Origin of the sequence: Pseudomonas sp. MPB23, assembly GCF_046605395.1 — a bacterium.
In the GTDB taxonomy this organism is placed as follows: domain Bacteria; phylum Pseudomonadota; class Gammaproteobacteria; order Pseudomonadales; family Pseudomonadaceae; genus Aquipseudomonas.
The window spans coordinates 974,285-1,029,647 of the sequence record NZ_CP176771.1 but is presented as its reverse complement, the minus strand read 5'-3'; the positions used below and the strand labels follow the sequence as shown (position 1 = coordinate 1,029,647).

Below are 55,363 nucleotides of genomic sequence, written 5' to 3'. Positions count from 1 at the left end.
CGCGATTAAACAGGTGGGAGGGGGCTTGCTCCCTCCCACATTGGTTTGGGGTTGGTTTCAGGGTGTGGTGGCCTGCAGTCCGGCGAGCAGCAGGCGCTGGTACAGATCCTCTTTCAGCCCTTCCGGCTGGTCCAACCCCATCCGTTTCAGATGCTCGGGAAACGCCTTAGGCTCCGGCGCATCCAACGCCGCCTTGCCCAACTCCAGCATCTCCGTCAGCTTGAATTTGCTCTTGAGCCAATTCAACGCCCGCAGCAGATCCCGCTCCTCATCCGTGAAGTCGGTGCCCAGCGGATACTCCGGAAACAACCGGCGATGCCGCGTCTGGATGTCCTTGAGCCGCTCCGGCGTGTTATCGGCAAAACGAGGGTCGAGCTCGAAGTCATCGGGCAACTTGCCAGCCTTTTTCGCCTGTTCGATCAAGTCGTTCTGGAAGCGTGAGTCGGTGATATTGAGCAATGCCTCGATCACCTTGGCATCCGTTTGCCCACGCAGGTCGGCGATCCCGTATTCGGTGATGACAATGTCCCGCAAGTGCCGTGGGATCGTGCAGTGGCCGTACTCCCACACAATAGTGGAACTGACCTCCCCCGCCGCTTCGCGCCAACTGCGCAACATCAGGATCGAGCGCGCGCCTTCCAGTGCATGGCCCTGGGCCACGAAGTTGTACTGCCCGCCCACGCCACTGAGCACACGGCCACCTTCGAGTTGGTCGGCAACCCCGGCGCCGAGCAACGTCACCACGATCGCGCTGTTGATAAACCGCGCATCCAGACGCTGCAGACGCTTGAGCTCTTCCTGGCCATACAGTTCGTTGATGTAGCTGATGCGGGTCATGTCGAAATCCAGGCGCTTGGCGTGGGTCATTTCCTGCAAGCGCTGGTAAAAGCTACGCGGCCCGAGAAAGAAACCGCCGTGGATCGATACACCATCGGGCTGCGCCGCGTCATCCAGCAGCCCCGAGTTGGCTTGCGCCTGCGTCGCCACGTCTGGATAGACTTTGCGCCGCACAATCCCCGCATCCGCCAGCACCAGCAGGCCGTTGACGAACATTTCGCTGCAGCCGTAGAGGCCGCGGGCGAATGGATCGACACCGCCTTCACGACTGATCAGCGGCGCCCAGCGGTACACATCGAGGTCAGTCAGCAGCAGCCGATAGGCTTCGTTGTCCGCCTGACGTGCGAGCAAGGCGGCCGTGAGCGCATCGCCCATCGAACCGATACCGATCTGCAACGTGCCGCCATCGCGCACCAGGGTACTGGCATGCAGGCCGATAAAATGATCCTGGAAACCCACCGGCATGTTCGGCGTGGAGAACAGCGTGGTGCTGTCCTTTTCATCGAGCAGGTAGTCGAATGCGTCCATGCCCAGTTCCGAATCACCGGGCATGTAGGGCAAATCGGTATGGACCTGCCCGACAATCAACACCGTTTCCCCGGCGGCGCGGCGCTTGGCGATCATCGGCAGCAGATCGAGGGTGATATCGGGGTTGCAGCTCAGGCTCAGGCGGTCTGGATGTTCAGGACTGCTGGCCACTAGTTGTGCCACCAGGTTCAGGCCGGCGGCGTTGATATCGCGGGCGGCATGACTGTAGTTGCTGCTGACGTAATCCTGCTGGGCCGACACACTGTGGAGCAAGTTGCCGGGCTGCATGAAGAACTGCTGCACGCGGATATTGGCTGGAAGGCTGTCTTTATGCAGGTCGGCGAGGTAATCCAGTTCGGGATAGTCACCAAACACGCGCTCGACAAAGGGTTCGAGAAAGCGCTTCTGCAAGCCGTCGCCCAAGGCGGGACGGCCCAGGCTCAGCGCGGTGTAAAGGGTCAGCGACCGCTCAGGCAACTGGGCAATGCGCCGGTACAGCGCGTTGACGAACAGGTTCGGCTTGCCCAGGCCCAAGGGTAGCCCCATGTGGACATGGGCCGGCAACCGCGCCAGGACCTCGTCAACTGCTTGCTCGATTGAACATAACTGCACCATCCGACCCTCCTGACATTCCGTGATTAGGGGTTGGACCGAGCTTGCAGGGTCTTTGCTGCAAAGAACAGCCGGAAAACCAAATTCAAGGCACAAAAAAGCCGCTCGTAAGCGGCATTTTTGGCGAAGATCGGCAGATTACAAGCCAGACATCTTCTTGATGGCACCCTTGAGCTCGTCATCCGAGCAATCCGCGCACGTGCCTTTTGGCGGCATGGCGTTGATACCGGTGATGGCCTTGGCCAGGATGCCGTCGAGGCCGCCCTGGTGGTCGGCGCGGTCTTTCCAGGCGGCAGTGTCGCCAATCTTCGGTGCGCCCAGCAGGCCGGTGCCGTGGCATGCGTTGCAATGTTTGGCGATTACATCATCCGGCGACTTTGCACCGCCACCGCCGCCCGCTGTCACGGCGACTGCCATCCCCTTGCACTCTTCGCCCTGAACGCAGACCTTCCCCACTGGGTCCAGGCGCTCGGCGATTGCATCACTGGCGGTCTTACTGACAGGAGGCTCAGCTTTCTGCCCACAGCCCACAAGGGCTAATACTATTGCTGGTACAGCCAGCATTTTCATAATTAGGTTCACGCGTTCACCCTCAATGGTGGCTATTCACGCCTGCGGCCACGGTTTCGCAGGCGGCGAAAGTATAACGGTTACCCCGCCTGGCCGAAACAACCCTATTAAATAAAGGGGGATTCAGCCTGGCGGAATACTGCTCGGGTGCCTCTGCAACGCTGGCAGGACGCCTCTTCTATCAAAAGTTCGCCGGTGTGGCTGCGCTGATTAGTCGCGCCGGCACATCGAACGGATTACGAAAACGGTGAGGCTTGGTGCTTTCAAAGTAGTAGCTATCGCCGGCTTCGAGCACAAAAGTTTCAAGACCGACCACCAATTCAAGACGACCCTCCACCAGAATCCCGGTTTCTTCGCCTTCGTGGGTGAGCATTTCTTCGCCGGTGTCGGCACCAGGCGGGTAAATCTCGTTGAGAAACGTGATCGCCCGGCCTGGATGCGCACGGCCCACCAGTTTCATGGTGACGGCACCGTCAGAGATGTCGATCAACTCGTTGGCTTTGTAGACGACCTGTGTCGGTATTTCCTGGAGGATCTCCTCGGAAAAGAACTCGACCATCGACATGGGAATGCCGCCCAGCACCTTGCGCAAGGAACTGATGGAAGGGCTGACACTGTTTTTTTCGATCATCGAAATGGTGCTGTTGGTGACACCCGCACGCTTGGCGAGCTCACGCTGGGAAAGACCCTTCAGCTTACGGATGGATTGCAGTCGTTCGCCGACGTCCAATGCGGGAGCCTCCTAGGATTCAGGCTTTGTTGTAATTGAGCGTTATCATGGCGACAGCGTTCAGTATTTACAACACTTGAGCCTAAATCCCAGGCAATGGCCTTCGTAGCGGGCGATCACGTGCCGGAATAGAGCCTTGGCACCCGGCGCAGGTTGCAGAAAATCTGATAGGGAATGGTCTCGGCGGCCGTCGCAACGTCACTGGCAAGGATGTGCTTGCCCCACAGCTCGACGGTGGAACCCAGGCCCGCTTGCGGCACGTCGGTCAGGTCGATGCACAGCATGTCCATGGACACGCGCCCCAGCAACTGGCTGCGTTGCCCGGCCACCAGCACCGGTGTGCCGGTCGGCGCATGGCGCGGGTAACCATCGGCATACCCCATGGCGACCACGCCGATGCGCATCGGTTTGGGCGTGATGAACTTGGCGCCGTAGCCCACCGGCTCGCCGGCCGGCAGTTCACGCACGCAGATGACTTTCGATTCCAGGGTCATCACCGGCTGCAGGCGTGCGGCGACGGCCTGGTCTTCAGCAAATGGCGTCGCGCCGTACAGCATAATGCCCGGGCGCACCCAGTCGCTGGATACGCTCGGCCAACCCATCACCGATGGCGAGTTACGCAGGCTCATTTCGGCCGACAAGCCTTGGCGCGCCGCATCGAATATCGCCACCTGTTCATTGCTGCGCACGCAATCGAGTTCGTCGGCGCGGGCGAAGTGGCTCATCAACACGATCTTCGCCACCTTGCCGCTGGCCAACAGGCGCTGATACGCCTCGTGGTAGTCCTTGGGATGCAGGCCGACGCGGTGCATGCCCGAGTCGAGTTTGAGCCACACGGTGAGCGGCTTGCTCAAGACAGCCTGTTCGATCGCCTCCAGTTGCCACAGCGAATGCACCACGCACCAGAAATCATGCTCGATGATCAGCGGCAGCTCATCGGCTTCAAAAAACCCTTCGAGCAGCAATACCGGCGCGCGGATCCCAGCGGCCCGCAACTCCAGCGCTTCCTCGATACAGGCCACGGCAAACCCGTCGGCCTCGGCTTCCAGCGCCTGGGCCACGCGCACGGCACCATGGCCGTAGGCATCGGCCTTGACGACAGCGAGGGCCTTGGCCCCGCTGACTTCACGGGCCAATTGGTAATTGTGACGCAGGGCTTGGAGGTCGATCAGGGCACGGGCAGGACGCATGGCGGCAGGCTTCTAGGCGGCAAGGGAAGAAAAAACCGGCACCGACCGACAACATCGGCGCCGGGAGAGGGATCGTTGTTTACGGCAGCGCAGCCACGACAGACAGCTCTACCAGAATTTCCGGTTCGCACAGTTTCGCTTCAACGGTGGCACGGGCCGGGGCGACGCCTTTGGGCAACCACGCGTCCCACACGGCGTTCATACCGGCGAAATCGGCGTCGATGTCTTTCAGGTAGATCGTCACCGACAGCAACTTGGTCTTGTCGGTACCGGCCAGGTCCAGCAAGCGCTCGATGTTGGCCAGGGTTTCACGGGTCTGCTGTTCAATCCCGGCACTCATGTCGTCGCCGACTTGCCCTGCCAGATACACCGTCCCGCCGTGGGTAACGATCTGGCTCATGCGCTCATTGGTGAGCTGGCGCTGGATTGACATGTTTTGCAGTCTCCTGGTGGTTGCCATAACGGGAAATATCGAGGCCTTCGGCGCTGATCTGCGGGGTTTTCTTGGCCATCAGGTCCGCCAGCAACCGACCGGAGCCGCACGCCATGGTCCAGCCGAGGGTGCCGTGGCCGGTGTTCAGGAACAGGTTCTTGAACGGGGTGGCACCGACAATCGGCGTGCCATCAGGCGTGGTTGGGCGCAGTCCGGTCCAGAAGATCGCTTCGGTCAAATCGCCGCCCTGAGGATAAAGGTCGTTGACGATCATCTCCAGGGTTTCACGCCGACGCGGGTTAAGCGACAGGTCAAAACCGGCGATTTCAGCCATGCCGCCGACGCGGATGCGGTTGTCGAAACGGGTGATCGCGACCTTGTAGGTCTCGTCGAGAATGGTCGATGTGGGCGCCATCGCCGGGTTGGTGATCGGCACGGTCAGCGAGTAGCCCTTGAGCGGGTACACCGGTGCCTTGATCCCCAGCGGCTTGAGCAACTGCGGCGAGTAACTGCCGAGGGCCAGCACGTAACGGTCGGCCGTTTCCAGCTTGCCGTCGATCCAGACACCGTTGATGCGCTCACCGGCGAAGTCGAGGCGCTGGATGTCCTGTTCGAAGCGGAATTCCACACCCAACTGCTTGCACATCTCGGCCAGGCGGGTGGTGAACATCTGGCAGTCGCCGGTCTGGTCGTTCGGCAGGCGCAGGGCACCGGCGAGGATATCGGTGACGCTGGCCAGGGCCGGTTCAACGCGGGCAATGCCGGCGCGGTCGAGCAGCTCGAACGGCACGCCGGATTCTTTCAATACGGCGATATCCTTGGCCGCACCATCGAGCTGGGCCTGGGTGCGGAACAGCTGGGTAGTCCCCAGCGTGCGGCCTTCGTAGGAAATGCCGGTTTCAGCGCGCAGTTCGTCGAGACAGTCGCGGCTGTACTCGGACAGGCGCACCATGCGCTCCTTGTTCACCGCATAGCGGTTGGCCGTGCAGTTGCGCAGCATCTGGGCCATCCACAGGTATTGGTCGATACTGGCCGTGGCCTTGATCGCCAGCGGCGCGTGGCGTTGCAGCAACCACTTCATGGCCTTGAGCGGCACGCCCGGGGCAGCCCATGGCGAGGCATAGCCGGGGGACACCTGGCCGGCGTTGGCGAAACTGGTTTCCATGGCAGCGGCAGGTTGACGGTCGACCACGACCACTTCAAAACCGGCCCGCGCCAAATAGTAGGCACTGGTCACCCCAATGACGCCGCTACCCAAGACCAGAACGCGCATTTTTATATCCTCATCGCGGCTGACCGCCGACGTGTGTTGTTCGAGCAATGATGTGCGCAGTATAAAAAGCATTCACCAGTGCATTTCACTATATAAATGCTTATATTTGGCGACAATTCTCGGCAAAAACCCTTTTCACAGAGGCGTATCCCCTATGCGTACCAACACCCAGACCAAGCGGGAGCTGGACAAGATCGACCGCAATATTCTGCGAATCCTACAAGCCGACGGGCGTATTTCGTTCACGGAGCTGGGGGAAAAGGTCGGGTTGTCGACCACTCCCTGCACCGAGCGCGTGCGGCGCCTGGAGCGAGAAGGGATCATCATGGGCTACAACGCACGGCTCAATCCCCAGCATTTGAAGGGGAGTTTGCTGGTATTTGTCGAGATCAGCCTGGATTACAAATCCGGCGACACCTTTGAAGAGTTCCGCCGCGCTGTGCTGAAACTGCCCCATGTGCTGGAGTGCCATCTGGTCTCGGGGGACTTCGACTATCTGGTGAAAGCGCGGATATCCGAGATGGCGTCGTACCGCAAATTGCTCGGCGATATCCTGCTCAAGCTGCCCCATGTGCGGGAGTCCAAGAGCTATATCGTGATGGAAGAGGTGAAGGAGAGCCTGAACCTGCCGATCCCCGACTGACTGACACAACTGGGTCAATGTGGAAGGGGGGCGTGCTCCCTCCCACATTTAGACCAGCACCTGCCGGGTGCTCGCCATGTATTCGTGGATCTGCTTCTCCACCCGCGGGTGAATCAGCTCCACCGGCCCGCGCCCATTGGGGCATGGCAAGGTCTTTGTGGTACCGAACAGTCGACAGATCAGCGGCCGCTCGTCATACACGGTGCAGCCGTTCGGCCCCAGGTGCACGCAGTTCAATTCGTCCATGGCCGCCTCCTGCTCGGCAGCGGTCTTGCGCGGCAGGCGCGACATTTCCTCGGGCGATGTGGTCACCGGCCCACAGCAGTCGTGGCAGCCGGGCACGCACTCGAACGTAGGAATCTGCCTGCGCAGCGCGCTGATTTTCTGACTGTTGCAACTCATCGAAACACGTACCGAACGGCGAATAGACGAGGATTCTGACGCAAAACGCCCCGCGCAGACAGCTTCGTCCGACCGCTGTATCCTGCGTCAAATTTTCCAGACAGGGATGTTCCCCATGACTGCCAGCGCCCGGCACACTGCTTCCTACTACGCCGCCAGCAGCCTGCCACAACCCGATTACCCGGCGTTGACGGGCGATGTGCGCGCCGATGTGTGTGTGATCGGCGGTGGGTTTTCCGGGCTCAACACCGCCCTGGAACTGGCTGAGCGCGGCCTGCGCGTCGTTCTGCTGGAAGCACGCAAAATCGCCTGGGGCGCCAGCGGGCGCAACGGCGGCCAGTTGATTCGCGGCGTCGGTCACGGCCTGGACCAGTTCGCCAACGTGATCGGCACCGACGGCGTGCGCCAGATGAAGCTGATGGGGCTGGAGGCCGTGGAAATCGTGCGCGAGCGCGTCGAACGCTTCCAGATCCGCTGCGACCTGACCTGGGGCTATTGCGACCTCGCCAACAAACCCCGCGATCTGCAGGGCCTGGCCGAAGACGCCGAAGAACTGCACAGCCTGGGTTACCGCCACGAGGTGCGCCTGCTGCAAGCCGCCGAGATGGGCAGCGTGATCGGCTCCGAGCGCTACGTGGGTGGCATGATCGACATGGGCTCCGGTCACCTGCACCCGCTGAACCTGGCGCTGGGTGAAGCGGCGGCCGCGCAACAGTTGGGCGTGCAGTTGTTTGAGCAGTCCGCCGCGACGCGCATCGACTACGGCCCCGAGGTCAGGGTGCACACCGCCCACGGCACGGTGCGCGCCAACACCCTGGTGCTGGCCTGCAATGCTTACCTGAATGGGCTCAATCCGCAGTTGGGTGGCAAGGTCCTGCCCGCCGGCAGCTACATCATCGCCACCGAGCCCTTGAGCGAAGCCCAGGCCGCCCAGTTGCTCCCGCAGAACATGGCGGTGTGCGACCAGCGAGTGACGGTAGATTACTTCCGCCTGTCCGCCGACCGTCGCCTGTTGTTCGGCGGCGCCTGCCATTATTCCGGACGTGATCCCAAGGACATCGGCGCCTACATGCAGCCGAAGATGCTCCACGTGTTCCCGCAACTGGCCGACGTCAAAATCGACTACCAATGGGGCGGGATGATCGGCATCGGCGCCAATCGCCTGCCCCAGATCGGCCGGCTGGCGGATCAACCCAACGTGTATTACGCCCAGGCCTATGCGGGCCATGGCCTCAACGCCACACACCTGGCGGGCAAGCTGCTGGCCGAGGCTATCAGCGGCCAGCAACAGGGACGTTTCGACCTGTTCGCGCAGGTCCCGCACATCACCTTCCCCGGCGGTAAGCACCTGCGCTCGCCGCTGCTGGCACTGGGGATGCTCTGGCACCGCTTCAAAGAGCTGGTCTGATCAACCGCGCCAGAACGGCTTCAAGCCCTCCTGGCGCGCCTGCTCCGGGGTCAAGCCGATATCGCGCAGTTGCTCGCGGGTCAAGTGCAGCAAGGCTTTGCGTGTGTGGCGACGACGCCAGAACAGCTGCCAGCCGCTGATATCGCGCGGCGCGTTGGCCTGCTCTTGCCCCGCCTGCAATTCCTGACTGTGTAGCATCAGCCGCACATCGCTCATCCCGTTCATTTTGCTGCCCCTCGTTTGCCTGTTGCCATGAGTGACTAGAATGGGTGAGCGGGCAAAACCGTTACAGATTCAATGGATCTTTATTAAATCCATACAGACACTGCCTCTGCGCGGCTGAATCCTGTATTTTCCCCCAATCTGTACTGGTCCCCCGGGAGCGACCGCCATGACGCTTTACGTCAACCTCGCCGAATTACTGGGCACGCGCATCGAACAGGGCTTCTATCGCCCCGGCGATCGCCTGCCCTCTGTACGCGCTTTGAGCGTGGAGCACGGGGTCAGCCTGAGCACCGTGCAGCAGGCGTATCGGTTGCTGGAGGACAACGGCCTGGCGACGCCCAAGCCGAAATCCGGCTACTTTGTGCCGATTGGCCGCGAGCTGCCGGCGCTGCCCGAAGTCGGCCGCCCGGCCCAGCGCCCGGTGGAAATTTCCCAGTGGGACCAGGTGCTCGAACTGATTCGCGCCGTACCGCGCAAAGACGTCATACAGCTAGGCCGTGGCATGCCGGATGTATTCTCCCCCACCCTGAAACCCTTGCTACGCAGCCTGGCCCGCGTGAGTCGACGCCAGGATCTGCCGGGTCTGTATTACGACAATATCCTCGGCTGTATGGAGTTACGTGAACAGATCGCCCGGCTGTCACTGGATTCGGGCTGCCAACTGAGCGCCGAAGACATCGTCATCACCACCGGCTGCCACGAGGCGCTGTCCGCCAGCATCCGCGCTATCTGCGAGCCGGGGGATATTGTCGCGGTGGACTCGCCGAGCTTCCACGGCGCCATGCAGACCCTCAAGGGCCTGGGCATGAAAGCCCTGGAAATCCCCACGGACCCGCTCACCGGCATCAGCCTGGAAGCCTTGGAACTGGCGCTGGAGCAGTGGCCGATCAAGGTCATCCAACTGACCCCCAACTGCAACAATCCCCTGGGCTACATCATGCCGGAGGCGCGCAAACGGGCGTTGCTGACCCTGGCCCAGCGCTTTGACGTGGCGATCATCGAAGATGATGTCTACGGTGAATTGGCCTACAGCTACCCGCGCCCGCGCACCATCAAATCCTTCGACGAAGATGGCCGCGTGCTGCTGTGCAGCTCGTTCTCGAAAACCCTGGCGCCGGGCCTGCGCATTGGCTGGGTCGCGCCCGGCCGATACCTGGAGCGGGTGCTGCACATGAAGTACATCAGCACCGGCTCTACCGCCACGCAGCCGCAGATAGCCATCGCCGAATTTCTCAAGGGCGGCCATTTCGAACCGCATTTACGCCGGATGCGCACCCAATACCAGCGCAATCGCGACTTGATACTCGACTGGGTCAGCCGGTATTTCCCGGCGGGTACCCGCGCCAGCCGGCCGCAAGGCAGTTTCATGCTGTGGGTGGAGCTGCCGGAAGGCTTTGATACGTTGAAGCTCAATCGCGTGCTGGTGGAACAGGGCGTACAGATCGCCGTGGGCAGTATCTTTTCGGCTTCGGGCAAGTACAGGAATTGCCTGCGCATGAACTACGCTGCCAAACCCACCCCGCAGATTGAAGAAGCCGTGCGCAAGGTGGGCGCCGCCGCGAGCAACCTGCTGGCCGAGGCAGCCGACTGACCTTTCGCGGGAAATTGCCGTCATATGCCGACAACTGCCCTGATCCGGAAGCCACTCCCTTGATGATTCGACGGCTTTTACCGTTTTCCCTGTCGGGAGCCCTGGCCCTGGGCGGATGCGCCACGGTGACCGCGCCGCGCATCCCCAGTGACGCCCTGCCGGCGGCGCAATCGTCGTTCGGCCGCTCGATCCAGGCCCAGGCTGCGCCGTATCAAGGCCGCTCCGGCTTTCGCCTGCTCCCCAACAGCAGCGAAGCCTTCATGGCCCGCGCCGAACTGATCCGCAATGCCCAGGCCAGCCTCGACCTGCAGTACTACATCGTGCACGACGGCATCAGCACACGCATGCTCGTGGACGAACTGCTCAAGGCCGCCGACCGGGGCGTGCGCGTGCGCATCCTGCTGGACGACACCACCAGCGACGGCGTCGATGAGGTCATCGCCACCCTCGCCGCCCATCCCCAGATCGACATTCGCCTGTTCAACCCATTGCACCTGGGGCGCAGCACCGGGGTCACGCGCACCATGGGCCGGCTGTTCAACCTGTCGCAGCAACACCGGCGCATGCACAACAAACTGTGGCTGGCGGATAACAGCGCGGCCATCGTCGGCGGGCGCAACCTGGGGGATGAGTATTTCGACGCCGAGCCCAATCTGAACTTCACCGATATCGACATGCTCAGTGTGGGTCCGGTGGCCGAGCAGCTCGGTCACAGCTTCGACCAGTATTGGAACAGCGCCCTGAGCAAACCCATCGCTGAGTTCGTCTCCAACCTGCCTTCCAACGGCGACCTGACCGCCGCGCGCCGACTCTTGAACGAGTCACTGGCCCAGTCCCGCCAACAGAACCATGCCCTGTACAACCGCCTGCGCATCTACCAGACCGAACCGCGCATGGACATGTGGCGCCGCGAGTTGATCTGGGCCTGGAACCAGGCCCTGTGGGACGCGCCGAGCAAAGTGCTGGCCAAGGCCGAGCCCGACCCTCGATTGCTGCTGACCACCCAACTGGCGCCGGAACTGCAAGGGGTCAACCACGAGTTGATCATGATCTCGGCGTACTTCGTGCCGGGGCAGCCCGGGCTGGTGTACCTGACCGGACGGGCCGATGCGGGCGTGTCGGTCAGCCTGTTGACCAACTCCCTGGAAGCCACCGACGTACCGGCCGTGCATGGCGGCTACGCGCCCTATCGCAAGGCACTGCTGGAGCACGGGGTGAAACTCTACGAGTTGCGCCGCCAGCCCGGCGCACAGGGTGCCGGCAGCGGGCCACACCTGTTTCGGCGCGGCGCCTTCCGAGGCTCGGATTCGAGCCTGCACAGCAAAGCGATGATTTTCGACCGGACGAAGTCATTTATCGGCTCGTTCAACTTCGACCCTCGCTCGGTGCTGTGGAACACCGAAGTCGGCGTACTGGTGGACAGCCCCGAACTGGCGGAACAGGTGCGCAACCTGGCACTGGAAGGCATGGCGCCCCCCTTGAGCTTTGAAGCGAAACTCGAGGACGGCAAGGTGGTTTGGGTAACCGAGGACAACGGCCAATTGCACACCCTGTACCGTGAGCCGGGCAGTTGGTGGCGGCGGTTCAATGCCTGGTTCGCCACCCGCGTGGGCCTGGAACGCCTACTGTAGGAACGAGCTCGCTCGCGAAGAACGCAAGAACATAACCGGACCGCACGCATCACCTAAACCGGCTGCGCCGCACCAAAGGCCCCCTGGCGCAGCAACAACAGCACCAGCCCCAACGCCCCGGCCGCCATCAGCCATGGCAGCGCATGCCCGCTGATCCACTGACTACCCGCACCGGCCACCAGCGGGCCGATCAGGCAACCAATGCCCCACAGTTGCGCGACATGGGCATTGGCCCGCACCAGCGCGTCGTCGCGGTAGCGCTCGCCGATCAGGATCAACGACAAGGTAAACAACCCACCGGCACTGGCGCCGAACAGCACCCATACCGGCCAGATCAGCGGCGCGTGCATCAACAGCGGAACCGCCAGGCTCGATGCCAACAACAGCAGTGCACACCCCAGGAACAGCGTGCGTCGTGGCAGATAATCGGCCAACGCGCCGATGGGCAACTGCAGCAATGCATCGCCGACCACCACCGTACTGACCATCGCCAGAGCGATCTCGGCGGTGAAGCCCTGTTGCAGGCAATACACCGGCAGCAGCGTCAGGATCATCGCTTCGAACGCGGCGAACAGCGCCACCGCCCAGGCAATCGCTGGCAGGCTCACGCAGAAGCGCCACAGGTCGCTGAACGTCACCCCGAACGACTCGGCCGTCGGCGCCCCGGAACGCCCCAGCAACAACAGCGGCGCCACCATCAGCAAGCCCACACCGACCCAGAAGCCGTAGTCATGCTCGGTGCCGATCACGCCCAGCAACAAGGGCCCCGACAGTTGGCTCAAGGCGTAACTGCAGCCATACAGCGCCACCAGCCGACCGCGCCACTGCTCCACCACCAACTGGTTGATCCAGCTTTCGCCGAGGATAAACACGATGGTCAGGATCACCCCGATCATCAGCCGCAGCACCAGCCACACCGGATAGCTGGGCAGTATCGCCAGCAGGCCGATAGACACCGCGCCCGCCCACAGGCACAGGCGCATCAAGTTGGCAGTACCGAGCCACGAAGCCATGCGGCTGGAAACCTTGGCGCCCAGCAATACGCCGAAGGCCGGCATCGCCGCCATCACGCCGATGGCGAAACTGCCATAGCCCCAGCTTTCGAGGCGCAGGGACACCAGCGGCATACTGACACCCAGGGCCAGGCCGACGCTGAGCACCGAGGCCAGCACGGCGAAATAAGTCGCCCAACGCATTTCCACGCTCCTGTGGATCATTGTTTTCAGGGTTGCAAACGAACTGTAGGAGCGAGCTTGCCCGCGAAGAACTCAAAGACACCGCGTTCAACCAGACAGCACGCGTTATCGTTGGCGTTTTTCGCGAGCAAGCTCGCTCCTACAGGGGACCTGCCGTGTTGCTTAGAGCTTGATCCAGGTCGCCTTCAGTTCGGTGTACTTGTCGAATGCATGCAGCGACTTGTCGCGACCGTTACCCGACTGCTTGAAGCCACCGAACGGCGCGGTCATGTCGCCGCCATCGTATTGGTTGACCCACACGCTACCGGCACGCAGAGCCTTGGCGGTGAGGTGCGCCTTGGAGATATCCGCCGTCCACACCGCTGCGGCCAGGCCGTATTGGGTGTCGTTGGCGATGGCGATGGCTTCTTCAGCGCTGTCGAACGTGATCACCGACAGCACCGGGCCAAAGATCTCTTCCCGGGCGATCTTCATGGCGTTGGTCACGCCGTCGAAAATCGTCGGCTCGACGTAGGTGCCGCCCGTTTCTTCCAGGGTGCGCTTGCCACCGGCGACCAGCTTGGCGCCGTCCGCATGGCCCGCTTCGATATACGACAGCACGGTGTTCATCTGCTGGGTGTCCACCAGCGCGCCGACGTTAGTGGCCGGGTCCAGCGGGTTGCCTGGCTTCCAGCCTTTGAGGGCCTCGATCACCAGCGGCAGGAATTTATCCTTGATCGAACGCTCCACCAGCAGGCGCGAACCGGCGGTGCAGACTTCGCCCTGGTTGAACGCGATCGCGCCGGCAGCCGATTCCGCGGCGGCTTGCAGGTCGGGAGCATCGGCGAACACGATGTTCGGGCTCTTGCCGCCCGCTTCCAGCCAGACGCGCTTCATGTTCGATTCGCCGGAGCGGATCAACAACTGCTTGGCGATTTTGGTCGAGCCGGTGAACACCAGGGTGTCGACATCCATGTGCAACGCCAGCGCGTTACCCACGGTGTGGCCGTAGCCCGGCAGCACGTTGAATACGCCTTTTGGAATACCGGCTTCAACCGCCAGGGCCGCGATGCGGATGGCGGTGAGCGGGGATTTTTCGGACGGTTTGAGGATCACCGAGTTACCGGTGGACAACGCCGGGCCGAGTTTCCAGCAGGCCATCATCAGCGGGAAGTTCCACGGCACGATCGCACTGACCACGCCGACCGGCTCACGCGTCACCAGACCCAATTGATCGTGCGGAGTGGTGGCGACTTCGTCATAGATCTTGTCGATGGCCTCGCCGCTCCAGCTCAGGGCATTCGCCGCGCCGGGTACGTCGACGTTCAGGGAGTCGCTGATCGGCTTGCCCATGTCCAGGGTTTCAAGCAGCGCCAACTCTTCGGCATTGGCCTTGAGCAGCGCGGCGAAACGGATCATCGTCGCTTTGCGCTTGGCCGGCGCCAGGCGCGACCACACACCGGAATTGAATGTGGCGCGGGCGTTTTCCACGGCGCGCTGGGCGTCGGCGGCGTCACAGCTGGCAACGGTAGCCAGGAGGCGACCATCGACCGGGCTGATGCATTCAAACGTGTCGCCGGAAACAGCGGCGGTGTATTCGCCATTGATGTAGGCGCGGCCTTCGATCTTCAGGTCTTTGGCGCGTTGTTCCCAGTCGGCACGGGTCAGGGTGGTCATGCGAGTGTCCTCCTCTTGTTGAATACAAGGGCCAGGCGATGTCCCCCGGCAGCCTCAAAGAATGCTTGCCCCGCCAGCCAGTCGTTCGGCTCAAGGCAGCTGCCACCCTAAACCAGCGACTGGGGATGTATCAATATATTTGACACAAGGCCGGCAAACGCCCTTGCGATGTTCATTTTAATAAACATAGACTTCGGGCTCTCCAACCGCAGGCCAGACGGGACACGCATATGAGCATCCAGGACATCGTCGACTTCAGCCAAGCCAACACCGCCCCCGATCGCTACCTCCCTGCCCCGGAAAAAATCCTCAAGGGCGATCCCGAGCAAACGATCTACAACCACTACAACAGCCCATGCGGGCAAATGAGCGCCGGCGTCTGGGAAGGTGAAGTCGGGCAGTGGAAGGTCAACTACACCGAGCATGAGTATTGCGAAATCGTGCAGGGTGTTTCGGTACTGCGCGACAGCGAGGGCAATGCAAAGACCCTGCGCGCCGGCGACCGCTTCGTGATCCCCGCCGGCTTCAGCGGTAGCTGGGAAGTGCTGGAACCGTGCCGCAAGATCTACGTGGTGTTCGAGCAAAAAGCCTGACCGGCAAACTCCGCACGCAAAAAAAAGCCCGCATCGTGAGATACGGGCTTTTTTTCACAAGGAGTAAAATCAATTACTTGATTTTGCCTTCTTTGTAGATCACGTGCTTGCGAACGCGCGGGTCGAACATTTTCTTTTCGAGCTTGTCCGGGGTAGTACGCTTGTTCTTGTCGGTAGTGTAGAAGTGACCAGTACCGGCGCTAGAGATCATTCGAATCAATTCACGCATGATAGAGCTCCTTAGATCTTGCCAGCGGCGCGGATTTCGGCCAGCACGACAGTGATGCCACGCTTGTCGATGATGCGCATGCCTTTGGCGGATACGCGCAGACGTACAAAACGTTTCTCTTCTTCAACCCAGAAGCGGTGATGCTGCAGGTTCGGCAGGAAACGACGACGGGTTTTGTTATTTGCGTGGGAAATGTTATTCCCAGTCACCGGACCCTTACCGGTAACTTGACAGACTCTCGACATGCCTCAGCCCTCTAAAACCACATGCCCAACCCGGCATGGGTTGGCCGCTTAATCTCTCAGTCATTTGGCGCCAGGCGCCGCGTTTCTTTAGGGTCTTACCGGCTACACCTACAAGCGAAGGAACCGGGCCCCTAGAAAAGAGCGCTGCTTTATACCAGAAAGACCCAAGTGCAACAACAGCCCGTGTGTTTTTACCGGCGTAAATCTCGGCGACAGACGCCCGAACCGTTGCCAGGAGGGGCCGCTGCAATAGCCGACCGCTCGTCGCACAGAATGATTTACAGCGCCCGCGCACGCAGTGAAGCGCACGGCGAAACGCGCTGAGGTGCCATCAAAACAGCATTTGAGGCAAAAGCACAGGCAAAAATGGACTAGTCATTTATCAATCAGACCACTACGGTAGGTCTTTTCCAGACTGCACTCGCAGATGGGCCTTCGATCTGCACAGGAAACAAAACATGCGCCTCGCCGCCCTACCACTGTTGCTCGCCCCTCTCTTTATTGCGCCGCTGGCCTCTGCCGCCAGCACCTTGAGCGTTTGCACCGAGGCCAGCCCCGAAGGGTTCGATGTGGTGCAATACAATTCGCTGACCACCACCAACGCCTCGGCCGACGTGCTGATGAACCGCCTGGTGGACTACGACGCGGCCAGCGGCAAACTGGTACCGAGCCTGGCGGACAGCTGGGATGTCTCGCCGGATGGGCTGACCTACACCTTCAAGCTGCACCCGGAGGTTAAATTCCATCGCACCGAGTACTTCACCCCCAGCCGCACCCTGACCGCCGAAGACGTGCGCTTCAGCTTCGAACGCATGCTCGACCCCGCCAACCCATGGCACCAGATCGCCCAGAGCGGCTTCCCCCATGCACAGTCGCTACAATTGCCGGCCCTGATCAAGAAGATCGACGCGCTCGACCCGCTGACCGTGCGCTTTACCCTAGACCACGCCGACTCCACCTTCCTCGCCGCCCTGAGCATGGGCTTTGCCTCGATCTATCCGGCGGAATACGCCGACAAACTGCTCAAGGCCGGCACTCCGGAAAAGCTCAACAGCCAGCCGATCGGCACCGGACCGTTCATCTTCAGCCGTTTCCAGAAAGACGCCGTGGTCCGCTACAAAGCCAACGCGGACTACTTCGCCGGCAAACCGGCTGTGGATAACTTGATCTTCGCCATCACCCCGGATGCGAACGTGCGCCTGCAGAAACTGCACCGCAACGAATGCCAGATCGCACTGTCACCCAAACCCCTGGATGTGGGCGAAGCCGAGAAAGATCCCGCACTCAAAGTAGAAAAAACCGCAGCATTCATGACCGCATTCGTCGCAATCAACAGCCAGCACCCGCCGCTGGACAAGCCCGAAGTGCGCCAGGCGATCAACCTGGCCTTCGACAAGGGCAGCTACCTCAAAGCCGTGTTCGAAGGCACCGCCCAAGCCGCCAACGGCCCCTACCCGCCCAACACCTGGAGCTATGCCAAGGAGTTGCCGGGTTATCCACAGGACATTGCCAAGGCCAAACAGTTGCTGGAGCGCGCCGGGCTCAAGGACGGCTTCAAGACCACAATCTGGACACGCCCCACCGGCAGCCTGCTGAACCCCAACCCCAACCTCGGCGCGCAACTGCTGCAGGCGGACCTGGCCAATGTCGGCATCCAGGCCGAGATCCGCGTGATCGAATGGGGCGAGTTGATTCGCCGCGCTAAAGCAGGCGAACACGACCTGCTGTTCATGGGCTGGGCCGGCGACAACGGCGACCCGGATAACTTCCTGACCCCGCAGTTCTCCTGCGCGGCGGTGAAATCCGGCACCAACTTCGCCCGCTATTGCGACCCGACCCTGGACAAGCTCATCAGCGCCGGCAAGACCACCAGTGAGCAAGGGGTGCGCAGCAAGTTGTATCAGCAGGCACAGGCACAGATCCAGCAACAGGCGTTGTGGCTGCCGCTGGCGCACCCGACAGCGTTCGCCCTGGCCCGCAAGACTGTCGAGGGGTACCAGGTAAGCCCGTTCGGGCGCCAGGATTTCTCGAAAGTCAGCGTCAAGCCTTGACCCCCCACCCCGCCCCATTGGGGCGGGATTACATCCAGCCGTACTCGGCCATCGACAACGGATCACCATCCCCCACGATAATGTGATCCAGCACCCGCACATCCACCACTTCCAGGGCCTTCTGCAGCAGCCTGGTCAATTTTCGATCAGCAGCGCTGGGCTCCGCGTTCCCGGAAGGATGGTTGTGACACAGGATCAATGCCGCCGCGTTATAGGCCAGGGCCCGCTTGACCACTTGCCGGGGGTAAACCACCGCAGCGTCGATGGTGCCTTGGGACAACGCCTCGAAACCCAGCACTCGATGCTTGGAATCAAGAAACAGGCAGCCGAATACCTCGTGGGGCTCGTGGCGCAATAACGCTTTGAGGTAATCGCGCACGATCATCGGGCTTTCCAACACCGAATCACTGCGCAGGCGTTCAGCCATGTGGCGCCGGGACATTTCCAGCACCGCCTGCAACTGGGCAAACTTCGCCGGCCCCAGGCCCAGTTGCTGGTTAAATAATGTCTGACTCGCTTCCAGCAGCGGGCGCAAGCCGCCAAATTGCGCCAACAGATGACGCGCCAGGTCCACCGCGCTCCTGCCGGCAACCCCGGTGCGCAGGAAGATTGCCAACAGCTCGGCGTCGGACAGGCTCGCCGCCCCCCACTCCAGAAGCTTTTCCCGCGGCCGTTCTGCCGCCGGCCAATCACGAATACTCATCCCACTTCCCTGTGTATGCGCGCCGCTGTTGCCTGGCGGACGCTGTGTTATCGTAGGCCCACTTTTTTGCATGCGATTTCACCTGGGGAGGGGGCATCGCAAGCGTCACTGAACTGGCTTCACTGAACTGGAAAGGCAAACCAATGCAGCGTCTGTATCGGAAACGCATCGTTCTCGGCGTCGGCGGCGGCATTGCCGCCTACAAGAGCGCAGAGCTGGTCCGCAGGCTCCTCGACCAGGGCGCCGAAGTGCGCGTGGTCATGACCCGCGGCGGCAACGAGTTCATCACGCCGCTGACCATGCAGGCCTTGTCCGGGCACCCGGTTCACCTGGACCTGCTGGACCCGGCGGCCGAAGCCGCCATGGGCCATATCGAGCTGGCCAAATGGGCCGACCTGGTGCTGATCGCCCCGGCCACCGCCGACCTGATCGCCCGCCTGGCCCAAGGCATCGCCGATGACCTGCTGACCACCCTGGTGCTGGCCACCGACGCCACCGTCGCTATCGCCCCGGCCATGAACCAGGCCATGTGGCGCGACCCGGCGACCCAGGCGAACACTCAACTGCTGCAAAGCCGTGGTCTCAAGGTGTTCGGCCCGGCGTCCGGCAGCCAGGCCTGCGGCGACGTCGGCATGGGCCGCATGCTCGAGGCTAACGACCTGGCGCTGTGCGCCGCCGAGTGTTTCCAGCACCTGGCCCTGACCGGCAAGCACGTGCTGATCACCGCCGGCCCGACCCAGGAAAACATCGACCCGGTGCGCTACATCACCAACCATAGCTCAGGAAAAATGGGCTTTGCCTTGGCCGAAGCAGCGGTCGAGGCAGGCGCACGGGTCACGCTGATCACCGGCCCGGTGCATTTGCCGACCCCCGATCGCGTCACGCGAATCGACGTAGTCAGCGCCCGGGACATGTTGGCGGCCTGTGAGGCAGCAATTCCCTGCGACCTGTTCATCGCCTCGGCAGCAGTTGCAGACTACCGCCCGGAAGTCGTCGCCCCGCAAAAGCTCAAGAAAGACCCTACGAGCGGTGACGGCCTTCTCCTGCAAATGGTGCGCAACCCGGACATCCTGGCCACCATCGCCAGCCGCCCGGACCGCCCGTTCAGCGTCGGCTTCGCTGCCGAGACCGAACACCTGCTGGACTACGCCGCACGCAAATTGAAAGACAAAAACCTCGACCTGATCGTTGCCAATGATGTCGCCAACCCGAGCATCGGCTTCAACAGCGAGGAAAACGCCTGCAGCGTGATCGACCGCGAGTTGCACGCCACCCTTTTCGCCCAGACCAGCAAGGGCAAAATTGCCCGCCAACTGATCTCTTTTATCGCCCAACGGCTGAACCAGGTTTAATTTCCATGCACGCTTTGCAAGCCAAGATCCTCGACCCCCGCATCGGCACCGACTTCCCACTGCCGGCCTATGCCACACCGGGCTCCGCCGGCCTGGACCTGCGCGCCATGCTCCAGCAGGACACCGTGCTCGAGCCGGGCCAGACCCTGCTGATTCCGACCGGCCTGTCGATCTATGTCGGCGACCCGGGCTTGGCGGCGCTGATCCTGCCGCGCTCCGGCCTGGGCCACAAACACGGCATCGTGCTGGGCAACTTGGTGGGCCTGATCGACTCGGACTACCAGGGCGAGTTGATGGTGTCGTGCTGGAACCGTGGCCAAACCGCCTTCAACATCGCCGTCGGCGAGCGCATTGCGCAGTTGGTGCTGGTACCGGTGGTGCAGGCGCACTTCGAACTGGTGCAGGAATTCGACGAGACCCAACGCGGTGCAGGCGGCTTCGGGCACTCCGGCAGTCACTGACCACGCTGAACCGGCCGGGCGCTTTTGCCCGGCTCGACGCCCACCGCAAGGCTTTTCAGGACGAAGAATGCGCGGACTTTATCAGCGAGATTTCCCGAATGAAATCAACGCATTACGCAGACAAAAACACGGAGCCAGCACTCCGATGGCACTTTTGCACCACGAACTCTCTGCCGAAAACACCGTCATACCCTTCAGTTTGAGCCTGCCGGTCAGCCACGTTAAGGCCAGCCTTGCCCCCTTCAGATGGAGTTTCCCCCCGCGATGAGTACCGCAGCCCGAGTAGCCCCGACATTCCCCGACAGCATCTTTCGCGCCTATGACATCCGTGGCGTAGTCCCCAAGACCCTGACCGCCGAAACCGCCTACTGGATCGGCCGCGCCATCGGCTCCCAGAGCCTGACCCAGGATGAGCCGAACGTTTCGGTCGGCCGCGACGGTCGTCTGTCCGGCCCGGAACTGGTCGAGCAACTGATCCAGGGCCTGGCCGACAGCGGCTGCCATGTCAGCGACGTCGGCCTGGTGCCAACACCTGCGCTGTACTACGCCGCCAACGTACTGGCCGGCAAATCCGGGGTTATGCTGACCGGCAGTCATAACCCGTCGGACTACAACGGCTTCAAGATCGTCATCGCCGGCGACACCCTCGCCAACGAACAGATCCAGGCCCTGCACGACCGCCTGAAGAACAACGACCTGACCAGCGGCAAGGGCAGCATCACCAAAGTCGACATTCTTCAGCGCTACTCTGATGAAATCACCAACGACGTGAAACTCGCCCGCCGCCTGAAAGTGGTGGTGGATTGCGGCAACGGCGCGGCCGGCGTGATTGCCCCGCAATTGCTCGAAGCCCTGAACTGCGAAGTGATCCCGCTGTTCTGCGAGGTCGACGGCCACTTCCCCAACCACCACCCGGACCCGGGCAAACCTGAGAACCTGGCGGACCTGATCGCCAAGGTCAAGGAAACCGGTGCCGACGTCGGCCTGGCCTTCGACGGTGACGGCGACCGCGTGGGCGTGGTGACCGAAACCGGCGAGATCGTATTCCCGGACCGCCTGCTGATGCTGTTCGCCCGCGACGTGGTCGCGCGCAACCCAGGTGCCGAGATCATTTTCGACGTGAAGTGCACCCGCCGCCTGACCCCGCTGATCAAGGAATATGGCGGTCGCCCGTTAATGTGGAAGACCGGTCACTCGTTGATCAAAAAGAAAATGAAGGAAACCGGCGCCCTGCTGGCCGGCGAAATGAGCGGCCATGTGTTCTTCAAGGAACGCTGGTTCGGGTTTGACGACGGCATTTACAGCGCCGCTCGTCTGCTCGAGATCCTCAGCCAGGAAAAATCTACCGCGCAAGGGCTGTTTGAGACCTTCCCGAATGATATTTCTACGCCAGAGATCAATATCCATGTGACCGAAGAGAGCAAATTCAGCATCATTGACGCCCTGCACGATGCGCAATGGGGTGAAGGTGCCAACCTGACCACCATTGATGGTGTGCGAGTCGATTACGCCAAAGGCTGGGGCCTGGTGCGCGCGTCCAACACCACACCGGTGCTGGTGCTGCGCTTCGAGGCGGATACCGAGGCTGAGTTGCAGCGCATCAAGGACGTGTTCCACGCCCAGTTGAAACGTGTTGCCCCTGATCTCCAATTACCGTTCTGATTTTTTACCGGAGTCCTGAATGACCCTCGAACGCGAAGCCGCTGCCAACACCGCCAAAGTCCTGTCCGAAGCGTTGCCTTACATTCGACGCTATGTCGGCAAGACGCTGGTGATCAAATACGGCGGCAATGCCATGGAAAGCGACGAGCTGAAAACCGGCTTTGCCCGCGACATCGTGCTGATGAAAGCCGTGGGGATCAACCCGGTGGTGGTCCACGGCGGCGGCCCGCAAATCGGCGACCTGCTCAAGCGCTTGTCGATCGAGAGTCACTTCATCGATGGCATGCGTGTCACTGACGCGCAGACCATGGACGTGGTGGAGATGGTCCTCGGCGGCCAGGTGAACAAGGACATCGTCAACCTGATCAACCGCCACGGCGGCAGCGCCATCGGCCTGACCGGCAAGGACGCGGAGCTGATCCGCGCGAAAAAACTGACGGTCACCCGCCAGACGCCGGAAATGACCCAGCCGGAAATCATCGACATCGGCCAGGTGGGCGAAGTGATCGGCATCAACACCGACCTGCTGAACCTGCTGGTCAAAGGCGACTTCATTCCAGTGATCGCGCCAATCGGCGTGGGCGCCAACGGCGAGTCCTACAACATCAACGCCGACCTGGTGGCCGGCAAGGTGGCCGAAGCACTGAAAGCTGAAAAGCTGATGCTGCTGACCAACATCGCCGGCCTGATGGACAAGACAGGCAAGGTGTTGACCGGCCTGACCACCCAACAGGTGGACGAGTTGATCGCCGACGGCACCATCTACGGCGGCATGCTGCCGAAGATCCGTTGTGCCCTGGAAGCAGTGCAGGGCGGCGTCGGCAGTTCGCTGATCCTGGACGGCCGCGTGCCGAATGCAATCCTGCTGGAAATCTTCACCGACACCGGTGTGGGCACGCTGATCAGCAATCGCAAGCGTCCTTAAACACAAAACGCCCCACCCCTTGTAGGAGCGAGCTTGCTCGCTCCTACAAGGGGTGGGGCTTTTTGTTGTGCGGCGGTTACTGGACGCCGAACTGCTCGCGGTACGCACGCACCGCCGGCAGGTGCTGCTTGAGTTGCGGATCGTCTTCCAGGAACTGCAACACCTGGTTCAGCGACACGATGCTCACCACGGGAATGCCAAAATCGCGCTCCACTTCCTGGATCGCCGACAATTCACCATTGCCACGCTCCTGACGGTTCAAGGCGATCAGCACGCCTGCTGCCTTGGCACCCTCCTGGGAAGCGATGATCTGCATCACTTCACGGATAGCGGTACCGGCAGTGATCACATCGTCGATGATCAGCACATCGCCGGTCAGCGGCGCGCCAACCAGGCTGCCACCTTCGCCATGGGCCTTGGCTTCCTTGCGGTTGAAGCACCAGGGCACATCCCGACCGTGATGTTCAGCCAGCGCCACGGCGGTGGCGGCGGCCAGGGGAATGCCCTTGTAGGCCGGGCCGAACAAAACGTCGAAGGAAATGCCGCTTTCAACGATGGCTGCCGCGTAGAAACGACCTAGCTGAGCCAGGGCCGAACCCGAGTTGAACAAGCCTGCATTGAAGAAATACGGGCTGGTGCGCCCGGACTTGAGGGTGAACTCACCGAAGCGCAAAACCCCGCGATCGATGGCAAAACGAATGAAATCGCGTTGATACGCCTGCATGAAAAAAGCCTCAAATACCACGGATTTAGCTAATTAGGTAGACGGCGTGTATCATACACGCACGCGATTTTTGGGGCCATTTATGCGGATCATCAGTGTGAACGTTAATGGTATTCAGGCTGCAGTCGAGCGTGGTTTGCTCAGTTGGCTGCAAGCCCAGAATGCTGACGTCATCTGCCTGCAGGATACCCGCGCTTCCGCCTTTGAACTGGACGATCCAGCCTTCCAACTGGATGGCTACTTCCTTTATGCCTGCGATGCCGAAGTGCCCACCCAAGGTGGCGTGGCTTTGTACTCGCGGTTGCAACCCAAGGCGGTCATCAGCGGCCTCGGCTTCGAGACAGCCGACCGCTACGGGCGCTACCTGCAAGCCGATTTCGATAAGGTCAGCATCGCGACCTTGCTGCTTCCTTCGGGGCAGAACGGCGATGAAGACTTGAACCAGAAGTTCAAGCTAATGGACGATTTCGCCCGTTATCTGGATAAACAGCGACGCAAACGTCGCGAGTACATTTATTGTGGCTCGCTGTACGTGGCGCAACAGAAGCTGGATATCAAGAACTGGCGCGACAGCCAGCAATCCCCGGGTTTCCTGGCGCCGGAACGGGCCTGGATGGACGAGATTGTCGGCAACATGGGTTATGTCGACGCCCTGCGCGAAGTCAGCCGCGAAGGCGACCAGTACAGCTGGTGGCCGGACAACGAACAGGCTGAGATGCTCAACCTGGGCTGGCGCTTCGACTACCAGTTGCTGACTCCGGGTCTGCGCCGGTTCGTACGCAGTGCACGCCTGCCGCGCCAACCACGCTTCTCGCAGCACGCGCCGCTGATCGTGGACTACGACTGGACACTGACCATCTGAGGTCTTTTCCCAGGTACAAAAAAACCGACATCGCTGTCGGTTTTTTTGTGAGCGCTCATTATTTGACCAGGCGCCAGGTACAGGGATAGCGATAGGCAATCCCCTTATTGGCCTTGATCCCGCCAATGATCGTCAGCACCACGGTGGCAATCGCCAGTGCGATCATCAGGAAAAAGCCGATCACTGCAAACGCCAGGACCATACAGACCAGCCAGGCAATCGCCACGGTGATCTGGAAGTTCAGCGCTTCCTTGCCCTGATCATCAATGAACGCATCCTTTTCCCTCTTGATTTGCCACAGGACCAGCGGCCCCACAACGCTGCCGAAGGGAAACACACATCCCAGAAACGCCGCGAAATGACACAACATCGCCGCCTGACGCACCTCATAGGACAGCGTCGGAACCGGTGGCTGACTGTCATTCATGGCGTTTCTCCTTGAAGCCGACTCAGTCAGCCAGGGCAGCGTTCTGCAGCTCGAAAATCTCGGTCATGCCCTTCAGGGCCAAGGCCAGCATGGCGTTCAGGTCGGCCGGCTGGAATGGCGCGCCTTCGGCGGTGCCCTGCACTTCGATGAAACCACCGGTGCTGGTCATGACGACGTTCAGGTCGGTCTCGGCGGCGGAGTCTTCCAGGTAGTCCAGGTCCAGAACAGGCTCGCCCTGGTACATGCCGACCGATACCGCAGCGATCATCTGCTTGAGCGGATCGCCACCCTTGAGGCCGCCACGTTTCTTGATCACTTTCAATGCGTCGACCAAGGCCACCATGGCGCCGGTGATGGACGCGGTGCGGGTGCCGCCATCGGCCTGGATCACGTCGCAGTCGACGTACAGGGTCACGTCGCCCAACTTGGTCATGTCCAGGGCGGCGCGCAGGGAGCGACCGATCAGGCGCTGGATTTCCAGGGTGCGACCGCCTTGCTTGCCACGACTGGCTTCACGCTGGTTACGCTCGCCGGTGGCGCGCGGCAGCATGCCGTACTCGGCGGTCAACCAACCCTGGCCCTGGCCCTTGAGGAAACGCGGTACGCCGTTTTCGACGCTGACGGTGCAGATCACCTTGGTATCGCCAAACTCGACCAGTACGGATCCCTCGGCGTGTTTGGTGTAGTTGCGGGTGATGCGGATCGAGCGGAGCTGATCGGCAGCGCGACCACTTGGACGTTTCATAGGGGATACCTGTACTGAGGACGAAAAACTGCCGAGCATTATAGAGCCGCGAGCCGCTTCGGGGCACTTCTAAAAAATACGCTTACGAATGGCCGGCCTATCGCCCATTGTTTGGGCGCGCTTGCCGCACTGCGCTACAATCCTGCGCCTTCGCAGCCAGTCGGCTTAAATTTACCCATCAGCCCGTGTTCAGGGGCTGTAACGCGAGGTACCTCCATGGTGCACAGCATGACCGCCTTCGCCCGCGTCGAAAAAGCCGGCGCCCAAGGCACCCTGATCTGGGAGCTGCGCTCGGTCAACAGCCGCTACCTGGAGCCGCACCTGCGCCTGCCGGAATCGTTCCGCGACCTCGAAGGCGCCGTACGTGAAGCGCTGCGCCAGGGCATTTCCCGCGGCAAGCTGGAATGCACCCTGCGCTTTACCGAGGAAACCACCGGCAAGCCGCTGCAGGTCGACCGCGACCGCGCCGCGCAACTGGTGGCCGCTGCCGAAACCATCGCCAGCCTGATAAAGCAGCCGGCCGCGCTCAATCCCTTGGAAGTGCTGGCCTGGCCTGGCGTGCTGGTAGCCGACGCCGCCGACCCGCAAGCCCTCAATGCCGAAGCCCTCGCCCTGTTCACCCAGGGTTTGAAGGAGCTCAAGGCCGGCCGCGAGCGTGAAGGCGCTGAACTGGCCCGCCTGATCAGCGAGCGCCTGACCTCGATCGAAGCCGACGTAGTGACCCTTCGTGAGCTGGTCCCGCAGATGCTCGCCACTCAACGCCAGAAGGTCCTCGACCGCTTTACCGACATGAAAGCCGACCTGGACCCGACGCGCCTGGAACAGGAAATGGTGCTGCTGGCACAGAAGAGTGACGTCGCCGAAGAGCTGGACCGACTGAGCACCCACATCCTCGAAGTGCGCCGCGTGCTCAAGTCCGGCGGCGCCGCCGGTCGGCGCCTGGACTTCCTGATGCAGGAACTCAACCGCGAAGCCAATACACTCGGCTCCAAGGCATTTGACCCGCGCAGCACACAGGCTGCGGTCAACCTCAAAGTGTTGATCGAGCAGATGCGCGAACAAGTACAGAATATTGAGTAAGGCAACCTCCATGACCCACAGCACCGGCACCCTTTACATCATTTCCGCCCCCTCGGGCGCGGGCAAGAGCAGCCTGGTCAAGGCCCTGACCGACACCAACGACCAGATCCGCATCTCGATCTCCCACACCACCCGCGCCATGCGTCCGGGCGAGGTGAACGGCGTGCACTACCACTTCGTCGAGCGCACCGAGTTCGTCAAGATGATCGAGCACGGTGACTTCCTGGAGCGTGCCGAAGTGTTCGGCAACCTCTACGGCACCTCGCAAAGCCACCTGCAGCAGACCCTGGACGAAGGCCACGACCTGATCCTGGAAATCGACTGGCAGGGCGCCGAGCAAGTGCGCCAGCTAATGCCCAAGGCGCGCTCGATCTTCATCCTGCCGCCGTCCCTGGAAGCCCTGCATCAGCGCCTGACCAACCGCGGCCAGGACAGTGATGCGATCATCGACGGCCGCATGCGTGAAGCCGTCAGCGAAATGAGCCACTACGTCGACTACGACTACCTGATCATCAATGACGATTTTTCCCACGCGCTGGACGATTTGAAGGCGATTTTCCGCGCCAACCAGCTGCAACAGAAGCGTCAACAGCAGCGTTTCGGCAAATTACTGGCCGAACTGCTCGGCTGATTAGCGCTTCCCAAAATAGCTGCTAGGGCCTTACATTGGCGCTTGTAGCGGTTTTGCGAGCGCCTGCGAAAAATCAGCGCTTCCCTAAACGCTGGTGATTTTTTAAACTGTTTAGTCCGCTCGCCCAGCCGGGCAGCGCGCATCTTGCATTCGCTCCGAGGAATACCATGGCCCGCGTAACCGTTGAAGACTGCCTAGAACACGTGGATAACCGCTTTGAGCTGGTCATGCTCTCTACCAAGCGTGCCCGTCAACTGGCCACTGGCGGCAAAGAGCCCCTGGTCCAGTGGGAAAACGACAAGCCTACCGTTGTCGCCCTGCGTGAAATCGCTGAAGGCCTGATGAGCTACGAGTTCATCGCCAACGCCGAAATCGTTGAAGACGAACCGCTGTTCGCAGCGTTCGAGGACGAGTCCAACGAGGCCGTCTAAGCCTATGCCTGGTCGACGTAGCACGGCGCAGGGTCACAGCCATCGGCAGGAGTTCATCCTTTGCCGAGCATAGACGCCCTCGCCAATCGCTTATCGACCTATCTCGGCCCCGACCAGGTCAACCTGGTCCGCCGAGCGTATTTCTACGCCGAACAAGCCCACGACGGCCAACGCCGCCGCAGCGGCGAGGCGTATGTCACCCATCCTCTTGCGGTGGCCAATATCCTGGCCGACATGCACATGGACCATCAGAGCCTGATGGCCGCGATGCTGCATGACGTGATCGAAGACACCGGCATTGCCAAGGAAGCGCTCAGCGCGCAATTTGGCGAAACCGTGGCCGAACTGGTCGATGGGGTCAGCAAACTGACCCAGATGAACTTCGAGACCAAGGCCGAAGCCCAGGCGGAAAACTTCCAGAAGATGGCCATGGCCATGGCCCGGGATATCCGCGTGATCCTGGTCAAGCTGGCCGACCGGCTGCACAACATGCGCACGCTGGAAGTGCTGTCCGGCGAAAAGCGCCGGCGCATCGCCAAGGAAACCCTGGAAATCTACGCGCCCATCGCCAACCGGCTGGGCATGCACGCCATTCGTATCGAGTTCGAAGACCTTGGTTTCAAAGCCATGCACCCGATGCGCTCGGCGCGCATCTACCAGGCGGTCAAGCGCGCCCGGGGTAACCGCAAGGAAATCGTCAACAAGATCGAAGAGTCCCTGAGCCATTGCCTGGCAATCGACGAGATCGAGGGCGAGGTCAGCGGACGCCAGAAGCACATCTACGGCATCTACAAGAAGATGCGCGGCAAGCGCCGGGCCTTCAACGAGATCATGGACGTGTATGCGTTCCGGATCATCGTCGACAAGGTCGATACCTGCTACCGCGTGCTGGGCGCTGTGCATAATTTGTACAAACCCCTGCCGGGTCGCTTCAAGGACTACATCGCCATTCCCAAGGCCAACGGCTATCAGTCGCTGCATACCACGCTGTTCGGTATGCATGGGGTGCCGATCGAGATCCAGATCCGCACCCGGGAAATGGAAGAGATGGCCAACAACGGCATCGCCGCCCACTGGCTGTACAAGTCCAGCGGCGATGAGCAGCCCAAAGGCACCCATGCCCGCGCCCGCCAATGGGTCAAAGGCGTGCTGGAAATGCAGCAACGTGCCGGCAACTCCCTGGAATTCATCGAAAGCGTGAAGATCGACCTGTTTCCGGACGAGGTCTACGTGTTCACGCCCAAAGGCCGGATCATGGAGCTGCCCAAAGGCTCCACGGCGGTCGACTTTGCCTACGCGGTACACACCGACGTCGGCAACAGTTGCATTGCCTGCCGGATCAACCGGCGTCTGGCCCCGCTGTCGGAGCCGCTGCAAAGCGGCTCCACGGTGGAGATCGTCAGCGCACCGGGCGCACGCCCGAACCCGGCGTGGCTCAACTTCGTCGTCACCGGCAAGGCGCGTACGCACATCCGCCATGCCCTGAAACTGCAACGCCGCTCCGAGTCCATCAGCTTGGGCGAACGCTTGCTGAACAAAGTGCTCAACGGTTTCGACAGCGCGCTGGAGAAGATCCCTACAGAGCGCGTGCAAGCGATGCTCAGCGAGTACCGCCAGGAAACCATCGAAGACCTGCTGGAAGACATCGGCCTGGGCAACCGCATGGCCTATGTGGTCGCCCGCCGCCTGCTCGGCGAAGGCGAACAATTGCCAAGCCCGGAAGGTCCGCTGGCGATTCGCGGCACCGAGGGCCTGGTGCTCAGCTACGCCAAGTGCTGCACGCCGATCCCGGGCGACCCGATTGTCGGTCACCTGTCGGCGGGCAAAGGCATGGTGGTGCACTTGGACAACTGCCGCAATATCAGCGAAATCCGCCACAACCCGGAAAAATGCATCCAGCTTTCATGGGCCAAAGATGTCACCGGCGAATTCAACGTCGAGCTGCGGGTCGAGCTGGAGCACCAGCGCGGCCTGATCGCCCTGCTGGCCAGCAGCGTCAACGCGGCCGATGGCAATATCGAAAAAATCAGCATGGACGAGCGCGATGGTCGCATCAGCGTGGTCCAACTGGTGGTCAGCGTACACGACCGTGTGCACCTGGCCCGCGTGATCAAGAAACTGCGCGCCCTGACCGGTGTGATCCGCATCACCCGCATGCGTGCATAGCCCACCTCTTACAAGGAGTCATTCATGACCAAGACCGTTATCACCAGCGACAAAGCCCCAGCCGCCATCGGCACCTACTCCCAGGCGATCAAGGCCGGCAACACCGTCTACATGTCCGGCCAGATCCCGCTGGACCCAAAGACCATGGAACTGGTGGAAGGCTTCGAAGCACAAACCGTGCAGGTCTTCGAAAACCTCAAGTCCGTGGCTGAAGCCGCTGGCGGTTCGTTCAAGGACATCGTCAAGCTGAACATTTTCCTCACCGACCTGAGCCACTTCGCCAAGGTCAACGAGATCATGGGCAAATACTTCGAACAACCCTACCCAGCCCGCGCCGCCATCGGCGTTGCAGCTCTGCCAAAGGGCGCACAGGTTGAGATGGACGCGATTCTGGTCATCGAGTAATACATCCGGCGCAGCCTCCACAGGCTGCGCCGACTTCGTTTTTAAAGGATTTCATGATGCGCAAAGCGCTTGTAGCTTCCTCGTTGCTCGCCCTGTTGCTCGGCGGCTGCGCCAGCAACCCTGCCGACTTGGATGTGAGTGGTACCTGGGTCAACCAGGCCGCCGTCGATGCGGCAGCCAAGGGCGGCCCTTTGCGTGAAGCGCTGCAAAGCTACGGCCCGAACCTGGAGTGGGAGATCAACCCCAAGGGCTCGCAGGCACGCTACTACAACGGCTTTGAAGTGGCCGAAGGCAAATTGCTGGGTGAACAATCCGGCGCCTGGAGCGTGGACTTCTATGGCAGCGCCGCCACCGAACTCAAGCGCAAAGGCAAGCAACTGCTGCAAGTGGCCAACGACAACGAGCCCGAACAGCTATTCGCCCGCGCCAAGGAGCCGGCTCCGGAAGGCGCGCCGCTGGGCGCCAACTTCGAGCGTGCGCTGTACGCAGCCTATATGGGCGGCGACTGGAAGATCACCGACGGCTTCGGAAACGGCGCCACGGTCCAGTTCCAAGCCAACGGCAAAGTCGCCGGATTGCCTGGTGTTGATCGGTACTCGCTGTGCCTGGCCGGTGATTGCGCGTCCATGAGCGGCGGCTACGACAGCATCTGGCTGCAACTGAACGGCGTGGGTAATCCATGGATCTTTGCGCGCAAGGGCAAGCAACTGGAGATTTTCCAGGCCGTCAACACAGCCCAAACAGATGAAGTACCTTCGTTTACACCGGGCCCTCGCCAATGGCTGCTTGAAAAACAATAGCCCCTTTGGAGCCGGCGTGCCGGCTCCAACATAGAGTCGTCAGCCTTTCAGGATTGCTGCGTAACCTTCACGATAGCTTGGATACGTCGGCACCCAACCCAGCGATTTGATACGCGCATTACTGCACCGCTTACTGCCTGCCCGCCGCACACTGGCGTCCTCGGACCACTGCGTCACGCCCAGATATTCACGCAACCAGGCCACGACCTCGGCCAACGGCGCGGGGGCATCGTCAACGCCGATATAGACCTTATCCAGCGAACCGCCCTGCTCTACATGGCGCAACAAAAACGCCAGCAAGCCCGCCGCGTCATCTGCGTGTATCCGATTGCCATATAAAGGTGGATCGATGGCGACGCGGTAACCCTGGCGTACCTGTGTCAACAACCATTCGCGGCCCGGACCGTAGATCCCCGTCAGGCGCACGATGCTGGCCGGGATACCGCTATTGAGCGCCACTTGCTCGGCTTCCAGCATTACCTGCCCGGAATAGCCTTTCGCTTGGGTCTCAGACGTTTCGTCGACCCATTCCCCATTCTGCTGCCCATAGACGCTGCTGCTGGAGACAAACAGCAGGTGCTTGGGCGCCTGACCGTAGTCGCTCAGCCACTCCAGCACATGCTGTAAACCTTGCACATAAGCCGCGCGATAGCCGGCTTCGTCATGGTCCGTCGCGGCGGCGCAGTACACCAGGTAATCCACCCCGTCGATCGGCCAGGTGTCCGGGCAGTCCTTGTTGAACAGGTCGCCGGCGATGCCGATCACCCCATCGGGCAGGCGTGAAATATCGCGTCGCAGGCCATACACCTCCCATTGCGAAGCGAGCAATTGGCTGGCCAGCCGACTTCCCACATCGCCACAACCGGCAATCACAACAGAAGGCGCAGACATCATGAAACTCCGTACTGAAAGGTCTAGATTAGCCTTCACAACCGACCTGCGACCAGAAAAAGGACAAATAAAGTAACTGTATTACTTTTGTTAACAAGAATTACTTGCAATAATAACCGCCCATTTGTCCTCGACCGCCTAGGGTCTGGAAGGACGATCACTCATTTCTTCTCTCAGGTCCGGCCAGCATGACACGTCATACAAACCCCGCTTCGCCAACCAAGCTTCAGAGTCCATCCCGCGCCTGGCGTGCGATTGCTGCGCTGCTGTTCAGCGTACTGCTGACACCGACCGCCGCGTTCGCTGATGCCGCTGCGCCGACGACCCCGCCTGCCGCTGAGCAGAATGCCGCCACCCCGGCTGCAACGCCAGTCGCCACCGACCCGGCAGCCCCTGCGGCCGGCGACACCGGTGTAGTACTGGAAGAAAACAACACCCTGGGCATGGCTCACGACCTGTCGCCGTGGGGCATGTATCAGAACGCTGATGTGGTGGTGAAAGCCGTCATGATCGGCCTGGCCATCGCCTCGATCATCACCTGGACCATCTGGATCGCCAAGGGCTTCGAGCTGCTGGGCGCCAAGCGCCGTCTGCGTACCGAGATCGTCCACCTGAAAAAAGCCACCACCCTCAAGGAAGCCAGCGAGAGCGCGACCAAGAAGGGCACCCTGGCCAATACCCTGGTGCACGACGCCCTGGAAGAAATGCGCCTGTCGGCCAATACCCGCGAAAAAGAAGGCATCAAGGAGCGCGTGGCGTTCCGTCTGGAGCGCCTGGTTGCAGCCTGCGGCCGCAATATGAGCAGCGGCACCGGCGTGCTGGCGACCATCGGTTCCACCGCGCCATTCGTCGGTCTGTTCGGCACCGTGTGGGGCATCATGAACAGCTTCATCGGCATCGCCAAAACCCAGACCACCAACCTCGCCGTCGTCGCGCCCGGTATTGCCGAAGCCCTGCTGGCGACCGCCCTGGGCCTGGTTGCCGCGATCCCAGCGGTGGTGATCTACAACGTCTTCGCCCGTTCGATCGCTGGCTACAAGGCCCAGGTATCGGACGCGTCGGCAGAAGTCCTGCTGCTGGTCAGCCGCGACCTCGATCACCTGCCTACCGAGCGCAGCTCGCAACCGCATATGGTGAAAGTGGGGTAATCGGCCATGGGCCTGCATTTGAATCAAGGCGACGACGAACTCGTCGAGAACCACGAAATCAACGTCACGCCGTTTATCGACGTGATGCTGGTGCTGTTGATCATCTTCATGGTGGCGGCACCACTGGCCACTGTGGACATCAAGGTCGACCTGCCCGCGTCCAGCGCCAAACCGGCGCCACGCCCGGAAAAACCGGTCTTCCTCAGCGTCAAGGAGGATCAACGCCTGTTCCTGGGCGAAGAAGAAGTCAAGGCTGAAACCCTGGGGCAGATGCTTGATGCCAAGACCCAGGGCAAGAAAGACACGACGATCTTCTTCCAGGCCGATAAGGGCGTGGACTACGGCGACCTGATGAGCGTGATGGATGCCCTGCGGGCAGCCGGCTACCTCAAGGTCGGCCTGGTCGGACTTGAGACGGCAGCCAAAAAATGATCACGACGCGCAGCAAACTGACACGGTATGGCACCAGCCTCGCTGTCGTGCTGGGCGTGCATGCCGTCGCGATTGCCCTGATGCTGCATATGTCGGTTCCGCGCCAGCCGCAACTGCCACCGGCCGCCATGGTCATCGACCTGGCGCCGATGCCAGCACCGCCGCCGCCGGCACCGCCCAAGGTGATCACGCCGCCGCAACCGCCTGCACCGGTGGAAGAGCTGCCCCTGCCGAAACTGGCCGAGGCACCCAAGCCGACGATCCAGGTGCCCAAGCCGGTCAAGCCCAAGCCGAAACCGCAGCCGCCCAAGCCGGTGGAGAAAAAGCCCGAGCCACCCAAGGAGAAACCGTCCGAGGACCCGCCGAGCGAAACGCCGCCGACCCACGCACCCGCGGAAAAGTCGGCCCAGCCGGCTCCAGGCCCGTCGCCACAACAGGTCGCGGCCAAAGCCTCCTGGGAAGGCGCCCTGCTGGCGCACTTGCAGAAGTACAAGAAATACCCGCCCGGCGCCCAGGCCCGTGGCAAGGAAGGCCTGAACCGCTTGCGCTTCGTGGTCGATGCCGAAGGCAATGTGCTGTCCTATGAGCTGGTGGGCCGCTCCGGCAACGCCGACCTGGACCGCGCTACCCTGGACATGATCCGTCGTGCCCAGCCATTGCCCAAGCCACCGGCCGACATGGTGAAAAGCGGCAGCATCGAGATCGTTGCACCGTTCGTGTACAACATCGAGAAGAATCGCCGCTGACGGTTGGCAATCTTCTGTGGAGAGGCGGCTTGCCCCCCTCTCCACAGCGCCGCTCCTCACCAGGCCTTTGCTTAATGAAAACTCCGCTATTCTGCAATCAATCCCGGCCAAAGTTCTGATAACGTGCGTCTATCGATTGCAGCCGGTATGCTTGGCTCGCAACCTCATGGACGCCTGCTATGACTCTTACAGAATTACGCTACATCGTCACCCTCGCCCAAGAGCAGCACTTCGGCCACGCGGCCGAGCGTTGCCACGTCAGCCAACCGACATTGTCGGTGGGCGTGAAAAAGCTTGAAGACGAACTCGGTGTGCTGATTTTCGAGCGCAGCAAGAGCGCCGTGCGCCTCACCCCGGTGGGTGAAGGCATCGTTGCCCAGGCCCAGAAGGTCCTCGAGCAAGCACAAAGCATTCGCGAACTGGCCCAGGCCGGCAAGAACCAGCTGACCGCACCGCTGAAAGTCGGCGCCATCTATACCGTCGGTCCGTACCTGTTTCCGCACCTGATCCCGCAACTGCACCGCGTCGCGCCGCAGATGCCACTCTACATTGAAGAGAACTTCACCCACGTCCTGCGCGACAAACTGCGCAACGGCGAGCTGGACGCGATTATCATCGCCCTGCCCTTCAACGAAGCCGATGTACTGACCCTGCCACTCTACGACGAGCCGTTCTACGTGCTGATGCCCGCCTCGCACCCGTGGACGCAGAAGGACACCATCGACGCCGGCCTGCTCAACGACAAGAGCCTGCTGCTGCTCGGCGAAGGCCACTGCTTCCGCGACCAGGTACTCGAAGCCTGCCCGACCCTGACCAAAGGCAACGACGGCGCCAAGCACACCACCGTGGAATCCAGCTCCCTGGAAACCATTCGCCACATGGTCGCCTCAGGACTGGGCATTTCGATCCTGCCGCTGTCGGCGGTGGACAGCCATCACTACGCCCCCGGCGTGATCGAAGTGCGCCCACTCACGCCGCCAGTGCCGTTCCGTACCGTGGCGATCGCCTGGCGCGCCAGCTTCCCAAGGCCCAAAGCCATTGACATCCTCGCCGACTCGATCCGCCTGTGCTCGGTGGCCAAGCCGCCTGCCGCGAGCTAAGTAACGGTATGACAGAGCTGTCGCAGGTGTCAGTGACGGCACTCAAGGGTGTCGGTGAAGCCATGGCCGAGAAGCTGGCCAAGGTCGGCCTGGAAAACCTCCAGGACGTGCTGTTCCACCTGCCGCTGCGTTATCAGGATCGGACCCGCGTAGTGCCCATCGGCCAGTTGCGCCCTGGGCAGGATGCCGTGGTTGAAGGCACCGTCAGCGGCGCCGACGTGGTGATGGGCAAACGCCGCAGCCTGGTGGTGCGCCTGCAGGACGGCACCGGTGGCCTGAGCCTGCGCTTCTACCATTTCAGCAATGCACAAAAAGAAGGCCTCAAGCGTGGCACCCGCGTGCGCTGCTACGGCGAAGCACGGCCGGGCGCGTCGGGCCTGGAGATCTATCACCCGGAATACCGCGCCATTACCGGCGACGAACCGCCGCCGGTGGACACCACCCTCACACCGATCTACCCGCTTACCGAAGGCCTGACCCAACAGCGCCTGCGCCAGTTGTGCATGCAGACCCTGACGATGCTCGGCCCCAAAAGCCTGCCCGACTGGCTGCCCCAGGAGCTGGCCCGCGACTATCAACTGGCGCCGCTGGACGAAGCGATTCGCTACCTGCATCACCCACCGGCCGACGCCGATGTCGACGAACTCGCGCTCGGTCATCACTGGGCCCAGCACCGCCTGGCCTTTGAAGAGCTGCTGACTCACCAACTGTCCCAGCAGCGCCTGCGCGAAAGCATGCGCTCCCTGCGCGCGCCGGCGATGCCCAAGGCCACGCGCCTGCCCGCGCAGTACCTGGCCAATCTGGGATTTGCGCCGACCGGTGCCCAGCAACGCGTGGGTAACGAAATCGCCTACGACTTGAGCCAGAAAGAGCCCATGCTGCGTCTGATCCAGGGCGATGTGGGCGCGGGCAAGACCGTGGTCGCCGCCCTCGCCGCCCTACAAGCGCTGGAAGCCGGTTACCAGGTGGCCCTGATGGCGCCCACCGAGATCCTCGCCGAGCAACACTTCATCACCTTCAAGCGCTGGCTCGAGCCGCTGGGCCTGGAAGTGGCGTGGCTGGCCGGCAAGCTCAAGGGCAAGAACCGTGCGGCGGCGCTGGAACAGATTGCCGCCGGCGCACCGATGGTGGTGGGCACCCACGCACTGTTCCAAGACGAAGTACAGTTCAAGAACCTGGCGCTGGTGATCATCGACGAACAGCACCGCTTCGGCGTGCAACAGCGCCTGGCCCTGCGCCAGAAAGGCGTGGGCGGACGCATGAGCCCGCACCAGTTGATCATGACCGCCACGCCGATCCCGCGCACCCTGGCCATGAGCGCCTACGCCGACCTCGACACCTCGATCCTCGACGAACTGCCCCCCGGCCGCACCCCGGTCAACACGGTGCTGGTCACCGACACCCGGCGCGTGGAAGTCATCGAGCGAGTACGCGGCGCCTGTGCCGAAGGCCGCCAGGCGTACTGGGTATGCACGCTGATCGAAGAATCCGAAGAGCTGACCTGCCAGGCCGCCGAAACCACTTACGAAGACCTCACCAGCGCCTTGGGCGAACTCAAGGTCGGACTGATCCACGGCCGCATGAAACCGGTGGAAAAAGCCGCGGTGATGGCGGATTTCAAGGCCGGCAACCTGCAACTGCTGGTGGCCACCACGGTGATCGAAGTGGGTGTGGACGTTCCCAACGCCAGCCTGATGATCATTGAAAACCCCGAGCGCCTGGGCCTGGCACAACTGCACCAGTTGCGCGGCCGCGTCGGCCGGGGCAGCGCAGCCAGCCACTGCGTGCTGCTCTATCACCCGCCGCTGTCGCAGGTAGGCCGTCAGCGCTTAAGTATCATGCGTGAAACAAATGATGGTTTTGTCATCGCCGAAAAAGACCTGGAACTGCGCGGTCCCGGCGAGATGCTCGGCACCCGCCAGACCGGCCTGTTGCAATTCAAGGTCGCCGATCTGATGCGCGACGCCGACCTGTTGCCGGCCGTGCGCGATGCGGCGCAAGCCCTTCTGGAACGCTGGCCGGAGCATGTCAGCCCGTTGCTGGATCGCTGGCTGCGACACGGTCAGCAATACGGCCAGGTCTGAAGGATTACCGGCGGTGGCGACCGAAAGATGCCCCTATCGCCAACACCATCACAAACAGCACTTATACGACCAACATATGTATCAAGCTGGTTATACTCCGGTGACTGTAAGGAATTGGATCAGGCCATGTCAGAAGTTGCCCTCGCCACAGCTCCACTGGCCGCTCCGCCGGTCATTCGGGCGTTGCTCGAAAAGCTCGCCATCAGCTACACGCATGTTATCGAAGCGCCTGGCCTGAATCCTGCTCGAAAGGTCCAGGCCGTGCTGCTGGAAGATGCGGTGGGCGCTCTGATGGTGCTGTTCCCGCAGAACCAGTTGCTCGACCTCAACCGCCTCACCGAACTCACCGGTCGCCGCCTCACGGCAGTGGCGCCGGATCGCGTCGAACGCATGCTGGGCAAGCATGACTTGAGCCTGCTGCCGGGCCTGCCAGCCCTGACCAGCTCGCCGTGCCTGTACGAAGGCAGCCTGCTCAATGAGCCGAGCCTGCTGGTGCATTCGGGCGAAGCCGGGTTGCTGCTGGAAATCTCCAGCGCCCACTTCAAGACCATGCTCACCAAGGCCAGCGCCGGGCACTTCGGCGAGCCGCTGAGCAACATCCGTCCGAACCTCGACCGCCCCAATGATGACCGCGAGGAAATCACCCAGGCGATGCAGGCGTTCACCGCCCGCCGCATCCAACAGCGCCTGGAAGCGACCATCGAGATTCCGCCGCTGGCCGACACCGCACAGAAGATCATCAAGCTGCGCGTCGATCCCAACGCCACCATCGATGACATCACCAGCGTGGTGGAAACCGACCCGTCCCTGGCAGCCCAGGTGGTCAGTTGGGCCGCATCGCCCTACTACGCATCGCCGGGCAAGATCCGCTCCGTGGAAGATGCAATCGTGCGCGTACTGGGCTTCGACCTGGTGATCAACCTGGCGCTGGGCTTGGCCCTGGGCAAGACCTTGAGCCTGCCCAAAGACCATCCGCACCAGGCAACGCCGTACTGGCACCAGTCGATCTACACCGCTGCAGTGATCGAAGGCCTGACCCGCGCCATGCCCCGCGCCCAGCGCCCGGAAGCCGGCCTCACCTACCTGGCCGGTTTGCTGCACAACTTCGGCTACCTGCTGCTGGCCCACGTGTTTCCACCGCACTTTTCGCTGATCTGCCGGCACCTGGAGGTCAACCCGCACCTGTGCCACAGCTATGTGGAGCAACACCTGCTGGGCATCAGCCGCGAGCAGATCGGCGCCTGGCTGATGCGCTACTGGGATATGCCCGACGAACTGTCCACCGCCCTGCGCTTCCAGCACGATCCGACCTACGACGGCCAATACGCCGAATACCCGAACCTGGTGTGCCTGGCCGTGCGCCTGCTGCGCAGCCGTGGCATTGGCTCCGGGCCGGACGAGGCGATTCCGGATGCATTGCTGGAGCGCCTGGGGCTGACGCGTGACAAGGCTGAGGACGTGGTGGCCAAGGTGCTGGACGCCGAAGTGCTGTTGCGTGAGTTGGCGTCCCAGTTCAGCCAGTCCTGAGCCAGCGATCCCTCTGTAGGAGCGAGCCAGCTCGCTCCTACAGGGCTTGCCTTCAAGCCTTCTTGGTTTTCTTCGGCTTCAAATACTTGGTCAGCCCCTGGAACCAGATCACCAGCGCCGGGTTGCCCTTGATCTGGATCGACTTGTCCTGAATCCCCGTCATGAACGCCAGTTGCTTATTCTTCGCCTGCATCGTGGCGAAACCGTAGGCGGCGTCCTTGAACGCGATGGCAAATGCCGGCGCTGGGTGAACGCCCGAGCGGCTGGTGATGCGCTGGTCTTTCACGATGAAGTGACGGGCAACCTTGCCGTCGAGGGTCTGCAACTGGAACGCCAGGTCTTTGTCGCCCAGTTGTTGCTGGAAGGCGGGGTTGGTGCGGCTGGCTTTGCCCATCATCAGGCCCAGCACCCAGAGGAGAAGACGAAATTTCATGCACACGGCCTCGGTGTAATTATTGAGTGGCCGCAGCAGTTTAACGATTTGCAAAAAGAACGCTACCGATCTTGCGCATTAGCGGAAGATCGGCTTGCGTTTGACACTTATAGCAGCATGTTACTTCAGCATCAGGGCATGGCACCGGCGCCCAGTCGGCGTGCCCATTTTTCTATCTATTGCTTAAGACTGGAACCCATCAAACGTCTTCCGTATCCGCCTCTGCATTCCTGACCAGCCGTTTAAGCATTTTGTTCATATGAGCGTGGCGCTTTTCAATCGCGTCCAGGCGCGACTCAGCGGTAGGTGCGTTTGCTGAGGTGGGTGCAACATACGGCTCGTAGATAAGCCCGTATCGTTTGCCCGCGTCTTTCATCTGGGCTTCAACAGCCGTCATGGTTGTCTCAAGGCCGGTCAAGCGTCCGTTCGTATCAGTCGGTGCGTCAGGACGCTTGCCCACGGCCTGGGCGTTTGGCCCTTCGTTGATGGAAAGGATCGTGTTAGTCATCAACTCGACCTTTATTTCATTGTCTTCAAGACGCGCCTCAACTTTTTGTTGTTGGGTTGCGGAGGGGTCAACGGAGGTCGCGGTGCCGTCCGCGTTCTTTTTTTCTGCGCCAGGCATTTTTGCCTGTGCGTCAATTCTGTCGAGTATGGCTTTAGAAACCATGTGTTGCCCCACACTGAAGGGGATATTTATCAAGTTGCTGGCCGCCGAACTAACAAAGGAACTACGCGCGCTGGCGGCAAGTTCAGAAGATAAGGGCTTAAATGCATTTTTATTGTGCAAATCACTAATAGTCTTCGCACTGTTTGTCACCCCTTGCGTACCGGTCGACCCACTCTGCGGCTTTGGCTTTATCGCGGGTTTTGGAGCCGGCCTGGGCGCAGGCCTGACTTGTGGCGGGGGCTTGGGAGCTTGCGGCTTCGGTGGTTTTGGGGGTTTCGGAAACTTCAATGCGCGAGTGTCGCGCTTATGAATCTCTTGATCATTCGCCACTGGATATTCGGTGGAAAGCGTCTTGGTGCCCTGTGAGCAGTGTTCAACATTCGAACGTTCTTGGACGGACGCACCATTGTCTTTAGTCAACACCGCAGACGTAACGGGTGTTTGCGGCTGGGCCGTCGAAACTAAGTGAGGAATAAAAGGCTGATCGAATAACTTCATAAACTCACCTCTGAAAATTATATTAGAGAGGGCTCCCTGCAATCTCGAACTTTGTGTGACTTCGCACACAAATAAGTTCCGACTTCAGAAGTGATGTCATTCAAAACTCAATACAAAATATGCACTTTCGCCCCCCCAATAAAAAATGGGCACCCGACCCAGTCGGCATGCCCATCTTTTTTCCCGCCCCGCCTCCCTTCGAGACGGTATTGCTATTACGGGTTGACGCTGTCTTTGAGCGACTTGCCCGGCTTGAATGCAACGGTATTGCTCGCCTTGATTTTCACAGGCTCACCGGTTTGCGGGTTTTTGCCAGTGCGGGCGCCGCGGTGACGTTGCAGGAAGGTACCGAAGCCAACCAGGGTGACGCTGTCCTTGCGGTGCAGGGCGCCGGTGATTTCTTCGAGAACGGCGTTGAGGACGCGGTTGGCCTGTTCTTTGGTGAGATCCGCTTTTTCAGCGATGGCGGCTGCGAGTTCTGGTTTACGCATAAGTGAAGCCTCTTTGACGGTTTTTTGTTGTTATGTCCGTGCCGCTCATCTGTGGAGCAGCGCCCAAAGCGCCGCAGGCTCTACTCTGCGGCAGACGGGAGTGAGAATGGCATGCCCTCGCACGCTCCGCCAGTCTCGCGGCGACCTTTCTAGGGTGAAAAACAGGGTTATTCCGACAGAACGACCGGTATTTACGCCAGCAAAGGCGGAAGTTCTTTGTTCAGTGCCAGTTTTTCCATCACCGCGCTGCCGGTGAGCGCATAGCCCAGCAGGCGGCCGCTCGCGTCGCGGCACAGGGCCTTGATGTCGGCACCCTGGCCTTCGACGCTCCACACGCCTTCAGTACCGCGTGGCGGGGGCGAAACCACCAGCGGGCACACTGGCGTCTTGACGGTGACCGGCATCGGGCCATAGCTGACCGCCGTGGCATTGCCGGCCAGGGTCTGGGCCAGGGCGCGGGCGCACGTCATCAGCGGCATCACGTACAACAGGTTCAGGCCGTCGACTTCGGCGCAGTCGCCCAGGGCGTAGATATTGGCGTGGGAGGTCTTGAGGTGGCGGTCGACCATGACCCCGCGGTTGACCTGCAGGCCGGCGGCGGCCGCCAGGTCGATACGCGGGCGCAGGCCGATGGCCGAGACCACCAGGTCGCACGGGATCACCTCCCCGTCCGACAGGTGCGCTTCCAGGCCATCCGCGCTGCGTTGCAGGCGATTGAGCACCGGGCCCAGGTGAAAGCGTGCACCCAGGCCTTCCAGCCCGGCCTGGACCGCAGCGGCCGCCGCCGGGTGCAGCAGCGTCGGCATGACTTGCTCACACGGCGCGACCAGGTCGATCTCATAGCCGCCGAGGATCAGGTCGTTGGCGAATTCGCAGCCGATCAGGCCGGCGCCGAGCACCAGCACACGGCGCTTGCCGGCGGCGGCGGCGCGAAAGCGCGCGTAGTCTTCCAGGTCGTTGATCGGGAAAATCAGCTCGGCGGCATCGCCCTCAACCGGTACGCGCACGGTTTCTGCCCCCCAGGCCAGGATCAGGTCGCGGTAAGCCACCGCTTCCTCGCCGATCCACAGGCGTTTGTGCCCAGGGTCGATGCCACTGACACGCGTGTGGGTAAACACTTGCGCCTTGAGTTGCTCGGCCATGGCGCCGGGTTCGGCCATGCTCAGGCCATCGGCTTCCTTGTTCTTGCCAAAACCGGTGGAAAGCATGGGCTTGGAGTAGGAGCGCCCGTCATCCGCGGTGATCAGCAGCAAGGGGGTCTCGCTGTCGAGCTTGCGAAACTCCCGGGCCACGTTGTAACCGGCCAGGCCTGTGCCGATGATCACGACAGGTGCGTTCATTCCTTTCTCCTTGTAATACGTTTCTTAAATTCGGGATTAAGCGACTTCGATCATTGCGAAATCCATTTTCCCCACGCCGCAGTCCGGGCACAGCCAATCTGCCGGGACGTCTTCCCAGCGGGTACCCGGCAGAATTCCATCTTCCGGCCAACCGTCTGCTTCGTTGTAAATCCAGCCACACACTACACATTGCCACTTCTTCATTACTTGCTTCCTCAGGGTCCAGGCAGGTTGGCCGGCGGTCGTTGGATCCAGCGTTGCCGCGCGGCTCAGGGCGTTTTGTACTGATCGGGGCCGGCAGATGCAAGCATGATCGACACGCGGGGGCGCTTCCTCACGGCAAAAGATCAGGACGTCATGGTAAGCTCGCCGCCTCTTTTGCTGCCAATACTGACGTACCGTGCCGCACTCAATCGCCCTCCCCGATGCTTGCCAATGGCTGACCCAGAGCCGTCTACGCCCCTTTCCTGCACCCCCGATCCTCGAATGGCTGTTCGACGAAGGCTCGCTGACGCGCCGATTGACGCGGTTGTCCAGTGATGGCTTCAGTGTGACGCCGCTGTTCGAAGGCTGGCAGCCGCTGCGCGACGACGAATGCGCGGCCTTGGATCTGGCCCCGGCCAGTGTCGGCTGGGTGCGCGAGGTGTATTTGCGTGGGCACGGCCAGCCGTGGGTATTTGCCCGCAGCGTGGCGGCCCGCGGCGCTCTGGAGGGCGACGGCCTGCATATGGATGAGTTGGGCAGCCGTTCGCTGGGCGAATTGCTGTTTTGCGATCAGGCGTTCATCCGCCAGGCGATCGAGGTGTGCCGTTACCCTCGCCAATGGCTGCCGGTCGACCATCAGACCGATGGGCTTTGGGCCCGCCGGTCACGCTTTGATCGCGGGCCGCTGAGCGTGCTGGTGGCGGAAATTTTCTTGCCGCGCTTCTGGCAGGCGCTGCATGACCACCCGGAGAACCGCTGATGTATCAACGCCTGCTCAAGTCCTTGAATCGCCTGAACCCCAGGGCATGGGATTTCATCCAGTTGACCCGCATGGACAAGCCCATCGGCATCTACCTGTTGCTGTGGCCGACGCTGTGGGCGTTGTGGATTGCCGGCAAGGGTTCGCCGTCGTTTATCAATATCGTGATTTTCGTGCTGGGCGTGGTGCTGACCCGCGCTGGCGGCTGCGTGATCAATGACTGGGCCGACCGCAAGGTCGATGGCCATGTGAAACGTACCGAGCAACGCCCGCTGGTGAGCGGCAAGATCAGCTCGAAAGAGGCGCTGGTGTTTTTTGCGCTGCTGATGGGCGTCAGTTTCCTGCTGGTGCTGCTGACCAACGCCACCACCATCCTGCTGTCCCTGGGCGGCCTGGCGCTGGCGGCGAGCTACCCGTTCATGAAGCGCTACACCTATTACCCGCAGGTAGTGTTGGGGGCGGCGTTTTCCTGGGGCATGCCGATGGCGTTCACCGCCGAAACCGGCAACCTGCCTGCCGTCGCGTGGCTGCTGTATATCGCCAACCTGCTGTGGACGGTGGGTTACGACACCTATTACGCAATGACGGACCGCGACGACGACTTGAAGATCGGCGTCAAATCCACCGCGATTCTGTTCGGCGACGCCGACCGGGTGATCATCCTGACCCTGCAAGGCCTGGCGCTTGTGTGCCTGCTGCTCGCCGGTGCACGGTTCGAGCTGGGAGGTTGGTTCCATCTGGGGTTGTTGGCGGCAGCGGGCTGTTTTGCCTGGGAGTTCTGGTACACCCGCGACAGGGACCGCCTGAAATGCTTCAAGGCGTTTTTGCACAACCACTGGGCTGGGTTGGCAATCTTTGTCGGGATTGTGGCGGACTACGGGTTTCGATGAGGGGCCAGGCCCCTCACCGCTAGTGGGCTGAATCAGGGCTTGGCGACTTTCCAGGCCCCGTCCATTTTGCCGTCGCCCGTCATGTCGCCAGCCTTTTTGTCCATAACGAAGGTGTAGAGTGGCTTACCGCTGTAGGCCCATTGGCTTTTTTGATCGTCACGGGTGATGACGGTCCACTTGCCCATGGGCTTGTCGGTGGAATCGGCCATCAACGGCGGCCAGTTGGTGGCGCACTTGTCGTTACACATGGACTTGCCATCGGCGTCCTTGGCGAAGGTATAGAGCGTCATGCCCTTGTGATCCACCAACACCCCATCTTTCGTCATTGCCGGGTCTGCGGCAAATGCCAGGGTCGGCAGCGTCAACGCCGCCGTGACCAGCAGGGCTTTCCAGGAAATCGTGCTGTAAGTCATCGGAACCTTCCTTTTGTGGTTGTCAGGATTCGGACCCAAAGCGTAGTCCAGAGCGGCGTAGATTGCCCTAGCGACTAAATTACTGTCACACGACTGCAATAATTCCGTTATCTAATGCGGCGCAAGACAGTTAAATGACAAGAGGATTCAGGCATGGTTGGCAGGAGCATTCTGATCGTTGACGACGAGGCGCCCATTCGCGAGATGATCGCCGTCGCGTTGGAAATGGCCGGCTATGACTGCCTGGAGGCAGAGAACTCCCAGCAGGCCCATGCCATTATCGTCGACCGCAAGCCGGACCTGATCCTGCTGGACTGGATGCTACCCGGCACCTCCGGCATCGAACTGGCCCGTCGCCTCAAGCGTGACGAGCTGACCGGGGATATCCCGATCATCATGCTCACGGCCAAGGGCGAAGAGGACAACAAGATCCAGGGCCTGGAAGTCGGCGCCGATGACTACATCACCAAGCCGTTTTCCCCACGGGAACTGGTCGCTCGTCTGAAAGCCGTACTGCGCCGCGCCGGCCCCACGGATGGCGAAGCGCCGATCGAAGTCGGCGGCCTGCTGCTGGACCCGATCAGCCACCGCGTGACCATCGACGGCAAGCCGGCCGAGATGGGCCCCACCGAATACCGTCTGCTGCAATTTTTCATGACCCATCAGGAACGCGCCTACACCCGTGGCCAGTTGCTGGACCAGGTGTGGGGCGGCAACGTGTATGTGGAAGAGCGCACCGTGGACGTGCATATCCGCCGCCTGCGCAAAGCCTTGGGCGATGCCTACGAGAATCTGGTACAAACCGTGCGTGGCACCGGCTATCGGTTTTCCACCAAGGGTTGAGCCAGCCGCTTTCTGACTTAAACAGCTGACAAGGACGCATGTTCAAGTGAATCAAAACTGGCATGGCACCCTGATCCGCCACATGCTTTTGCTGATCACCGGCAGCCTGTTGGTTGGCCTGATCAGCGGCTATTACGGCTGGAGCCTGGCCGTCGGTATCGGCCTGTACCTGGGCTGGACCCTCAAACAACTGCTGCGCCTGCACGAATGGCTGCGCCAGCACAAACCCGACGAAGCACCACCCGACGGCTACGGCCTGTGGGGCGAGGTGTTCGACAGCATCTACCACCTGCAACGCCGCGACCAACGGGTACGCGGGCGCCTGCAAGCGGTGATCGACCGGGTGCAGGAATCGACCGCGGCGCTCAAAGACGCGGTGATCATGCTCGACAGCGATGGCAACCTGGAATGGTGGAACCGCGCCGCCGAAACCCTGCTGGGCCTCAAGACGCCCCAGGACAGCGGCCAACCGGTGACCAACCTGGTGCGTCACCCGCGTTTCAAGGAGTACTTCGAGCAGGAAAACTACGAAGAAGCCCTGGAAATCCCCTCGCCCACCAACGACCGCGTGCGCATCCAGCTGTACCTGACGCGCTACGGCAATAACGAACACCTGATGCTGGTACGCGACGTGACTCGCATCCACCAGTTGGAACAGATGCGCAAGGACTTCGTCGCCAACGTCTCCCACGAACTGCGCACACCACTGACGGTGATCTGCGGCTACCTGGAGACGCTGCTGGACAACGTCGACGAGATCAACCCGCGCTGGAGCCGCGCCCTGCAGCAGATGCAGCAACAGGGTTCACGCATGCAGACGCTGCTCAACGACCTGCTGCTGCTGGCCAAGCTGGAAGCCACCGACTACCCCTCGGACAACCACCCGGTGGCGGTCCAGAGCCTGCTGCAGACCATCAAGAACGACGCCCAGGCCCTGTCCGGCCAGCGCGGGCAACAGATCACCCTGGAAGCCGACCCGTCGATATTGCTCAAGGGCAGTGAAGGCGAATTGCGCAGCGCGTTTTCCAACCTGGTGTTCAACGCCGTGAAATACACCCAGGACAAGGGCAATATCCGCATCCGCTGGTGGGCCGATGACCAGGGCGCACACCTGAGCGTGCAGGACTCCGGCATCGGTATCGACGCCAAACATCTGCCGCGCCTGACCGAGCGTTTCTACCGCGTCGACTCCAGCCGCAACTCCAATACCGGCGGCACCGGGCTGGGCCTGGCGATCGTCAAGCATGTGCTCCTGCGCCACCGCGCACGCCTGGAAATCAGCAGCGTGCTGGGCCATGGCAGCACCTTCACCTGCCATTTTCCGCCAACCCAGGTGACCCGTTCGCGGGCGATTGATCAGGATGCCTAGCGCCCCGCCAAGCAGCAGGCACTAGGCAAGCGCCCCGTCAGCCGCTACATTGGCCGACTTACGCCTGCCTTTCAGGCCCTCTTGTCCCCCTTTATTGAACACACGGAACCAGCAAAACCCCATCATGGACCCTTCCCCTGGTATCACCCTGGCTACACTCTTCGCCGATTTCGGCATGATTCTTTTTGCACTGATCCTGGTACTGCTCAACGGTTTCTTCGTTGCTGCGGAGTTTGCCATGGTCAAACTCCGTTCCACGCGGGTCGAGGCGATCGCCGACACCAACGGCTGGCGCGGGCAGATCCTGCGTACCGTACACAGCCAGCTCGACGCTTACCTGTCGGCCTGCCAGTTGGGTATCACCCTTGCCTCCCTGGGGCTGGGCTGGGTCGGTGAGCCGGCCTTCGCGCACATCCTCGAGCCATTGCTGGGGGCGGTAGGCGTCGAGTCGCCGGAAGTGATCAAGGGCGTGTCGTTCTTTTCCGCCTTTTTCATGATTTCCTACCTGCACATCGTGGTCGGTGAACTGGCGCCCAAGTCCTGGGCGATTCGCAAGCCCGAGCTGCTGTCGCTGTGGACGGCGGTGCCGCTGTACCTGTTCTACTGGACCATGTACCCGGCGATCTACCTGCTCAACGCCAGTGCCAACGCCATCCTGCGCATCGCCGGCCAAGGCGAGCCCGGCCCGCACCATGAGCACAATTACAGCCGCGAAGAACTCAAGTTGATCCTGCACTCCAGCCGTGGCCAGGACCCGAGCGACCAAGGCATGCGCGTGCTGGCCTCGGCCGTGGAAATGGGCGAGCTGGAAGTGGTGGACTGGGCCAATTCCCGGGAAGACCTGGTGACCCTGGACTTCAACGCCCCGCTCAAGGAAATCCTCGCGCTGTTCCGCCGGCACAAATACAGCCGCTACCCCGTGTATGACGCGGTGCGCAACGAGTTCGTGGGCCTGTTGCACATCAAGGACCTGCTGCTGGAACTGGCAGACCTGGACCACATCCCCGAGTCGTTCAACCTGGCCGAGCTGACCCGCCCGTTGGAGCGCGTGTCGCGGCATATGCCGTTGTCGCAGTTGCTGGAGCAGTTCCGCAAAGGCGGCGCGCACTTCGCCCTGGTGGAAGAAGCCGACGGCAAGGTCATCGGCTACCTGACCATGGAAGACGTGCTGGAAGTGCTGGTGGGCGATATCCAGGACGAACACCGCAAGGCTGAGCGCGGCATCCTCGCCTACCAGCCGGGCAAACTGCTGGTGCGTGGCGACACGCCGCTGTTCAAGGTCGAGCGCCTGCTGGGTGTCGACCTGGACCACATCGAAGCCGAAACCCTGGCCGGGCTGATCTACGACACCCTCAAACGGGTGCCGGAAGAGGAAGAAGTGCTGGAGGTCGAAGGGTTGCGGATCATCATCAAGAAGATGAAAGGCCCGAAAATCGTGCTGGCCAAGGTCTTGTTGCTGGAGTGACCGTAGGCGCGGGGTGCCTGGCACCCCGTGGTGTTTCGCGAGCGAGCTCGCTCTTACGCCTGCCGTCAATTGCCCAGGGCAAAATTGGGCAGCGTGCCGACCGGCCGGTTGAATTCGTAAGGGATCGACACCAGCCCCGCGTCGGTATGCTGCTGCACCACAAAGTGCAGATGGGGCCCGCTGCTGTTGCCGGTATTGCCCGACAACCCCAACGCGTCGCCCACCCTCACCCGCTGTCCCGGCCGGACACTGACCGAGCCCTGCTTGAGGTGCAGGTACACGCCCTGTGTACCGTCATCGTGCTGCACCCGCACGAAATTCCCCGACGCATCGTTGCCGCGTCCGACCTGCTCATTCTCGATCTTCACCACCACCCCACTGCGGGCCGCAATGATCGGCGTGCCTTCGGGCATGGCGATGTCAATGGCATAGCGGCTTTTGGCGTCCGTGTGGCTGAAGCGGCCATTGGGGCCTTGGGTCAGGCGAAAGGGCCCGCCGCGCCAGGGAAAGGGGTAACGGTAGGCTGGCGGTGGATAACCGGGCTTGGGCCGCTCGAACACGGGCCGCGGTACGCGCTCGTTCCTGCGTTCCTGGATCACGAATGCCTGGGCTCCCGGTGTTTGCCGGTCGCTGAAGAACACCTCGCCATGGGCGTCGGTGGATTTGTAGAGGGTCATGGCCAGGGTCGACGTGGCAACCGTGGCCAGCCCCCATAACAGCAACAGGCGAAGGAGCATGGCGCGAACCTGCCGGGATGACTGAACGGCAGGCTAGCAAGCCTTGATGACAAGACGGTGTGAGGCTCCTCCGATCACCGTGGGAGCGAGCCCCCACATAAGCCCGCACCTATTGGCAGGTGGCGTTCTCTAAATCAGGCACCCGGCACGAAATGCTTCTGCGCCGTCCCGCGCGCGATCAGGCGCGAGATGTAGTCGAGCTTCTGCGCATCCTGGTCGATAAACCGGAAGGTCAGTTGCAGCCAGTCGCTGTCCGGCTTGGGCTCTAAGGCAGCCACGGCGTGCAGATAGCCGTTGAGGCGGGCGATTTCGGCGTTGTCGCCTTGCTCAAGGTCGAGCACGGCGCTTTCCAGCACCTGGGGCAGCACTTCGCCGCGGCGTACCACCAGCAGCGCTTCCTTGATGCTCAACGCCTTGATCACGCATTGCTGGGTGCCGCTGGACAGACGCAGTTGGCCCTGGCCACGACCGCCGGCCGGCGACGCGGCCGGGGCCTTGACGGGCGGGCTGTTGAGCAGGCCCTTGCTCGGTGCCGCCGCCGGTGCTGCCGCCGCTACCGGAGCGGCCTTGACCGCTTCAGGCTTGCCGCCGGTCAAGGCACTCAGGGAGTCGTTACCGAAGGCCGAGTTCATTTTGGTCGGGGCACTGGCGACCAGTGCGTCGAGACGGCCAACCTTATGCAGGGCCTGCTTGACCTTGTTCAGCAACTGCTCGTTCGTGAACGGTTTGCTGACATAGCCCGAAACCCCGGCCTGGATCGCCTGGACCACGTTCTCCTTGTCGCCGCGACTGGTCACCATCACGAACGGCATGGCCTTGAGGTGCGCCTGTTCGCGACACCAGGTCAGCAACTCAAGCCCGGACATTTCCGGCATTTCCCAGTCGCACAGCACCAGGTCGAAGCTCTCGCGCATCAGGATGGTCTGAGCCTTTTTGCCGTTCACCGCATCTTCAAGCTTGATCCCGGGGAAGTAGTTACGCAGGCACTTCTTCACCAGATCGCGGATAAACGAGGCGTCATCCACCACCAATACACTGACTTTACTCATCGACCCTTCATCCTATAAAAACGGCGGCACGCAAAACGCCTGACTGATGGCATTTTGCCAAAACTCTGTCGTCACGTTGGAAGTTTATTGCCCTGACGGCACAAAAAATTCAGTTGCTACAAACGAAAACGCCCGACCAAAGGCCGGGCGTTAATTTCTCGGGCAACCTTACTTATCGTCAGGTTCGCCCGGAACATTAGGGATTTGATCGACCGAACCTTCAACTTCGGCCTTCATGCGCTTGAGACCCATGTGCCGCACATCGGTGCCGCGCACCAGGTAGATCACCAGTTCCGAGATATTGCGCGCGTGGTCGCCGATGCGCTCCAGGGAACGCAGCACCCAGATGATGCTCAAGACCCGCGAGATAGAGCGCGGGTCTTCCATCATGTAGGTCGCCAGTTCGCGCAGCGCGGTCTTGTATTCGCGATCGATGGTCTTGTCGTACTGGGCCACCGACAACGCCAGTTCGGCGTCGAAGCGGGCGAACGCGTCGAGGGCATCACGAACCATGTTGCGCACCTGGTCGCCGATGTGGCGCACCTCAACGTAACCACGCGGTGCTTCGCCTTCTTCGCACAGCTGGATGGCGCGGCGGGCGATCTTGGTGGCTTCGTCGCCGATGCGCTCCAGGTCGATCACCGACTTGGAGATGCTGATGATCAAACGCAGGTCGGAGGCCGCCGGCTGGCGACGGGCCAGAATGCGCAGGCATTCTTCGTCGATGTTGCGTTCCATCTGGTTGATCTGGTCATCGATCTCACGCACCTGCTGGGCCAGGCCCGAGTCGGCCTCGATCAGCGCGGTGACCGCATCGTTGACTTGCTTCTCCACCAGTCCGCCCATCGCCAGGAGGTGGCTGCGCACTTCCTCGAGCTCGGCGTTGAACTGCGCGGAGATGTGATGGGTAAGGCCTTCTTTGCTAATCATGTTGGCGTCCTTGGAGCGTCCGGTAAGGTGCGGAGAACCGCAGCGTCAGTGCAATCAAAACCACAGCTTCCTAGCCGTAGCGACCGGTGATGTAGTCTTCGGTCTGCTTCTTCGCCGGATTGGTGAACAGGGTATCGGTATCGCCGAATTCCACGAGTTTGCCCATGTACATGAACGCGGTGTAGTCGGAAACCCGCGCCGCCTGTTGCATGTTGTGGGTCACGATGACGATGGTGAACTTGGACTTGAGCTCGTAGATCAGCTCTTCGACTTTGAGCGTGGAGATCGGGTCAAGTGCCGAGCAGGGTTCGTCGAGCAGCAGCACTTCCGGTTCCACGGCGATGGTGCGAGCGATCACCAGACGCTGCTGCTGGCCACCGGACAAGCCCAGTGCCGATTCGTGCAGGCGGTCCTTGACCTCGTCCCACAGCGCCGCGCCCTTGAGGGCCCACTCGACTGCTTCGTCGAGGATGCGCTTTTTATTGATGCCCTGGATGCGCAGGCCGTAGACCACGTTTTCGTAGATGGTCTTGGGGAACGGGTTGGGCTTCTGGAACACCATGCCCACCCGGCGACGCAGCTCCGCCACGTCTTCGCCCTTGCGGTAGATGTTGGTGCCATAGAGGTTGATCGCGCCTTCCACACGGCAACCGTCGACCAGATCGTTCATGCGGTTGAAGGTACGCAGCAGCGTGGACTTGCCGCAGCCAGACGGGCCGATAAAGGCGGTCACGCGCTGCTTGGGGATGTTCATGCTGACGTCGAACAGTGCCTGTTTGTCGCCGTAGTACAGGCTCAGGCCCGGCACTTCGATAGCCACGGTTTCTTCGGCCAGGCTCAGGCTCTGCTTGTCGCGACCCAGGGCAGACATGTTGATGCCGTGGGATTGGGTTTCTTGTTGCATGGGATGCTCCCTGTGCTGTTGTGTGGGTGGGGGCTTTCCCGATAGCGGTGTATCAGGAACATGTGTGCTGGCTGGCACACCGCAATCGGGAGCAAGCCCCCTCCCACAAATAAGTCCGCGTTCAATTCAGATCAGCTATCCAACGCTTTGTATTTTTCGCGCAGGTGGTTACGGATCCACACTGCCGACAAGTTGAGCGTGGCGATCACCAGCACCAGCAACAGCGCGGTGGCGTATACCAGCGGCCGTGCGGCTTCGACGTTGGGGCTCTGGAAGCCGACGTCATAAATATGGAAGCCCAGGTGCATGATCTTCTGGTCCAGGTGCAAGTAAGGGTAGTTGCCGTCCAACGGCAGCGACGGGGCCAGCTTGACCACACCCACCAGCATCAGCGGCGCCACTTCACCGGCGGCGCGGGCCACGGCGAGGATCATGCCGGTCATCATCGCCGGGCTGGCCATGGGCAGCACGATCTTCCACAGCGTTTCCGCCTTGGTCGCGCCCAGCGCCAGGGAACCTTCACGCACGGTGCGAGGAATCCGCGCCAGGCCTTCTTCGGTGGCCACGATCACCACCGGCACCGCCAGCAGTGCCAGGGTCAGCGAGGCCCACAACAGGCCAGGCGTGCCGAAGGTCGGGGCCGGCAGCGCTTCGGCAAAGAACAGGCGGTCGACCGAGCCACCCAAGACATACACGAAGAAGCCCAGGCCGAACACGCCGTAGACGATGGCCGGTACGCCGGCGAGGTTGTTCACGGCGATGCGGATGATCCGCGTCAGGGCGTTCTGTTTAGCGTATTCGCGCAGGTACACCGCCGCCAGTACGCCGAACGGCGTCACGATCATCGCCATGATCAGGGTCATCATCACGGTGCCGAAAATTGCCGGGAAGATCCCGCCTTCGGTGTTGGCTTCCCGTGGGTCGTCACTGAGGAATTCCCAGACCTTGCTGAAGTAGAAGCCGATCTTGGTCATCGTGCCCATGGCGTTAGGCTGATAGGCATGGACCACTTTGCCGATGCCGATTTCCAGTTCCTTGCCGTTGGCATCGCGGGCGGTCAGGGCGTCGCGATTGAACTGGGCATGCAGGTCGGACAGGCGCGCTTCGATATCCTGGTAACGGGCATTCAGCTCGGCGCGATCGGCGTCCATGTCGGCCTGGGCGGCAGCGTCGAGCTTGCCTTCGAGTTCCAGCTTGCGACCGTGCAGGCGGATACGCTCGAGACCGGCGTTGATCGCGCCGATGTCGGACTTCTCCAGGGTCTTGAGCTGGGCCGCCAGCTTGTTCACGCGCTCGACACGGGCCTGCAGCTCGGGCCACGCGGCTTCGCCCTCGGCGATGACCTTGCCGTCCTGTTTGACGTTGACCAGGGTGCCGTAGAAGTTGCCCCACTCACGACGCTCGATGGTCATCAGTTGTGCAGGCTTGCTCTGGTTGGTCAGCCACTCGCCGATGATCCAGGTGAAGTCGTTGCCGTTCAGGTCCCGGTTACCGACCTTGATCAGCTCGCGGGTCATGAACTCCGGGCCCTCATCGGGCACTGGCAGGCCGGCGCTTTTCAGGCGTTCACGCGGCACTTCTTCTTTCTGCACCACTTCGCCGATGACGATATGGTTGGCCTGGCCCGGTACGTCGTAGTTGGCCTGGATCAGATCGGCCGGCCAGAAGTGGCCCAAACCACGCACCGCAATCACAGCCAGCAAACCAAGGGTCATGATGACCGCGATGGACACCGCGCCACCGCTGATCCAGACGCCGGGAGCGCCGCTCTTGAACCATCCATTCAGGGAGTTCTGTTTCACAGACTTCTACCTTTCTTAAAGCGACGAGTATTTCTTGCGCAGACGCTGACGAATCAGCTCGGCGAGGGTGTTCATGATGAACGTGAACAACAGCAGCACCAGCGCCGAGAGGAACAGCACGCGGTAGTGACTGCCGCCCACTTCCGACTCGGGCATTTCCACCGCGACGTTGGCCGCCAGGGTGCGCAGGCCTTCGAACAGGTTCATCTCCATGACCGGGGTGTTACCGGTGGCCATCAGCACGATCATGGTCTCGCCGACGGCGCGGCCCATGCCGATCATCAGCGCCGAGAAAATCCCCGGGCTGGCGGTCAGGATCACCACGCGGGTCATGGTCTGCCAGGGCGTGGCGCCCAGGGCCAGGGAGCCCAGGGTCAGGCCGCGCGGCACGCTGAACACGGCGTCTTCGGCGATGGAGTAGATGTTCGGGATCACCGCGAAACCCATGGCCAGGCCGACCACCAGGGCGTTGCGCTGATCGTAGGTGATGCCCAGGTCGTGGGAGATCCACATGCGCATGTCACCGCCAAAGAACCAGGTTTCCATGTACGGGCTCATGTACAGCGACAGCCAGCCGACGAACAGGATCACCGGGATCAGGATCGCGCTTTCCCAGCCATCGGGCACCCGCAAGCGGATGGACTCAGGCAGGCGACTGAAGACAAAACCGGCCACCAGAATGCCAATCGGCACCAGCATCAGCAGGCTGAAAATCCCCGGTAGATGCCCTTCGACATACGGCGCGAGGAACAGGCCGGCGAAGAAGCCGAGGATCACCGTCGGCATCGCTTCCATCAGCTCGATCACCGGCTTGACCTTGCGGCGCAGGCTCGGGGCCATGAAGTAGGCGGTGTAGATCGCCGCCGCGACGGCCAGGGGCGCAGCCAGCAGCATGGCGTAGAACGCGGCCTTCAAGGTGCCGAAGGTCAACGGCGCGAGGCTCATCTTGGGTTCGAAATCGGTGTTGGCGGCAGTCGATTGCCAGACGTATTTAGGCTCGTCGTAGTTTTCGTACCAGACCTTGCTCCACAGCGCGCTCCACGAGACTTCCGGGTGCGGGTTGTCCAGCAGCAATGGTTGCAGCTTGCCGCCGGCTTCGACGATCACGCGGTTGGCCCGCGGCGACAGGCCGAACACACCCTGGCCATCGACCACCGGATCCACCAGCAGGGTGCGGTGGGCGGTGCTGTGGAATACGCCGAACTTGCCGGAAGCGTCGA

56 protein-coding genes and 1 pseudogene (1 of these 57 only partly in view) are annotated in these 55,363 nt (G+C 61.6%); 28 read left to right on the top strand and 29 right to left on the bottom strand.

Annotation, left to right across the window (positions count from 1 at the left end):
• Positions 1–57: 57 nt before the first annotated feature.
• From ACLH0J_RS04625 to dadA, 6 genes are all read right to left on the bottom strand, one after another.
• A complete protein-coding gene (locus tag ACLH0J_RS04625; protein ID WP_411391050.1) occupies positions 58–1,980 on the bottom strand; it encodes an acetyl-CoA hydrolase/transferase C-terminal domain-containing protein in 1,923 nt (640 codons plus the stop codon).
• Between the two features lie 135 nt (positions 1,981–2,115).
• The gene (locus ACLH0J_RS04620; RefSeq protein WP_411391049.1) at positions 2,116–2,547 is read right to left on the bottom strand and encodes a c-type cytochrome; all 432 of its coding nucleotides are present in this window, start codon (positions 2,545–2,547) and stop codon (positions 2,116–2,118) included.
• 181 nt (positions 2,548–2,728) lie between these two features.
• Positions 2,729–3,277 (bottom strand): cupin domain-containing protein, encoded by a 549-nt coding sequence (locus tag ACLH0J_RS04615; protein WP_411391048.1) that lies wholly within the window; start codon positions 3,275–3,277, stop codon positions 2,729–2,731.
• 116 nt (positions 3,278–3,393) lie between these two features.
• The gene (gene alr, locus ACLH0J_RS04610) at positions 3,394–4,467 is read right to left on the bottom strand and encodes an alanine racemase (RefSeq protein ID WP_411391047.1); all 1,074 of its coding nucleotides are present in this window, start codon (positions 4,465–4,467) and stop codon (positions 3,394–3,396) included.
• Positions 4,468–4,546: 79 nt separating this feature from the next.
• Entirely contained in the window at positions 4,547–4,900 is a 354-nt protein-coding gene (locus ACLH0J_RS04605) for a RidA family protein (RefSeq protein ID WP_411391046.1), read from the bottom strand.
• Positions 4,872–6,173 carry a D-amino acid dehydrogenase gene (dadA, locus tag ACLH0J_RS04600; RefSeq protein ID WP_411391045.1) on the bottom strand — a complete coding sequence of 434 codons (1,302 nt, stop codon included), beginning with the start codon at positions 6,171–6,173 and terminating at the stop codon, positions 4,872–4,874. Before dadA ends, ACLH0J_RS04605 begins: the two co-directional genes overlap by 29 nt.
• Positions 6,174–6,327: 154 nt before the next feature.
• On the opposite strand from dadA, the gene ACLH0J_RS04595 reads away from it, so the two are divergent.
• A complete protein-coding gene (locus ACLH0J_RS04595) occupies positions 6,328–6,816 on the top strand; it encodes an Lrp/AsnC ligand binding domain-containing protein (RefSeq protein ID WP_003206849.1) in 489 nt (162 codons plus the stop codon).
• A 48-nt stretch (positions 6,817–6,864) separates the two neighbouring features.
• Here the strand turns inward: ACLH0J_RS04595 and ACLH0J_RS04590 are convergent, their stop codons facing one another.
• A complete protein-coding gene (locus ACLH0J_RS04590) occupies positions 6,865–7,218 on the bottom strand; it encodes a YkgJ family cysteine cluster protein (RefSeq protein WP_411391044.1) in 354 nt (117 codons plus the stop codon).
• Between the two features lie 115 nt (positions 7,219–7,333).
• Between ACLH0J_RS04590 and ACLH0J_RS04585 the strand changes: the two genes are divergently transcribed.
• Entirely contained in the window at positions 7,334–8,626 is a 1,293-nt protein-coding gene (locus tag ACLH0J_RS04585; RefSeq protein ID WP_411391043.1) for an NAD(P)/FAD-dependent oxidoreductase, read from the top strand.
• On the opposite strand, the gene ACLH0J_RS04580 is transcribed toward ACLH0J_RS04585, so the two are convergent.
• On the bottom strand, positions 8,627–8,851 hold the full coding sequence (locus tag ACLH0J_RS04580) for a DUF1127 domain-containing protein (RefSeq protein ID WP_411391042.1): 225 nt from the start codon (positions 8,849–8,851) through the stop codon (positions 8,627–8,629).
• A 166-nt stretch (positions 8,852–9,017) separates the two neighbouring features.
• Here ACLH0J_RS04580 and ACLH0J_RS04575 point away from each other — a divergent pair, with 166 nt between their 5' ends.
• Positions 9,018–10,442: a PLP-dependent aminotransferase family protein gene (locus ACLH0J_RS04575; protein ID WP_411391041.1), complete on the top strand. Its 1,425-nt coding sequence runs from the start codon at positions 9,018–9,020 to the stop codon at positions 10,440–10,442.
• Positions 10,443–10,504: 62 nt separating this feature from the next.
• Positions 10,505–12,073: a phospholipase D family protein gene (locus ACLH0J_RS04570; protein ID WP_411391040.1), complete on the top strand. Its 1,569-nt coding sequence runs from the start codon at positions 10,505–10,507 to the stop codon at positions 12,071–12,073.
• Positions 12,074–12,126: 53 nt separating this feature from the next.
• On the opposite strand, the gene ACLH0J_RS04565 is transcribed toward ACLH0J_RS04570, so the two are convergent.
• The gene (locus tag ACLH0J_RS04565; RefSeq protein ID WP_411391039.1) at positions 12,127–13,269 is read right to left on the bottom strand and encodes an MFS transporter; all 1,143 of its coding nucleotides are present in this window, start codon (positions 13,267–13,269) and stop codon (positions 12,127–12,129) included.
• Between the two features lie 162 nt (positions 13,270–13,431).
• The gene (locus ACLH0J_RS04560) at positions 13,432–14,925 is read right to left on the bottom strand and encodes an aldehyde dehydrogenase (RefSeq protein WP_411391038.1); all 1,494 of its coding nucleotides are present in this window, start codon (positions 14,923–14,925) and stop codon (positions 13,432–13,434) included.
• Between the two features lie 230 nt (positions 14,926–15,155).
• Here ACLH0J_RS04560 and ACLH0J_RS04555 point away from each other — a divergent pair, with 230 nt between their 5' ends.
• Positions 15,156–15,518: a cupin domain-containing protein gene (locus ACLH0J_RS04555; RefSeq protein WP_411391037.1), complete on the top strand. Its 363-nt coding sequence runs from the start codon at positions 15,156–15,158 to the stop codon at positions 15,516–15,518.
• Positions 15,519–15,591: 73 nt separating this feature from the next.
• Here the strand turns inward: ACLH0J_RS04555 and rpmG are convergent, their stop codons facing one another.
• On the bottom strand, positions 15,592–15,747 hold the full coding sequence (gene rpmG / locus ACLH0J_RS04550; protein ID WP_003176906.1) for a 50S ribosomal protein L33: 156 nt from the start codon (positions 15,745–15,747) through the stop codon (positions 15,592–15,594).
• Positions 15,748–15,758: 11 nt separating this feature from the next.
• Positions 15,759–15,992, bottom strand: a complete 234-nt coding sequence (gene rpmB, locus ACLH0J_RS04545; RefSeq protein WP_003176907.1) for a 50S ribosomal protein L28 — start codon at positions 15,990–15,992, stop codon at positions 15,759–15,761.
• A 458-nt stretch (positions 15,993–16,450) separates the two neighbouring features.
• Between rpmB and ACLH0J_RS04540 the strand changes: the two genes are divergently transcribed.
• Positions 16,451–18,043 (top strand): ABC transporter substrate-binding protein, encoded by a 1,593-nt coding sequence (locus tag ACLH0J_RS04540; RefSeq protein ID WP_411391036.1) that lies wholly within the window; start codon positions 16,451–16,453, stop codon positions 18,041–18,043.
• 28 nt (positions 18,044–18,071) lie between these two features.
• Here the strand turns inward: ACLH0J_RS04540 and radC are convergent, their stop codons facing one another.
• On the bottom strand, positions 18,072–18,746 hold the full coding sequence (gene radC / locus ACLH0J_RS04535) for a RadC family protein (protein ID WP_411391035.1): 675 nt from the start codon (positions 18,744–18,746) through the stop codon (positions 18,072–18,074).
• A gap of 143 nt (positions 18,747–18,889) precedes the next feature.
• Here radC and coaBC point away from each other — a divergent pair, with 143 nt between their 5' ends.
• From coaBC to argB, 4 genes and pseudogenes are all read left to right on the top strand, one after another.
• Positions 18,890–20,098, top strand: coding sequence for a bifunctional phosphopantothenoylcysteine decarboxylase/phosphopantothenate--cysteine ligase CoaBC (gene coaBC, locus ACLH0J_RS04530; protein ID WP_411391034.1), 1,209 nt, complete (start codon positions 18,890–18,892; stop codon positions 20,096–20,098).
• A gap of 5 nt (positions 20,099–20,103) precedes the next feature.
• On the top strand, positions 20,104–20,559 hold the full coding sequence (gene dut / locus ACLH0J_RS04525) for a dUTP diphosphatase (RefSeq protein ID WP_010567156.1): 456 nt from the start codon (positions 20,104–20,106) through the stop codon (positions 20,557–20,559).
• Between the two features lie 240 nt (positions 20,560–20,799).
• Positions 20,800–22,221 (top strand): annotated as a pseudogene (locus tag ACLH0J_RS04520) (phosphomannomutase/phosphoglucomutase); the annotation flags it as partial.
• A 19-nt stretch (positions 22,222–22,240) separates the two neighbouring features.
• Positions 22,241–23,146, top strand: coding sequence for an acetylglutamate kinase (gene argB, locus ACLH0J_RS04515; protein ID WP_411391033.1), 906 nt, complete (start codon positions 22,241–22,243; stop codon positions 23,144–23,146).
• A gap of 76 nt (positions 23,147–23,222) precedes the next feature.
• Here argB and pyrE read toward each other — a convergent pair whose 3' ends face one another.
• A complete protein-coding gene (gene pyrE / locus ACLH0J_RS04510; protein WP_411391032.1) occupies positions 23,223–23,870 on the bottom strand; it encodes an orotate phosphoribosyltransferase in 648 nt (215 codons plus the stop codon).
• 82 nt (positions 23,871–23,952) lie between these two features.
• Between pyrE and ACLH0J_RS04505 the strand changes: the two genes are divergently transcribed.
• Entirely contained in the window at positions 23,953–24,732 is a 780-nt protein-coding gene (locus tag ACLH0J_RS04505) for an exodeoxyribonuclease III (protein WP_003195493.1), read from the top strand.
• A 58-nt stretch (positions 24,733–24,790) separates the two neighbouring features.
• Here ACLH0J_RS04505 and ACLH0J_RS04500 read toward each other — a convergent pair whose 3' ends face one another.
• Together ACLH0J_RS04500 and rph are read right to left on the bottom strand one after the other, a co-directional pair.
• Complete coding sequence (locus tag ACLH0J_RS04500; RefSeq protein ID WP_411391031.1) at positions 24,791–25,159, bottom strand: DUF4870 domain-containing protein; 369 nt, start codon at positions 25,157–25,159, stop codon at positions 24,791–24,793.
• Between the two features lie 22 nt (positions 25,160–25,181).
• Positions 25,182–25,904 carry a ribonuclease PH gene (gene rph, locus ACLH0J_RS04495; RefSeq protein WP_411391030.1) on the bottom strand — a complete coding sequence of 241 codons (723 nt, stop codon included), beginning with the start codon at positions 25,902–25,904 and terminating at the stop codon, positions 25,182–25,184.
• A 216-nt stretch (positions 25,905–26,120) separates the two neighbouring features.
• Between rph and ACLH0J_RS04490 the strand changes: the two genes are divergently transcribed.
• The 6 genes from ACLH0J_RS04490 (at position 26,121) to ACLH0J_RS04465 (ending at position 31,417) form a co-directional block, all read left to right on the top strand.
• Positions 26,121–26,984: a YicC/YloC family endoribonuclease gene (locus ACLH0J_RS04490; RefSeq protein ID WP_411391029.1), complete on the top strand. Its 864-nt coding sequence runs from the start codon at positions 26,121–26,123 to the stop codon at positions 26,982–26,984.
• 10 nt (positions 26,985–26,994) lie between these two features.
• Positions 26,995–27,615: a guanylate kinase gene (gene gmk / locus ACLH0J_RS04485; RefSeq protein WP_010566965.1), complete on the top strand. Its 621-nt coding sequence runs from the start codon at positions 26,995–26,997 to the stop codon at positions 27,613–27,615.
• 167 nt (positions 27,616–27,782) lie between these two features.
• On the top strand, positions 27,783–28,046 hold the full coding sequence (gene rpoZ, locus ACLH0J_RS04480) for a DNA-directed RNA polymerase subunit omega (protein ID WP_003176920.1): 264 nt from the start codon (positions 27,783–27,785) through the stop codon (positions 28,044–28,046).
• 60 nt (positions 28,047–28,106) lie between these two features.
• Positions 28,107–30,212 carry a bifunctional GTP diphosphokinase/guanosine-3',5'-bis pyrophosphate 3'-pyrophosphohydrolase gene (gene spoT, locus ACLH0J_RS04475; protein WP_411391028.1) on the top strand — a complete coding sequence of 702 codons (2,106 nt, stop codon included), beginning with the start codon at positions 28,107–28,109 and terminating at the stop codon, positions 30,210–30,212.
• Positions 30,213–30,236: 24 nt separating this feature from the next.
• Entirely contained in the window at positions 30,237–30,617 is a 381-nt protein-coding gene (locus ACLH0J_RS04470; protein ID WP_003176922.1) for a RidA family protein, read from the top strand.
• A gap of 56 nt (positions 30,618–30,673) precedes the next feature.
• Positions 30,674–31,417: a hypothetical protein gene (locus ACLH0J_RS04465; RefSeq protein ID WP_411391027.1), complete on the top strand. Its 744-nt coding sequence runs from the start codon at positions 30,674–30,676 to the stop codon at positions 31,415–31,417.
• A 39-nt stretch (positions 31,418–31,456) separates the two neighbouring features.
• On the opposite strand, the gene ACLH0J_RS04460 is transcribed toward ACLH0J_RS04465, so the two are convergent.
• Entirely contained in the window at positions 31,457–32,308 is an 852-nt protein-coding gene (locus tag ACLH0J_RS04460; RefSeq protein WP_411391026.1) for an SDR family oxidoreductase, read from the bottom strand.
• A 188-nt stretch (positions 32,309–32,496) separates the two neighbouring features.
• Between ACLH0J_RS04460 and exbB the strand changes: the two genes are divergently transcribed.
• From exbB to ACLH0J_RS04430, 6 genes are all read left to right on the top strand, one after another.
• Positions 32,497–33,456, top strand: coding sequence for a tonB-system energizer ExbB (gene exbB / locus ACLH0J_RS04455; protein ID WP_411391025.1), 960 nt, complete (start codon positions 32,497–32,499; stop codon positions 33,454–33,456).
• 6 nt (positions 33,457–33,462) lie between these two features.
• A complete protein-coding gene (gene exbD / locus ACLH0J_RS04450) occupies positions 33,463–33,888 on the top strand; it encodes a TonB system transport protein ExbD (RefSeq protein WP_411391024.1) in 426 nt (141 codons plus the stop codon).
• Positions 33,885–34,634: a TonB family protein gene (locus ACLH0J_RS04445; RefSeq protein WP_411391023.1), complete on the top strand. Its 750-nt coding sequence runs from the start codon at positions 33,885–33,887 to the stop codon at positions 34,632–34,634. The genes exbD and ACLH0J_RS04445 overlap by 4 nt, the downstream gene beginning before the upstream one ends.
• Positions 34,635–34,813: 179 nt before the next feature.
• Positions 34,814–35,734 carry a hydrogen peroxide-inducible genes activator gene (locus ACLH0J_RS04440; protein WP_110620482.1) on the top strand — a complete coding sequence of 307 codons (921 nt, stop codon included), beginning with the start codon at positions 34,814–34,816 and terminating at the stop codon, positions 35,732–35,734.
• An 8-nt stretch (positions 35,735–35,742) separates the two neighbouring features.
• Complete coding sequence (gene recG / locus ACLH0J_RS04435; protein ID WP_411391022.1) at positions 35,743–37,818, top strand: ATP-dependent DNA helicase RecG; 2,076 nt, start codon at positions 35,743–35,745, stop codon at positions 37,816–37,818.
• Between the two features lie 126 nt (positions 37,819–37,944).
• A complete protein-coding gene (locus ACLH0J_RS04430) occupies positions 37,945–39,345 on the top strand; it encodes an aminoacyl-tRNA deacylase and HDOD domain-containing protein (RefSeq protein ID WP_411391021.1) in 1,401 nt (466 codons plus the stop codon).
• A 52-nt stretch (positions 39,346–39,397) separates the two neighbouring features.
• Here the strand turns inward: ACLH0J_RS04430 and ACLH0J_RS04425 are convergent, their stop codons facing one another.
• The 5 genes from ACLH0J_RS04425 to ACLH0J_RS04405 all read right to left on the bottom strand — a co-directional run bounded on the left by ACLH0J_RS04425 (position 39,398) and on the right by ACLH0J_RS04405 (position 42,981).
• Positions 39,398–39,778 carry a helicase gene (locus ACLH0J_RS04425; RefSeq protein ID WP_411391020.1) on the bottom strand — a complete coding sequence of 127 codons (381 nt, stop codon included), beginning with the start codon at positions 39,776–39,778 and terminating at the stop codon, positions 39,398–39,400.
• 199 nt (positions 39,779–39,977) lie between these two features.
• Positions 39,978–40,946, bottom strand: coding sequence for a hypothetical protein (locus ACLH0J_RS04420; RefSeq protein ID WP_411391019.1), 969 nt, complete (start codon positions 40,944–40,946; stop codon positions 39,978–39,980).
• A 215-nt stretch (positions 40,947–41,161) separates the two neighbouring features.
• Positions 41,162–41,437: an HU family DNA-binding protein gene (locus tag ACLH0J_RS04415; protein WP_003213368.1), complete on the bottom strand. Its 276-nt coding sequence runs from the start codon at positions 41,435–41,437 to the stop codon at positions 41,162–41,164.
• A 191-nt stretch (positions 41,438–41,628) separates the two neighbouring features.
• Complete coding sequence (locus ACLH0J_RS04410) at positions 41,629–42,777, bottom strand: NAD(P)/FAD-dependent oxidoreductase (protein WP_411391018.1); 1,149 nt, start codon at positions 42,775–42,777, stop codon at positions 41,629–41,631.
• 36 nt (positions 42,778–42,813) lie between these two features.
• Positions 42,814–42,981, bottom strand: coding sequence for a rubredoxin (locus ACLH0J_RS04405; protein WP_411391017.1), 168 nt, complete (start codon positions 42,979–42,981; stop codon positions 42,814–42,816).
• 196 nt (positions 42,982–43,177) lie between these two features.
• Between ACLH0J_RS04405 and ACLH0J_RS04400 the strand changes: the two genes are divergently transcribed.
• Together ACLH0J_RS04400 and ubiA are read left to right on the top strand one after the other, a co-directional pair.
• The gene (locus ACLH0J_RS04400; RefSeq protein WP_411391016.1) at positions 43,178–43,741 is read left to right on the top strand and encodes a chorismate--pyruvate lyase family protein; all 564 of its coding nucleotides are present in this window, start codon (positions 43,178–43,180) and stop codon (positions 43,739–43,741) included.
• A complete protein-coding gene (gene ubiA, locus ACLH0J_RS04395; RefSeq protein WP_411391015.1) occupies positions 43,741–44,631 on the top strand; it encodes a 4-hydroxybenzoate octaprenyltransferase in 891 nt (296 codons plus the stop codon). The genes ACLH0J_RS04400 and ubiA overlap by 1 nt, the downstream gene beginning before the upstream one ends.
• A 32-nt stretch (positions 44,632–44,663) precedes the next feature.
• Here ubiA and ACLH0J_RS04390 read toward each other — a convergent pair whose 3' ends face one another.
• Entirely contained in the window at positions 44,664–45,044 is a 381-nt protein-coding gene (locus ACLH0J_RS04390; RefSeq protein WP_411391014.1) for a hypothetical protein, read from the bottom strand.
• Positions 45,045–45,197: 153 nt separating this feature from the next.
• On the opposite strand from ACLH0J_RS04390, the gene phoB reads away from it, so the two are divergent.
• The 3 genes from phoB (at position 45,198) to ACLH0J_RS04375 (ending at position 48,721) form a co-directional block, all read left to right on the top strand.
• On the top strand, positions 45,198–45,887 hold the full coding sequence (phoB, locus tag ACLH0J_RS04385) for a phosphate regulon transcriptional regulator PhoB (protein ID WP_003176964.1): 690 nt from the start codon (positions 45,198–45,200) through the stop codon (positions 45,885–45,887).
• Positions 45,888–45,969: 82 nt separating this feature from the next.
• Positions 45,970–47,256 carry a phosphate regulon sensor histidine kinase PhoR gene (phoR, locus tag ACLH0J_RS04380; protein WP_411392775.1) on the top strand — a complete coding sequence of 429 codons (1,287 nt, stop codon included), beginning with the start codon at positions 45,970–45,972 and terminating at the stop codon, positions 47,254–47,256.
• A 124-nt stretch (positions 47,257–47,380) separates the two neighbouring features.
• Complete coding sequence (locus tag ACLH0J_RS04375; protein ID WP_010566945.1) at positions 47,381–48,721, top strand: hemolysin family protein; 1,341 nt, start codon at positions 47,381–47,383, stop codon at positions 48,719–48,721.
• A gap of 65 nt (positions 48,722–48,786) precedes the next feature.
• Here ACLH0J_RS04375 and ACLH0J_RS04370 read toward each other — a convergent pair whose 3' ends face one another.
• The 6 genes from ACLH0J_RS04370 to ACLH0J_RS04345 form a co-directional block, all read right to left on the bottom strand.
• Positions 48,787–49,458, bottom strand: coding sequence for a M23 family metallopeptidase (locus tag ACLH0J_RS04370; RefSeq protein ID WP_411391013.1), 672 nt, complete (start codon positions 49,456–49,458; stop codon positions 48,787–48,789).
• A 134-nt stretch (positions 49,459–49,592) separates the two neighbouring features.
• Positions 49,593–50,507, bottom strand: coding sequence for a response regulator (locus ACLH0J_RS04365; protein ID WP_411391012.1), 915 nt, complete (start codon positions 50,505–50,507; stop codon positions 49,593–49,595).
• A 168-nt stretch (positions 50,508–50,675) separates the two neighbouring features.
• Positions 50,676–51,437 carry a phosphate signaling complex protein PhoU gene (phoU, locus tag ACLH0J_RS04360; protein WP_411391011.1) on the bottom strand — a complete coding sequence of 254 codons (762 nt, stop codon included), beginning with the start codon at positions 51,435–51,437 and terminating at the stop codon, positions 50,676–50,678.
• Between the two features lie 70 nt (positions 51,438–51,507).
• Positions 51,508–52,341, bottom strand: coding sequence for a phosphate ABC transporter ATP-binding protein PstB (gene pstB, locus ACLH0J_RS04355; RefSeq protein ID WP_010566941.1), 834 nt, complete (start codon positions 52,339–52,341; stop codon positions 51,508–51,510).
• A gap of 131 nt (positions 52,342–52,472) precedes the next feature.
• Positions 52,473–54,143, bottom strand: a complete 1,671-nt coding sequence (gene pstA, locus ACLH0J_RS04350; protein WP_411391010.1) for a phosphate ABC transporter permease PstA — start codon at positions 54,141–54,143, stop codon at positions 52,473–52,475.
• A 15-nt stretch (positions 54,144–54,158) separates the two neighbouring features.
• A protein-coding gene (locus tag ACLH0J_RS04345) for an ABC transporter permease subunit (RefSeq protein WP_411392774.1) crosses the window boundary here: on the bottom strand, positions 54,159–55,363 show its 3' portion. Its footprint extends 829 nt past the window's final position; only the last 1,205 of its 2,034 coding nucleotides appear in the window; its start codon lies beyond the right edge, outside the window; it ends in the stop codon at positions 54,159–54,161.

Excerpts from the sequence above, each read along its gene's own strand:
- ACLH0J_RS04625 (WP_411391050.1), bottom strand. The coding sequence starts at position 1,980 with ATGGTGCAGTTATGTTCAATCGAGCAAGCAGTTGACGAGGTCCTGGCG.
- ACLH0J_RS04620 (WP_411391049.1), bottom strand. The coding sequence starts at position 2,547 with ATGAAAATGCTGGCTGTACCAGCAATAGTATTAGCCCTTGTGGGCTGT.
- alr (WP_411391047.1), bottom strand. The coding sequence starts at position 4,467 with ATGCGTCCTGCCCGTGCCCTGATCGACCTCCAAGCCCTGCGTCACAAT.
- ACLH0J_RS04605 (WP_411391046.1), bottom strand. The coding sequence starts at position 4,900 with ATGTCAATCCAGCGCCAGCTCACCAATGAGCGCATGAGCCAGATCGTT.
- dadA (WP_411391045.1), bottom strand. The coding sequence starts at position 6,173 with ATGCGCGTTCTGGTCTTGGGTAGCGGCGTCATTGGGGTGACCAGTGCC.
- ACLH0J_RS04595 (WP_003206849.1), top strand. The coding sequence starts at position 6,328 with ATGCGTACCAACACCCAGACCAAGCGGGAGCTGGACAAGATCGACCGC.
- ACLH0J_RS04590 (WP_411391044.1), bottom strand. The coding sequence starts at position 7,218 with ATGAGTTGCAACAGTCAGAAAATCAGCGCGCTGCGCAGGCAGATTCCT.
- ACLH0J_RS04585 (WP_411391043.1), top strand. The coding sequence starts at position 7,334 with ATGACTGCCAGCGCCCGGCACACTGCTTCCTACTACGCCGCCAGCAGC.
- ACLH0J_RS04580 (WP_411391042.1), bottom strand. The coding sequence starts at position 8,851 with ATGAACGGGATGAGCGATGTGCGGCTGATGCTACACAGTCAGGAATTG.
- ACLH0J_RS04575 (WP_411391041.1), top strand. The coding sequence starts at position 9,018 with ATGACGCTTTACGTCAACCTCGCCGAATTACTGGGCACGCGCATCGAA.
- ACLH0J_RS04570 (WP_411391040.1), top strand. The coding sequence starts at position 10,505 with ATGATTCGACGGCTTTTACCGTTTTCCCTGTCGGGAGCCCTGGCCCTG.
- ACLH0J_RS04565 (WP_411391039.1), bottom strand. The coding sequence starts at position 13,269 with ATGCGTTGGGCGACTTATTTCGCCGTGCTGGCCTCGGTGCTCAGCGTC.
- ACLH0J_RS04560 (WP_411391038.1), bottom strand. The coding sequence starts at position 14,925 with ATGACCACCCTGACCCGTGCCGACTGGGAACAACGCGCCAAAGACCTG.
- ACLH0J_RS04555 (WP_411391037.1), top strand. The coding sequence starts at position 15,156 with ATGAGCATCCAGGACATCGTCGACTTCAGCCAAGCCAACACCGCCCCC.
- rpmG (WP_003176906.1), bottom strand. The coding sequence starts at position 15,747 with ATGCGTGAATTGATTCGAATGATCTCTAGCGCCGGTACTGGTCACTTC.
- rpmB (WP_003176907.1), bottom strand. The coding sequence starts at position 15,992 with ATGTCGAGAGTCTGTCAAGTTACCGGTAAGGGTCCGGTGACTGGGAAT.
- ACLH0J_RS04540 (WP_411391036.1), top strand. The coding sequence starts at position 16,451 with ATGCGCCTCGCCGCCCTACCACTGTTGCTCGCCCCTCTCTTTATTGCG.
- radC (WP_411391035.1), bottom strand. The coding sequence starts at position 18,746 with ATGAGTATTCGTGATTGGCCGGCGGCAGAACGGCCGCGGGAAAAGCTT.
- coaBC (WP_411391034.1), top strand. The coding sequence starts at position 18,890 with ATGCAGCGTCTGTATCGGAAACGCATCGTTCTCGGCGTCGGCGGCGGC.
- dut (WP_010567156.1), top strand. The coding sequence starts at position 20,104 with ATGCACGCTTTGCAAGCCAAGATCCTCGACCCCCGCATCGGCACCGAC.
- argB (WP_411391033.1), top strand. The coding sequence starts at position 22,241 with ATGACCCTCGAACGCGAAGCCGCTGCCAACACCGCCAAAGTCCTGTCC.
- pyrE (WP_411391032.1), bottom strand. The coding sequence starts at position 23,870 with ATGCAGGCGTATCAACGCGATTTCATTCGTTTTGCCATCGATCGCGGG.
- ACLH0J_RS04505 (WP_003195493.1), top strand. The coding sequence starts at position 23,953 with ATGCGGATCATCAGTGTGAACGTTAATGGTATTCAGGCTGCAGTCGAG.
- ACLH0J_RS04500 (WP_411391031.1), bottom strand. The coding sequence starts at position 25,159 with ATGAATGACAGTCAGCCACCGGTTCCGACGCTGTCCTATGAGGTGCGT.
- rph (WP_411391030.1), bottom strand. The coding sequence starts at position 25,904 with ATGAAACGTCCAAGTGGTCGCGCTGCCGATCAGCTCCGCTCGATCCGC.
- ACLH0J_RS04490 (WP_411391029.1), top strand. The coding sequence starts at position 26,121 with ATGGTGCACAGCATGACCGCCTTCGCCCGCGTCGAAAAAGCCGGCGCC.
- gmk (WP_010566965.1), top strand. The coding sequence starts at position 26,995 with ATGACCCACAGCACCGGCACCCTTTACATCATTTCCGCCCCCTCGGGC.
- rpoZ (WP_003176920.1), top strand. The coding sequence starts at position 27,783 with ATGGCCCGCGTAACCGTTGAAGACTGCCTAGAACACGTGGATAACCGC.
- ACLH0J_RS04470 (WP_003176922.1), top strand. The coding sequence starts at position 30,237 with ATGACCAAGACCGTTATCACCAGCGACAAAGCCCCAGCCGCCATCGGC.
- ACLH0J_RS04465 (WP_411391027.1), top strand. The coding sequence starts at position 30,674 with ATGCGCAAAGCGCTTGTAGCTTCCTCGTTGCTCGCCCTGTTGCTCGGC.
- ACLH0J_RS04460 (WP_411391026.1), bottom strand. The coding sequence starts at position 32,308 with ATGTCTGCGCCTTCTGTTGTGATTGCCGGTTGTGGCGATGTGGGAAGT.
- exbB (WP_411391025.1), top strand. The coding sequence starts at position 32,497 with ATGACACGTCATACAAACCCCGCTTCGCCAACCAAGCTTCAGAGTCCA.
- exbD (WP_411391024.1), top strand. The coding sequence starts at position 33,463 with ATGGGCCTGCATTTGAATCAAGGCGACGACGAACTCGTCGAGAACCAC.
- ACLH0J_RS04445 (WP_411391023.1), top strand. The coding sequence starts at position 33,885 with ATGATCACGACGCGCAGCAAACTGACACGGTATGGCACCAGCCTCGCT.
- ACLH0J_RS04440 (WP_110620482.1), top strand. The coding sequence starts at position 34,814 with ATGACTCTTACAGAATTACGCTACATCGTCACCCTCGCCCAAGAGCAG.
- recG (WP_411391022.1), top strand. The coding sequence starts at position 35,743 with ATGACAGAGCTGTCGCAGGTGTCAGTGACGGCACTCAAGGGTGTCGGT.
- ACLH0J_RS04430 (WP_411391021.1), top strand. The coding sequence starts at position 37,945 with ATGTCAGAAGTTGCCCTCGCCACAGCTCCACTGGCCGCTCCGCCGGTC.
- ACLH0J_RS04425 (WP_411391020.1), bottom strand. The coding sequence starts at position 39,778 with ATGAAATTTCGTCTTCTCCTCTGGGTGCTGGGCCTGATGATGGGCAAA.
- ACLH0J_RS04420 (WP_411391019.1), bottom strand. The coding sequence starts at position 40,946 with ATGAAGTTATTCGATCAGCCTTTTATTCCTCACTTAGTTTCGACGGCC.
- ACLH0J_RS04415 (WP_003213368.1), bottom strand. The coding sequence starts at position 41,437 with ATGCGTAAACCAGAACTCGCAGCCGCCATCGCTGAAAAAGCGGATCTC.
- ACLH0J_RS04410 (WP_411391018.1), bottom strand. The coding sequence starts at position 42,777 with ATGAACGCACCTGTCGTGATCATCGGCACAGGCCTGGCCGGTTACAAC.
- ACLH0J_RS04405 (WP_411391017.1), bottom strand. The coding sequence starts at position 42,981 with ATGAAGAAGTGGCAATGTGTAGTGTGTGGCTGGATTTACAACGAAGCA.
- ubiA (WP_411391015.1), top strand. The coding sequence starts at position 43,741 with ATGTATCAACGCCTGCTCAAGTCCTTGAATCGCCTGAACCCCAGGGCA.
- ACLH0J_RS04390 (WP_411391014.1), bottom strand. The coding sequence starts at position 45,044 with ATGACTTACAGCACGATTTCCTGGAAAGCCCTGCTGGTCACGGCGGCG.
- phoB (WP_003176964.1), top strand. The coding sequence starts at position 45,198 with ATGGTTGGCAGGAGCATTCTGATCGTTGACGACGAGGCGCCCATTCGC.
- phoR (WP_411392775.1), top strand. The coding sequence starts at position 45,970 with ATGCTTTTGCTGATCACCGGCAGCCTGTTGGTTGGCCTGATCAGCGGC.
- ACLH0J_RS04375 (WP_010566945.1), top strand. The coding sequence starts at position 47,381 with ATGGACCCTTCCCCTGGTATCACCCTGGCTACACTCTTCGCCGATTTC.
- ACLH0J_RS04370 (WP_411391013.1), bottom strand. The coding sequence starts at position 49,458 with ATGCTCCTTCGCCTGTTGCTGTTATGGGGGCTGGCCACGGTTGCCACG.
- ACLH0J_RS04365 (WP_411391012.1), bottom strand. The coding sequence starts at position 50,507 with ATGAGTAAAGTCAGTGTATTGGTGGTGGATGACGCCTCGTTTATCCGC.
- phoU (WP_411391011.1), bottom strand. The coding sequence starts at position 51,437 with ATGATTAGCAAAGAAGGCCTTACCCATCACATCTCCGCGCAGTTCAAC.
- pstB (WP_010566941.1), bottom strand. The coding sequence starts at position 52,341 with ATGCAACAAGAAACCCAATCCCACGGCATCAACATGTCTGCCCTGGGT.